The following is a 57,671-nucleotide window of genomic DNA, read 5'->3' on the forward strand; positions in this document are numbered from 1 at the left end:
GTCTTATCTCTTTTCTTATTTTAAATTTTGGAGATTTAGTTATTGAATCTCCTGATCGGACTAATTGTACTTTGCTGATTATTGAATATAGTCAATGCTAATGAATCGTGAGAAGTATAACACTCTAATAATAAAGAGATACTTTTAAAAAATGAATAATCTATCTGGGAGTGATTTCTTGAAACGAATTGCTGTTTTAACAAGCGGAGGAGATTCTCCGGGTATGAATGCTGCTGTCCGCGCAGTCGTTAGAAAATCTATTTTTCATAATTGCAAAGTATTTGGTGTATATCGCGGATATACAGGGATGATCGAAGGCGATATTAAAGAACTTCATCTTGGATCTGTTGGAGATATCATTCACCGAGGCGGAACGATGTTACATAGTTCAAGAAGTGAAGAATTTAGAACAGCAGAAGGTCAGTTGAAGGCTGTCCAACAATTAAAAAATCATGGAATTGAAGGAGTGATTGTGGTTGGTGGTGATGGCTCTTACCGCGGAGCACAAAAGCTTTCTAAATATGGAATTGCTACTATAGGGGCACCAGGGACCATCGATAATGATATACCTGGTACAGATTTCACAATTGGTTTCGATACAGCTTTGAATACAATTATTAATTCAATCGATAAAATTAGAGATACCGCTAGTTCCCATGAACGAACTTATGTAATTGAAGTAATGGGACGTCATGCTGGTGATTTGGCCTTGTTAAGTGGTCTTGCAGGTGGTGCTGAGACAATTCTTTTACCTGAAATTGAACAGAATATGGATGACATTATCGACCGGTTAAAACGGGGTGCAAAGCGAGGGAAAAAGCACAGCATCATCGTTGTTGCTGAAGGAATTGGCAGTGGATTTGATGTTGCAAAAGAAATTGAAAAAAGAACCGATTTAGAAACACGTGTCACGGTTCTTGGTCATCTACAAAGAGGAGGTTCTCCAACTGGCTTTGACCGCGTATTAGCGAGTCGTTTAGGTGCGTATGCTGTTGATTTACTCCTAGAAGGAACATCAGGAGTCGCAGTTGGACTTGAAAAAAATGAACTAGTCCATTACCTATTTGATGATATCTTTTCCAAGCGACATCAAATTGATAAGCGAATCTTCGAATTATCAGGACAATTGTCAATTTAATTTCTATTAATGGCCATGTCACATCACGTTAAAGTCTGTTACCGACTTGTTCTCTTAGATTAATATCTTTCGAAACACATGATAAACGTAACTCTTCGAAAAAAGAGTTACGGGTTTTTTATTAGAAGTTCATGTTATTTTACAATCGTTCCTATAAACATTGCTTCAATCTTAGGTTTTTGAGAATCTGCTGTCATTTTTCGAACACACCAAGTTAATACATTTGAAATTTAAAGTAGTATTTGTATATTTCTTTATCAATATGCGAATTTTAAAAAAATCGAGGTTAATTCATATGGAAGTTAAAGAGAGAACAACGCTCACGAATCAATGAGCGTTATTCTTTTTTAATCTTTTTGATCCGTTTCTTTAGATGTTGCGGTGCCTCCATCATACTCTTGGTCAATTTGACCAGTCGTTTTTTGCTTGGAAGATAGTGAATAATCAGCAACCTCTTTTGGTCCTGTTAATCCAAACAAACCCATATTTCCTTGTCCCATTCGAACATTCTCAAAGACATTGTTCTCATTAGTGTTTGCCATTGTTTCACCTCTAACCCTAAGTTAGTCAGCTGGATTTGCGTCTACCGCTATTTCATAAGCATGCAAAATAGAATCTCTTTCTTCGGGATCAGTAATTCCAACTAGAAACTGTTCATCCTCTTCATCTTCAACACGCATTAGAATGGTGTCTTCATCAGATGATAAAAGAGCATAAGAGTGGTTTTCCATGTCAAACAGTGCTTCCACTGAATAATCCTTTGTTCGCCCATTTTCATCTTCAATCGTAATTTGATCGCGTGTTTCCATGTGTATCACTCCTTAAAAGGATCTATTTGTTACGATTCCCTGAAGGGTTCATAATTATTTTTGTAAGAGGTTACCATACTAATCATATCGAAGAGGAGGGCTTGAATGAAAGGAATGATTCTTTTCTTTTTTAGCGTTTTGCTTATAATGAATTTGTCTATTGCTCATGTAGAAGCAATGGACCGACAAAAATTAGTCGACCTTATTGACAATGACCCTGCCCTAGAAGGAGCACTTCTAAGTGTAAGTGTCCGCTCAGCAAAAACCGGAGAGGTGTTGTACGAGCATTTAGCCAATACACGCCTTAGACCTGCTTCTAATATGAAGCTTTTTACTGCAGCTGCCGCCTTATCCGTTTTAGGTGAACATCATCGGTTTACGACAGAACTATACATGGATGGGAAAATAAAATGGAAGATATTGGATGGTGATCTTTACATCAAAGGAAATGGAGATCCAACCCTTTTAGGTAAAGATATTGATGAATTGGTTCGACAATTAAAGATTCAAGGAGTAAGAATCATAAAAGGAAATCTGATTGCAGATGATAGCCGGTATGATGATGAGCGATATCCGATTGATCTTCCTTGGTCTGACGAAGAGACCTACTACGGGGCACAAGTATCAGCTCTAACGGTTGCACCTGATGATGATTATGAAGCGGGAACAGTGGTGATTGAAGTGACTCCAGGAAAGGAAATTAATGATAAAGGAGAAGTAACAGTATCTCCTGGATCTGATACTTTAATGCTTGTAAACAAGAGTACGACTATTGAAGCGAATCAAAAATTAGACCTGAAGATTTCACGTGAGCATGGAACGAATGTGATTTATATTGACGGAGTTATTCCCAAAAATGCAAGTACTCATAAAGAGTCGATCGCCATTTGGGAACCGACAGACTATGTATTACATTTATTTAAGCAAACATTGAAGGAACAAGGTATTACTCTACTTGGGTCGATAAAAAAGGGAAAGTTGCCACTAACCGCAAAGAAGCTTACAACTCATGAATCCATGCCACTTTCTGAATTACTCGTTCCATTTATGAAGCAGAGTAATAATGGTCATGCGGAAATTTTAATAAAGGAAATGGGATATGTCCGAGAAGAAGAAGGCACATGGGATAAGGGACTTAACGTATTAGAAGAAGAATTAAAGCAATGGAATATTGAAACAGAGAAAATGGTCATAAGAGATGGATCTGGTATTTCTCATGTTAGTGGAATTCCTACTCACCAAATATCTGGTCTACTATATGAAATACAAGCTGAACCTTGGTTTTCCATTTTTCTTCAGTCATTGCCACTTGTTGATGGAGGAGTTCCACTTGACCGTGGGACATTGAACGATCGATTGAAACAAACAGTAGCGTCAAGAAGAGTTAGAGCGAAAACAGGAACGCTAACAACGGTTAGTTCACTAGCTGGTTATGTTGAACCTAAAGAAGGAGAGGCACTTGTTTTTTCGATTATTTCTAACCAAATTATAGACGGTGACAAAGCAAAAGATCTTGAAGATCAATTGGTCTTAGCATTGCTCGAATAGGTTTATTTTTATGAGAGATGATATATAGTATCTACTTTAGCAAAGGGAGGGAACCATATGGACTATGAACCATTAACCTATTATGAAAAGCTAGAAAATGTCTTCATCTTAACGGAAACAAAAAACATGCTGGAAGCTAAGCTAAAAGAACTAAAGTTGAGTAATCAACCAACAGTCTTAGTTGAAGATGATTTACGAAAAATTAAAGAAGAGATTGAGGAATATACAGATGAAGTAAACCCTGCCTCAAATCAAATAGTGGTTTCTTCTTTATTTAATCCTGCTGTATTTGATGAATAGGAAAAATAAAGTAATTTTTAAGGAGTAGAAAAAATAAATGAAGAAATGGATGTTTGTGTCACTGTTGCTTGTCTTATTAGGAGTTATGCCCATTATTGGAACGGCAGATGAAGTGGAAGGACAAGCATCCTTAATTGTTAAATCATCCAGTCACTCGCTTCATCAAACCGTTTTAAAAATAAAATCAGAAAAAATCGTTCAAGCTCTGATTCAAGCAACACAGCTTGAATCAGTTAATCAAGTTCCTTTTTCTAATCATTATGTATTACTTGAGGACCGAGGGACGGTTCGCATTTACACAATTGATGTGAATGGCGACTTTTATGATCTTCAACAAAAAAGAAAGTTGCAAGTGAAATCGAGTGCAAAAAAGAAACTATTGAGTTATTTCGCCGGTCTGCAACAACACCATTTTGGTACCCTTCTTGATTGGAAAGAAATAGATCCGCTTATTCCGCGTTATACCACCTTTACGATAACCGATCTAGAAACAGGATTACGATTCAAAGCACAAAGACGTGCGGGAAATAATCATGCCGATGTACAGCCTATAACTAGAGCAGATACAGCTATCATGAAAGAGGCTTATGGAGGAAAGTGGAGTTGGAAAAGACGAGCAGTACTCGTTCACCACAATGGTTATTCATTAGCAGCATCCATGCACGGGATGCCTCACGGTGGTGGTGCTTTGGCTAACGGCTTTCCGGGACATTTTTGCATTCATTTCAAGGACAGTTTGACCCATTCAACGAGAAGTCTCGATCTCTCGCATCAGCTCATGGTGTATAAAGCATCGGGGTCCCTCTCATCTTTTGTAAAGAAACTTTCGGCACAAGGTGTTGTCGCGACCTTCTTTATTGCGTTGAATCAGCAAGATGTAGATTTATTAAAACTGATTTACAACGAGAATCTTGGAAAGGCAGAGGAGCTTATTAATAACATTGAAGCTGTACGCTTAACAAAGAAAATTAATTCACCTTCTCTTAATGGAGATCTCGTTTATGAAATTCCTTTATCGTTTAAAATAAAGGAAAAAGACAAGAGAGAAAGAGATGTAACTTATACATTTAGATTGACAAGGCAATCTGTTACAGATGCTTGGTTACTTGATGACGTAAAAACTGAACAATTACTAAATAAATGAAACAAACGCACAGATCGTTATCCGGTCTGTGCGTTTGCCATGTTTGTTTCTTTTGGTAATTTAAGAGGAGCTCCAGGAACACGTCGTTGCTCATAGTCGATCATGTCAGAGGATAAAATATAAACGATCATTTGCCCACCATAAATTTTCGCTTGTATGAGAATCGGTTGGTTGAGATTGTTGTTAAAAGTGAAATCGGGGCCATACCAACTCACAGTTGCATCACGACCACTAGGTACATAAGGAACGCGTCGGCTATGGGAATAACGCTGGACAATATCTAGCCCTGCATGGTCTACAGCATTATATAAGGTAGAAGAAACCTGACAAATACCGCCACCAATATCTTCTGACAATTCGCCTCGAACGATGACAGGAGCGGTTAAGTATCCACGTTCTCGAGTTCTTTTTCCGACAACCTTATTAAAAGAGAAGGTCTCACCAGGAAACACAACATGATTGTTGATCGCTTCAGCAGCTAGGGTAATATTGTGAGAGCGTTCTTTGTTTCGTTTGTTGAAATAAGTCATATACTGCCCAATTCGTTGAACACGAATATGCGATAAAATTTCACTATCGACTTTAGGATGGATCGGACGTAATGGAACTTCAACTTTTGTAGATTCCTTTCCAAAATAATATTGATAAAACGCTTCAGTAAAAAGGTGTTTATCAAGCACATAACCAATCTGTTCAGAAATCATTTGTCCGTTTTTACCAATTTTTGCGTTAACAGGTGGTGTATATACATGTTGCTGAATTTGATTTATAAGCAATTGGTATTTCTCCATATCAATCATCTCATTCCCTATTAATGGAGAAGAAAATTGATTTCGGTTAACAGTTGCAATTGGCTGATCCTTATATGTAACAGTCAAATCATCAGGAGTTAAAAAAGGGGATAATACCAAGAAAATCATTAAAAAATAACTCATTATTAATATACCTCCCAAAGTTAGTATAACTAGCCAACCCGTTTTTTATGTGGTAAAGAGACATGATTTTCTTTTTAATTAAAATTGCTTTACACAAAATAGAGAAAGTAATGTTGAAGTAATAAACAAGAGACTAACGATTTGGGAGGAGATAAAATCCTGAAAAGATCGGCAGTTTCCAGAATTAGGGCCGACACATCATACAGTTTATCTTCAATTGAAAAATGACCGCTCATATTATATGAGCGGTCATTACTTATTACCAACGCTTTTTAATCCAACTTTCTATTTTGCGTTTTATTACAATCTGGATTGGTTCATGCTCTTGTCCTATCGGATGAACAAGGACGGTTCTAATGCCTACATTCTTACCACACCAAACGTCCGTAAATAACTGATCTCCTAGAAAGATCGTTGTCTCATCTTTTGCACCAAGGTTGGTCATATGCTTTCTAATTTCTGAAGCGGATGGTTTCTTGCATTTACCAAAACCAATGATTCCATAAGGTTTACAAAAGCGATCGACACGAGCCTGATTATTATTAGAAGCAATTACTAACTGTACATTTTGGTCTTTCAACATCTGAATCCATGCTTCTAAATCATTTCCACCAGGTAGATCGTGAGTGGCTAATGTACTGTCTAAATCAGAAAAAATAGTTTGAACCCTGTTTGTTTTTATCCAGTCTTCTGTGATATTAGAAAAGTGTTGGAGTTCAAAATCCGGTTTGAAATACTTCATTCAATTCACTGCCTTTATGTTGTAGTCACAGTCCATTTTAAATTATACACTATTCGTACGAATCATTTCATTAACTCAATTGAAGTAGAGGCAATTAAGTTGCCTTTCCCTCTCAATCAAGCTCTTTAACAAATTTCAGCCATCTTTTGTTTGAAATAAAAAAGCCTGAACTTACATTTTCTGTAAAGGGGAGGGTATGATATACGTTATAAATGTAAAATAATTGGAAGGTAGTAGAAAATGAAAAGACATATTACTCTTATTCTGCTTGTGTTTTTACTAAATGTAACAAAGAAATCTTGGAGGCATGTCCCTAAGTATTACAAAAGTTTACTGTATGTTAGTTTTATAAATGCTTTTTATTATTATCTATGCAAAAATTATTTACTGTGGGAGTTTAGGCCTAAAAACGTAAATAGAAAGTTGCTAAGAGCCATCCATATTCTGTTTGTAACACCTACGTTAGCTCTATTAAGTTTGATTTCATTTCCTGATACATTAAACAAACAATTAATACATATCGGTAAATGGACTTTTCTATCGACATTGAGTGAATATTTAGCGTTTAAATTAAAATTGATTGATTATAGGCACGGGTGGAATTTTTTTTGGTCTGGCATTATATTTTCCATTTTATATGTATTCAGCTACCTCCATACAAAAAAACCAATTGAAACGTGGATTCTTTCTGTTCATACACTTGTTTTTTTTATTGTACAGTTTAACATTCCATTGGGTAGCAGGTTGTTCAAAGGCCCTTTTTTTATTTTCAAAAAAATCATTCGGATCTCCTAAACCTGATATAGACTAGGCAAAATTCTGGTTCACCTAGCCTAACTTCCTAATGCAACCTTTGAACAAGGGCCACATATTCATCTGCTACTCCGATATCGAAGCGCTCAGATGAGATAACCTTTCCTAAACAAGATTGTTTCTTGATTAACTCTGCAATAGCATCGGTTAATTGAATCTCATTACCGATCCCTGGGTTAATGTGCTCTAAAATAGAAAAAATACGGGGAGAAAGGACATAGCGACCAATGACAGCTAAATCAGAAGGAGGATTTTTCTTTGGCTTCTCCACAATTCCTGTAATACGATGTACGTTTGAAGATAATGCTGTTTCTTTAACAACCCCGTATTTTGTTAACGCTTCAGACGGTACCTTCTTTAAGGCTAATACATTAGAAGTAGTTGAGTTACATTGTTCAATTAATTCAGTTAATGGCGATTTCTGATCATATAGGAAAATATCATCTGGCAGTAACACCGCAAAAGTTTCGTCACCTGCAAACTCTTTGCCTTGAAGAATAGCGTCACCAAGTCCCATTGCAAAAGGTTGGCGTGTGTAAAAAATCTTCACATTAGGTATTTCAGTTTTCTCAAGTAAATGCGATTTGTTTTTCTTTTCTAGAAAAGATTCTAATTCTAACGAACGATCAAAATAATCCATGATCATATTTTTATTACGTGAAATAACAATTAAAACTTCTTCAATTCCAGCAGCAGCGGCTTCCTCAACAATATAATGAATCGCAGGTTTACCGCCGATCGGGAACATTTCTTTTGGAAGTACCTTTGTAATAGGTAGGCTTCTTGTCCCATATCCGGCCGCAGGAATGATGGCTTTTCTGACTTTGACCATATAGAAGGATCCCTCCTCATTCATATATAATAGTATAAGAATTATAGAGTCAAAAGGAACTTGTCTTGAATAAAAAAAGGCGAGTAACCGATGTGGAATTATTACAGGAACATAAATAATGGGCTTCAATCTTTAAATAATTAGGTCTGCTAAGTTAAAGGAAGCAATAACTCTTATTTATGATCTAACCAATAAAGACGCTGTAAGTAGTAAGGACGCCTTCTAAAAATTTTTCGTATTATCCTCTTGAACGCCCAAAAAACGATACATCCAGTGCGCTATTAGCTACTTTACTGACTCTTTATCGCAGATCAAGCATAGCCAGTTACTTATTATCTAATTGATTTTGTTGTGCACATTCTAATCCTTGATACAGAAACGATGGTATACTATTAGAGTGTCGAATGAATATAAATAAAGGGATATCCTTATAAGAGCTTGTTCAAAACCCCCATGTTTTAGCAAACACCACGATGAATGAAAACTAGGACTTACGCCTTAGTTTTCGTATAAAAAGGGAAGACCACCCTTTTTGAATCTTTAGTATCACTGCGCGTCTATCCGAAAAAACCACTCGGATCGACTTAAAACATTGCAGTGACTTCGCTCATTGCTTCGAGCTTGTTCAAAAAGGGAAGACCACCCTTTTTGAACAAGCTCTATAAGTATAAAAGTAAAGAAGGCGATTGTTTGATCGGAAAAAGCGTATATATCTTAATAGCTGTTATTATAGGGGGCCTTTTTTCTTGGCTAAATGTTCCAGCAGGCTGGTTACTTGGCTCGATCTTAGCAGGAATCATAAGTTCCTTTTTTATTATCAAAATCTATCTTCCAAACAAATTGTTTAAATTTTCTTTAGCAATGATTGGAGCAAACATCGGATTAATGTTAAGACCTGAACAATTTCTCAACTATCAGACCTTGCTTTTCCCTTTTCTGTTAACACTTGTGGTCACAATAGTCGGAGGGGTTTTATTAGGGAAATTCTTAAAGCGCTATTCCAATTTAAACAATAATACAGCGTTCTTTTGCTGCTTACCTGGGGGAGCTTCCGAAGTGATTGCTTTAAGTCATCAATATGGGGCGAACGAACAAATAGTAGCAGCCTTCCATACCACAAGAATTACATTGTTTGTCCTAGTGATTCCATTAGTAGTCGGGGTGAATACGCCATTCGCTCAACAAAGTGCTAACATATCTGGTTTTGATTTCACTAAAGGGCTTTGGTCCATTCTTACACTAATAATTGTCATGTTCGCAACGCTATTCTTGAGCCAACGTTTTAGTTTTCCAGGTTCTTCTTTGTTCTTTGCAATCGGGTTAGGATTTTTAGCACATTTATTACTTCCAGAAATAGAAGTACCAGGGTTCGTAACGGGTGTCGCACAAGCAATTATGGGCGCCATCATTGGAATGCGCTTTGATCGAGAGTCACTCCTTCAATTAAAGAGTATCGGAGCAATTAGTGGAGTCACATTGTTGATCTATTTTATTGTGAGTTTTGGACTCGCAACGCTCTTTTTTGTTTTAACGCCGGTTGACTGGTTTACTAGTTTGTTAGGAATTGTCCCAGCAGGAGCAGCAGAAATGGCTTCGACAGCAACAGCGCTGAATATGGAAGCAGCGATGGTGGCGACATTGCAAATGGCTAGGGTGTTAGCTTTATTTCTAGCATTACCATTCTTAATTAGGATGTTTGCGAAGAGGGATGAAACAAGCCAGAAGTAAGTATGTCATATAGATCCCTAATACTATTGAACTTTGAGGAGTTCAGTAGTATTTTTATATAAAGGTTCTATATGTCTTCATATTTAGGAAGAAGAGCTTTTAAGAAGCTAAAGTTCGACAATAACCTGCGTTTTCTACTGAAAAAATTTCGGGAAGTTTTTAAAAAATCATTGACATGTTCGTTATACAGAACTAAAATAAAAATAACAAAGAAGCAAACATCCAAATACAGCCGAACGAATCAGAGTAGTTCGGAAGTTCTAGTTCTTTAAACGGTTTAGGCCTATTTTTTTGGTTTGGTTGTGCTTTATAAAGAACAGAATAAAACAAGTGGGTGAACTTATGGATAGTAATGGGAAAGAGATTGAAATTAAAAAGATCTATAACGTGATAAAAAAACGACTGTGGCTAGTAATCTTAGTTACGACTATTACTACAGCTGCTGGAGCCGTTTACAGTTATCTAAATAAACCAGTACCGATCTATGAATCGACGGCAAGGATTATGATCAATGATAGATCTGGACTTTTTGATACGTTGATTGTCGTGATCAAAAAACCACCAATTATGGAAGCTGTCATCGAAGAGCTAGGAATAGAACAGTCAGCTCAGAGTTTAATTAATAACATATTTGTAAATAGAGTGGCAAACTCGAGTATAGTAACCATCACTGTTCAGGATCGTAGTCAAGAGCAGGCGACAATTACCGCAAACACAGTAGCTGAAGTGTACAAAAGAGAAGTAGCGGAGATTTTAAACTTTCATAACGTAAAAATATTTGCAGAAGCACAGGTAGTTGAGAACCCTTTACCGATAAATCCGCCTAGCAATCGAATGATCAAGTTAGGCTTTGCAGCAGGTTTCGTTATAGGAATTGGATTTATTTTTCTATTAGATAGCCTAGATAATCGACTCCGTTCAGCGCGACAAGTGGAGAAACTACTAGAACTTCCTGTACTTGGCACAGTGTCAAAAATGAATAAGAAAACAATAGAAATGAATAAAGGAAAAAAAACGAATCCAGCTTTAAGAGGTGAGACGATTGGCTCTTAGAAAAAGAAGCTACATGATGATAAACAAAAATCTTAATTCAGTTGTAGCAGAGGAATATGACAATATTCGAGCAAATATTGAATTCTCATCCTTTGAAAATAATTGTCGATCCATTATGATTACATCTTCTAATTATGAGGAAGGCAAGTCGATAACAACCGCGAATTTAGCTATTTCATTAGCACATAGTAGTAAAAAAGTATTGATTATTGATGCGAATATAAGAAATCCGTCCATTCATCAAATATTTAAAATAAAAAATACAGTAGGATTAACAAACTTATTAATAGGACAGAAAACACTTGAAGAAACGTTAAACCAAACTTAATTTGGGAGAATAGGCGTTGTAACTAGTGGACCCATTCCTAATAATTCCGAAAAATTATTCCGCTCCGTTCTGTTAGAGCAATTGCTTGATAAAGCTAAAGAACTATACGATTATGTGTTGATTGATGTCCCGCCAGTTCTAGAAGAAAACGATTCAAAAATTATTGCTAGTCTTAGCGATGGAGTCATATTAGTCGTTCGAAATGGTAAAACAGAAGATTTCTTAGCAGTAGAAGCAAAGAAATCATTAGAAGTGGCAAATGCGAAATTACTAGGCGTAATTCTTAACGCTAAAAGGGCAAATCCGTTCTTTAAAAAGTTCAAAATGTAATAGAAAAATAAAAAAGCTCTTTTTTTTAAGTCGGTTGTTCTTTATTAAGAACTTAAAGTTATTTGGTGATATCTCCTTGCCAATATCTATGGAGGTACTCGGTCATGCTGTGGGTTGTAAAACCTTAGATGCTAGTCATCAAAAGTGTGGTGTGAGGGTGGGTTGAATGCCCAATTTTTCATTTAAACATTTTAACCATGTGGTTTTTAGAAACCACATGGTTAAAGTTGTTTAAAAAAGGAGTGATATACATGAATTTAGATAAATACCCTAAGTCCATTAAGAAAGCTGTTAGGTATATCAAACAAGATGCATCGAAAGAACAGTTAGAAGAAATTAGAAAACTAGTTGAGTATGCAATAGAAAGAAGGACATTACGTCTTTAATACATTTTAGAAAGAAAAGGGGGAGGTCAGGTGGAGTATCACAAGAGGCTTTCATTGTTAATAATTGTTGATTCACTTTTTATTTTAACAACGATCTTCTTAAGTAACCTGCTAGTATATGATCGTTATCTCGTGCTAAGTTCAACACTTATTATCACGGTGGTCACTTTATTAATTTGCCATCATGTTTTTTCATTTTATTACAAGCTTTACAAAAAAGCATGGGAGTATGCCAGCATTGGTGAACTCATTATCATTCTAAAAATAGTAACATTCTCGATTCTCGTTGCAGCTGTAGTGCAGCAGGTTGTAACACAAGGGATCTTCATGCGATTACTAGCAGCTACTTGGATGCTTCATATGTTTTTTATCGGAGGATCTCGTTTTTGGTGGCGTGTTGTCCGAGATACATATATAACAAAAAATGAAAACAAAAAGCGGACATTAATCGTAGGAGCAGGTGCAGCTGGAACAATGGTGGCGAGACAATTGCAAAATAGCAATGAAGCAGAATTACAAGCTGTTGCCTTTATAGATGATAATGCACGCAAGCATAACCTTGATATTCTAGGAATTCCTGTAGTTGGTGGAATTGATCAGATTGAACAAACGGTTATAAAACTAAAGATTGATAACATTATCATTTCAATTCCTTCATTAAATAAAAAAGAATTAAATACAATATTCAATGAATGTGCAAAAACGAAAGCTAAAACACAAATACTTCCGATGCTAGAAGATTTAGTAACTGGAAAGGTGTCGGTCAATCAATTTAGAGATGTCCAAGTGGAAGATTTATTAGGAAGAGAACCAGTCGAATTAGATTTCCATGGAATTTCTGATTACATTACAAATAAAACTGTACTTGTTACAGGTGCAGGTGGTTCAATTGGCTCTGAAATTTGCCGACAGGTCTCTCAGTTCAATCCTCAGAAACTAATATTACTAGGGCATGGAGAAAATAGTATTTATTCGATTGTAATGGAGTTGAAAGAGCAGTATAAACACTCGATCATTGAATTTGTAACAGAGATTGCAGATATTCAAGATTTACAAAAAATGAATGTCATTATGGAAGCTCATCAACCTGACGTCGTCTATCATGCTGCAGCCCATAAGCATGTCCCATTAATGGAAAGAAATCCGGAAGAAGCCGTTAAAAACAACATGATTGGAACCACAAACGTAGCTAAAGCAGCTGACTGGAATAAAGTAAAGACATTCGTTATGATCTCGTCCGATAAAGCCGTTAACCCAACAAGTGTGATGGGGGCAACTAAGCGCTTATCTGAAATGATTATTCAAAATATGGATGTAACGAGTAAGACTAAATTCATTGCCGTACGATTTGGAAATGTATTAGGAAGTAGAGGAAGCGTGATACCACTATTTAAAAAACAAATTCAAAAAGGTGGTCCTGTTACCGTTACTCATCCAGAAATGGTTAGGTATTTCATGACGATTCCAGAAGCATCCAGATTGGTCATTCAGGCTGGCAGTGTAGCAAGAGGTGGAGAAACATTTGTTCTTGATATGGGAGAGCCTGTGAAAATTGTTGACTTAGCGAAGAATTTAATCAAACTCTCAGGAAACTCCATAGACGAGATAGGAATTGAATTTAGTGGAATGAGACCAGGAGAGAAGCTTTTTGAAGAATTACTAAATGAAAATGAAGTTCATGATAAGCAAATTTTTCCGAAGATTTATATCGGAAAAACATCTCATATTTTCATGGAAGAAATTGAAAATATCATTTTAACCTATGCTATTCAGGATAAAGAAACTTTGGCTAGTACACTAGTTCATTTAGCAAACCAAAAAGTAATACAAGAAAAAGTTCTTTCTATGCCAGGTTAATTAATCTTAAAGGAGTGGGAACATGAGAGTAAAAAAAGCAATTATTCCAGCAGCTGGACTTGGAACAAGATTTCTTCCAGCAACAAAAGCAATGCCTAAGGAAATGCTACCGATCGTTGATAAACCAACAATTCAATACATTGTCGAGGAAGCTGTAGAATCAGGAATTGAAGACATTATTATTGTGACAGGTAAAGGAAAACGAGCCATTGAAGATCACTTTGACAACTCATTTGAGCTTGAGCAAAATTTACTAAGCAAGGGCAAGATTGAACTTTTCAATGAAGTCCAAAAATCGTCGAAACTAGTAGATATTCACTATATTCGTCAAAAGGAACCAAAGGGATTAGGCCATGCGATCTGGTGTGCTCGGAAGTTTATCGGCAACGAACCATTTGCCGTGTTGTTAGGCGATGATATTGTTCGAGCAGAGAAACCATGTTTAAAGCAACTGATCGAACAATATGATCGGTATAAAGCATCCGTGCTTGGTGTCCAAACGGTAAGGGATGAAGATGTTTCGAGGTATGGGATTGTTGACGGAAAGGAAATGGGAGACCGTTTCTATAGAGTAAACAACCTTGTTGAAAAACCGAAGCTAGAAGATGCACCATCAAACCTCGCCATACTTGGTCGCTATATTCTTAGTCCGAAAATCTTTGATATCTTAGCAAATCAAGAACCAGGAGCCGGTGGAGAAATTCAATTAACGGACGCAATTGCTGCTTTAAATTTGATAGAGGCAGTGTATGCCTATGATTTTGAAGGAACGCGATATGATGTTGGTGAAAAAATGGGCTTCATTCAAACAACGATTGAGTTTGCTCTTAAACGTGATGATTTAAAATACGACTTACTAGAGTACCTCTCCAAAGTAATGGAAAAAGAATACATTAAATAGGCTAGGAATGGTGAGAACAGTGGCGAAAAAAATCTTATTTTGTGCAACCGTTGATTATCATTTCAAAGCCTTTCATCTCCCGTATATGAAATGGTTTAAGGAGCAGGGGTGGGATGTTCATGTGGCGGCATCAGGGACGAATCAATTACCTTTTACTGATGCTAAATTTACTATTCCGATTCATAGGTCGCCCTTTAACGTAGCAAATATAAAGGCATACAAGGAACTAAAATCTATCATAAGGCAAAATCAGTATGAGATAATCCATTGCCACACGCCACTTGGCGGAGTACTTACGAGATTGGCAGCCCGCGAGGCAAGAAAACGTGGAACAAAGGTTATTTACACGGCACATGGCTTTCATTTTTGTAAAGGTGCGCCACTTGCAAATTGGCTTGTTTATTATCCGATTGAGAAAGTGCTCTCTCGCGTAACTGATTGCTTAATAACAATCAATACAGAGGACTACAACTTAGCAACGAAACACCAATTTAAAGTAGACCGTATAGAACATGTCCATGGTGTGGGAATAGACACAGAAAAATATAAACAGGTAGATAAAAAAAGGAAAATGGACGAACGAGAAAAACTTGGATACAAAAATGAAGATTTTCTTATGTTTTATGCTGCTGAGTTTAATAAAAATAAAAACCAACAACTTCTTATACGAGCATTAGCATTGGTAAAAGATGAGCTTCCGAAAACTCGTCTTTTATTAGCTGGCGAAGGAATTCTTGTAAAAGAGTGTCAAGAGCTAGCAAAGTCATTAGGAGTAGAACATATGGTTGATTTCCTTGGTTTCAGGAAAGATATTGATCAGCTATTACCTGTTTGCGATATAGCAGTTGGTTCAAGCTTTCGAGAAGGATTACCGGTAAATATTATGGAGGCGATGGCTTGTGGGTTGCCTGTTGTAGCAAGTGAAAATAGGGGTCATAGAGAACTAATTTTAGAAAACATTAATGGATTTGTTATTCCTACAAAAGGTCATGAGCAGTTGGCTAAAAAATTAGTAGAGTTGTACCAATCACAAGAGCTACGTGAGAAATTGGGCGAAGGGAGTATTTCTCGGAGTCGAATATACACCCTTTCACAAGTTCATAATGAGTTAAGGGCTATTTACTCGAGTTATATGTTGGAGGACCATGATGAAGCCGAAAGTAAGTATTATCATACCAATTTATAATGTAGAAAGTTATCTTATCAGATGTCTAGAAAGTTTAGTAGCACAAAAAATAAGAGAGATTGAAATCATTGCTATTAATGATGGCTCCACTGACAAAAGTTTGGAGATTTTAAATGAATTTGCTAAAAAAGACCATCGTATTATCGTCATAGATAAAGAAAATGGCGGAGTATCCTCAGCGCGTAATGCTGGTATTCAATTAGCCAAAGGGGAGTTTATTGGCTTTGTTGATCCAGATGATTGGATTAATGTAACCATGTATCAAGATATGTATCAAACCGCAATAACAGATCGTGCCGATATTGTTATGTGTTCGTATATCCGTGAATTTGGTAGTCATTCAAAAGAAAAAGATTTCCAATTAGATGAGAAAGTGCTTTACAAAGACCGAGATGTGCAATCAAAAATGATGAGAAGGTTGATTGGACCTGTAAATGAAGAAATTGCAAGTCCAGAACTATTAGATGCTTGGGGAACTGTTTGGTCCAAATTATACAAGACAGAAATTATTAAAGGTAATAAAGTAACATTTACTGATTTAAGTGAAATCGGTACGAACGAAGATTCACTATTTAATATACAAGCATTTTATTATGCAAAGTCGTTTGTCTTTGTCAATAAGCCTTACTACCACTACTGGAGAGCAAATGAAACGTCTGTAACAACCGGATATAAACCTCTTTTAATAAAAAAGTGGTTAAATTTATACGGAATTATTGAAGGGTTTTTGCAAGAAAAAGAGTTGGGGAAAGAATTTTACATAGCATTAAATAACCGTATCTGCCTAAATACTCTAGGACTTGGTTTAAATGAAATGAGCGAATCAAACAGGTCATCAAATTTTGAAAAGATAAGGAACTTACATAGCATCCTACATGATGAGAGAATACAGCGTTCCTTCAAACAATTTGAAATGCAATATTTCTCATTTGTATGGAGGGCGTTTTATTTTTGCGCAAAGACGAAAAGAGCAGTGGGGCTTTATTTTATGCTAGCTAGTATTGAAAAGCTTAGAAAAATAGTTAGATAGAAAGGAATTGATAAAGCTGAAACCGATACGTATCCTGCAGGTAGTTACGATCATGAATCGTGGTGGACTTGAAACGATGTTAATGAATTACTATCGTCAAATGGATCGAACAAAGATTCAATTTGATTTTATGGTACATCGTGAAGAAAGTGGCCACTATGATGAGGAGATTTTAAATCTTGGTGGTAATATTTATAAAATGCCACAAATAAGACCTGGTAATTACAAAAAGTATTTTAAGTTGCTTGACGATTTTTTCTTGCTACATTCGGAATATAGGGTTGTCCATTCTCATATTAACGAAAATAGCAGTTTCGTCATACGAGCAGCTAATAAAGCTGGTGTGCCTTGCAGAATTGCCCATAGTCATTTAAGTGATTTAGGGTTAGATTTAAAACTCCCTTTTCGAATATATGCAAGGAATGTTATGAAAGATCATCCAACTGAATACTTTGCATGCTCTCAAAAAGCTGGGGAATGGCTTTTTGGAAAACAATTAGCTAATTCTGAGAAAGTAACAGTTCTTAATAATGCTGTCGACGTTAATCAATTTAAGTTTAATCAAGTTGTTCGAAATCAAATTAGAAAAGAGATAAATGCCGGAGAAAAGTTAGTCATAGGACATATTGGACGTTTTAATAAACAAAAAAATCATGAATTCTTACTTGATATCTTTAAAAGTTTGCATAAAAAAAATCCTAACTCCTTGTTAGTTCTCGTTGGTGATGGGCATTTGCGAGCTACTATAGAAAAGAAAGCAAAACAACTTGATCTTAGTCCTCATGTTCGATTTCTGGGAGTTCGTGAAAATATTTCGGAATTGATGCAGGGATTTGATTTGTTTCTCTTTCCTTCTCTTTTTGAAGGATTACCAGTCGTCTTAGTTGAAGCACAGGCAGCAGGGTTAAGTTGCATAATATCCGATTCGATAACAAAAGAGTCGAATGTAACAGGGAGAATTGATTTTTGTAGTTTGAAAGAACAAGCAAACGTTTGGGCTGATAAAATCCTTACTTCTTCCTACGATCATAAAGATACATCAAAAATATTAAGGGAAAAAGGATATGATACGGCCACAATGGCTGATTGGCTATATGATTTCTATATGAACCGAGCATTAGCATTAAGGAAACAAGCATAAAAGTGGAGGAAATAAAAAATGAACCCAACTTTAACTGTTTTTACACCCGCCTTCAACAGGGCTTACTCTCTTCATCTATGTTATGAAAGCTTAAAACGACAAACGTCAAAAGACTTTATTTGGCTGATTATAGATGACGGTTCAACAGATAATACGAGGGAGTTAGTCGAGAGTTGGATGTTAGAAGGGTCTGTCCCAATCCATTACTATTTTCAGAAGAATCAAGGGATGCATGGGGCGCACAATGCGGCTTATGAATTGATTGAGACTGAATTAAATGTCTGCATAGATTCCGATGACTATATGGCCGATGATGCAGTAGAGAAGATTCTTACATTTTGGAAAGAACATGGGGGTTCCTCTTATGCAGGTATTGTTGGGCTAGATGCCACACAGGGTGGTGAAATTATAGGGACAGAGATGCCCCAAAATGTGAAAGCATCTACTCTTTCCAACCTTTATGGGATTCATAAAGTTAAAGGAGATAAAAAGCTTGTCTATCGAACAGAGCTTACCAAGAACACACCACCATATCCACTATTTGAAGGTGAGAAGTATTGTCCACTTAGTTACAAATATATACTAATTGATCAAGAGTATCCGTTACTAGTTATGAATGAAGTTCTCTGTCATGTCGAATATCTGGAAGATGGATCAAGTATGAATATGATCAACCAATACAGAAAAAACCCTCGAGGTTTTTCTTATTTTAGGAAAGTGGCTATGAAACATGCGCCTACATTTAAGGAGAGGTTAAGAGAATCCATCCATTATGTTTCGAGTAATTTGATGATTAAAAATAAAAGGTTTGTAATCGAATCGCCATGTAAGGTGACTACCATACTGGCTAGTCCTATTGGATTGTGTTTGTATTTATACATTAAAAATACAAATAAAGTAACGGTTCTAAAAAATAGTAATGCATAGATATACTTTGGGAGAGGAAAACGCATATGACTGTATTTTACTTAAATCTAACTTTAGTTTATGCGTTATCGCTATTCGCAAGGTATATCGGTAAACAGACTGAATTAATTCCAGCTCAATTTTACGCCAACAAATTTTTTGCTTTCTTGGCATTAACAACATTAGTATTGGTATCAGGTCTTCGAAATAACGTTGGTGACACTTATTATTATATGCACTCTTATCGAGAATTCGATATTACTTGGGAAACAATCGATTTTACTGGAGACTTTGGTTTTAATATCTTACAAATGCTTTTACAGCAAGTTTCTAGAGATCCACAAATAATGATACTTACAACAGCAGTTTTAACTAATATTCTTATAGGCATGACATTATATCATTATTCTCGAATGTTTGAGTTAAGTTTATATGTCTATATAACGATTGGATATTTTTTAGTATCAATGAATGGGATTCGACAGTATTTAGCTGCAGCCATTATATTTGCGGCAACAAAATTTATTATAAATGGGGATTTTAAGAAATACCTACTAGTTGTACTTCTGGCATCAACCATTCATCAAACTGCTCTGATATTAATTCCAATTTACTTTGTGGTAAGAAGACCAGCTTGGTCGAAGACAACATATTTGCTTCTATTTCTCTCAATCATCATCGTTAGTGGTTTCAATGAGTTTATGAATTTATTATTTACTGCTATTGAAGATACAAAATATGGGGAATATAAAGACTTTCAAGAAGGCGGCGCTAGCACACTTAGAGTAGGGGTTGCTTTTGTTCCAATTATTCTCGCATTTATTGGTAGAGATAAGTTGAAGGAATTATTTCCTAAAAGTGATGTCATTGTAAATATGTCGTTACTAAGTGTTGTATTTATGATCATCTCAACTCAAAATTGGATCTTTGCACGCTTTTCAATCTATTTTGGATTATATCAATTAATCCTTGTCTCTTGGATTGTGAAGCTTTTTGTAGAAAAAGACCAAAGATTAATCTACTATGGAATTCTAGTCTGCTATTATGTTTCTGATAGGAAATAAAAGTGGGTAGAAAATAGTCTTTAAGATTCCTTTACATTGTGTTTATGTTATTAACTTACTACAATAGTACCATATTTGTATCACTAAAATTAGAAATAAATTTCCAGAAAATACGACAGGTACATACAATGCCTTCCAATTCGGAGCGTGGGCTTGTCGAAAAACTTCTGCCTGTTTCTGCTTTATAATATAAAATATAATAAGTGGCGATGTTTGTGATTTTTGCTAATATTTGTTTTAATATAAATGTATGATAAATCATGTAAGATAGAACGATTTAAAAAAATAATGTTAGGGGCGATTAGGGTTGAAATTACTAGGAATTTCTGGATCTTTAATTGGGGAGAAAACAGCGATTGCTGTTAATGAAGTGTTAAAAAGAGCGAGGGAACTTGAGCCGAAGTTAGAGATTGAGTTAGTCGATATGAAGGATTATGAAGTGGAATTTGTTATTGGCAAACCATTAGAAGCTTATAATGAAGATACACAGACTGTTATTAATAAGATTAAGGAAGCTGATTTGTTTGTGATTGGAACTCCTATTTACCAAGCTTCTATTACTGGGGCTTTGAAAAATTTGTTTGATCATCTTCCAACCAATGTCTTTGAGTCAAAAGTTGTAGGGACTGTTACGACTGCTGGGTCTGAAAAACATTTCCTTGTGGCCGATAATCAACTAAAGCCGATCTTGTCATTTTTTAAAGCAATTACTCCAACAAATGTATTCGTGCACAGTAGTTGTTTTGATCAATCGAATGTCATTGTTGATGAAGAAGTCAATAATCGTATTGATACGTTAGCAAAAGAATTAGTAAACTTACATACGAAGTTGAATTTATAGAATATTGACCTGATAAAGGGTAAGCCCTTTATCGGGTCGTTTCTTTAAAAAAGTAAAGCATAGGTATTGACATAATCAACTTTTAAAAGATATAATTATCTCGAAATTGAGACATTAGTTAAAGGAACTGATGAATATGAAGTCTTATGATCAAGATCAATCGCTTAAATTATTCGTTGTTATGTCACGTGCTATGCAGTCTGTGACGAAACGAGTAGAAGAAGATATTAAAAGCTATGGTTTGAATCCAACTGAATTTGCTGTGCTTGAACTTCTTTATAGCAAAGGTGAACAGCCAATCCAAAAAATTGGAGAAAAAGTGTTGCTTGCAAGCAGTAGTATTACGTATGTTGTTGATAAACTTGAGAAAAAGAGTTTTATTCATAGAAAACCTTGTCCAAAGGATCGTCGCGTTACCTATGCGGCTATTACAGAGGATGGAACAAACCTGATGGGTGATATTTTCCCTAAGCACCGTGAGGCTATTCAAGAGATTTTTGCAGGTTTAGAATCGGATGAAAAGAAAGAACTAATCATTCAATTAAAAAAATTAGGATTCCATGCACAGGAATTATAATTTTTTGATACTTATCTCGAATTAAGAATATATGATAATGAATTAGCTTGATAGGAGGAGAAATAATGATGAAAGCTATTGATCCGAGTGAGTTAGTCGAACGAGAGAATTACAAATTCTTGACTGGTAGTATTATCCCAAGACCAATAGCTTTTGTAACGACGCTTTCAAAAGAGCTGGTCTTAAATGCTGCACCGTTTAGTTACTTTAATATTATTTCGGCTAATCCTCCTATGATTTCAGTCTCAGTACAGCGATCAAACGGAGTCATGAAAGATACCTCTCGCAATGCGATCGAGCAAAAAGAATTTGTTGTTCATATTGCTGATGAGTCTTATCTGGAACAGCTTAATGTGACCGCAAAAAATTTGCCTTCTAATGAAAGTGAAGTAGATGCTGCAAATTTAACACCTGTAATAAGTTTAAAAGTAAAAGTGCCGGGTATACAAGAAGCAAAGGTTCGAATGGAATGTATTCTAGAAAAAGCTATACCGCTTGGAGGAACGGAAAAAGCGCCAGCCTGTGAGTTACTAATTGGCCGTGTTGTTCAGTACCACATCCATGAAGAGCTCTATCAGAATGGACGAATTGATGCTGAAGGTTTGAGACCGATCAGTCGCTTAGCTGGTAACCTTTATTCTAATTTAGGTGAGTTTCTCGAATTAGAAAGACCGAAATAAGAGCTTTTAATAATATTCACTTGTCTATTACCTCTAATTCATGATATACGGATTCGGATAATACAAAATTAATGTAATTCCTTTTAGGGGGTGATGGTATTCCGTCAGTTCAGTGAATATCACATGAATAAAACTAGGAGTTGAAGAGAATATGAGTTTTTTAAAAAAATTATTTGGTAATTCAAACAAAGAGGAGTCGATCGAAATGTCAAACATTAAATTAGCAGTTATCTATTACAGTTCAACAGGGTCTAACTATCAATTAGCGAAATGGGCAGAAGATGGTGGAACAGCAGCAGGTGCTGAAGTAAAACTATTAAAAGTGCCTGAGACTGCTCCACAAGCAGCAATTGATTCTAACCCAGCTTGGAAAGCTCATCTTGAAGAAACAGCTGATGTTCCTGAAGTAGCATTAGACGATTTAGAATGGGCAGATGCAATCGTATTTAGTGTACCGACTCGTTTTGGTAACATGCCAGCTCAAATGAAAAATTTTCTAGATACTACAGGTGGACTTTGGTTCCAAGGTAAGCTTGCGAATAAAGTAGTCAGTGCGATGTCATCAGCAAGTAATGCTCATGGTGGTCAAGAAGCAACAATTCTTTCTCTTTACACAACGATGTATCACTGGGGTGCCATTGTTGCTGCGCCTGGTTACACAGATCCATTATTATTCGCTTCAGGCGGTAATCCATACGGAACGAGTGTTACAGTTGGTCAAGATGGAAAGATGCAAGAAAACGTAGAAGAAGCTGCTAAGTATCAAGCCAAACGTACAGTTCAAGTAGCTGAATCATTAAAAAAAGGTTCACTATAAAGTTAGTAAACTCTCTAATCGGTTTGATTAGAGAGTTTTTTTCATTAACTACTAGAAGAAATCAAATAACATTAATGAATTTTTAATATTTGTTTAATATTCGTATCATATAATATCTACCGCTAAAGGTATAAACAACATATTTAAACAAAGTACGACAAAAATTAATCAAACGTTTGTTTAACTTCAATGCTTAGTATCAACATTATCAATTCCAATCATCTTCCACAAATAATCGAACCAAGATATATGAAAAAGACAGACCTTGTCGCAGAGGGCGTGGAATGTTGAGAAAACCATACAAAGGAAGACGGTTATTCCTAAGAACTTGAGTTTAATGATGAGGACTAGACCTACTGGTTTTAGTCCTCTTATAGTTATTCTCTTGAAAACTAATGTATTTCATTATTTTCTTTTTATTTAAGCAATAAAAAGCAACGAACGGTTTCTATCCTATGTTGGGTTGTGTTGACTCTCTTCATAAGCAATTAGAACAACGTCTTTATCCGTGGCTTCCCGGATTTCTGTTTCTAATAGCATAACTCTGTTTAGAAGGTCCGGACTAAGGTTTGCTGCTGAATAACGGTCATATTCAAATGGTTGTTTATCTTCCATTACTTTTTCCTCCTTTTCAACTTCTATTGTTAATGTCTCACAAGGCAAACGTTCTATTCCATTACGATTTTCAATTTCACTGGCATAAAAGGAAATTGAAAACAATCAACATACTCAGCTAAGTGGAAGGAAAAGCTAAGAGGAAACTAACTCAGAATTAGGTGAGTAACATGAAATTTTTATGCATAGACGGTGGTGGAATTCGAGGTATTTTTGCTGTAGCTATATTAAAGTCTATGGAGGATGAATACAAGAAACCGATTGGAGATCTTTTTGATGTGATCGCTGGAACGAGTACAGGTGCGATTATTGCAACATCCGCAGTGTTAAAAAAACCGATGAAAAACATTTTAAAAAGCTACAAGAAATTTGGAAAAAAAGTCTTTAACCCGCAAGCACAAATGGGGATTTTTAAAAGTGTCTATAGTGATCGCGATTTGCGTAAATATTTCAAAAAGAATTTTGGGGAATTAACGCTTTCTGACATAGACCAACCTTTGCTTATTCCAGCGGTTGATGTGACCCATGGTAAACCTTATATCTTTCGTTCAAACTATGGGCATCCGGACAGTGATGATTTAACAATTAAATTATGGGATGCGGTTTTATCTTCGTGTTCAGCACCTGTTTATTTTCCGCCAAATAATATTAAAAATGAGTATTTATCCATTGATGGAGGATTATGGGCAAATAACCCTTCAATGGTTTGTGTGACAGAGGCTATGCAACATTTCAAAAAAAATCTCGAGGAAATTAAAATTTTTTCAGTAGGGACAGGATTACAGGAAATTGAGTATAAGTTTGAAAAAAATAAATTTTGGGGAATTAAGAAATGGCTTCCTTTTCAATTTCCTTTTATGAAAATAACGCCAAAGCTGCTTGATTTAGCATTAGATTTATCTTCTGAATCCATTACGTATCATTGTCAACATTTATTAGGAAATCGTTATTTTCGTTTAAATGAACGGTTAGGGGCGGAAGTTCCCTTTGATGATGTGAAGTGTATGGATGAACTGATTGGTTTGGGAAATCGAGTATATAAAGAACAGCAAAAAGAGATACGGTTATTCTTAGGGGAGGAATGATCATGGTATCTTAAGTATTTTTAAACGAGATACCAATACCAATTGAAGTTTTACGCTATCATGATACTAAGACAGGTTTTGGAGAAAATAAAATGGTTATTGATTTTCAAGTCAGTAGTGAGGACTATTATAGGATCACAACACTTTTGTATGAAATGACCTTTGACGTAAAAGTTGCTGAAAGAAACTTGGATTCTCGAGCGACTATAAGTAATTACTCTACGTCATTCACAAATTTATATGAGGAAAACCAAGTAGGTGTCTTTCATTTAGAATTGATTGAGGTCCGTAAATAACTAGACCAGCACAGCAAGTGCTGGTCTTAAATGTTCCTAGTAAAAGTACGGAAAAAACAAGCTGCTTAACAAATAGAATGGAAAACGGCGACGTCTGAATCTGCGGAATCTTCTTGGATATCCATAGCCATATCCTGGATATCCACCGTAACCAGGATACCCTCCATACCCACCGTAGCCATATCTTAGTTCGCTATGTGTACCTTCTTCAACATCACCATCAGGCACAAGCATGGTTACTCCCTCACGGTCAGTATTTTCGATAATTCCATCAACCGTTTGCCCATCAGAAGTTTGAAGTTGAACTAAGTGGTGTAGATATTGTTGACATAACTCATGCATTTGGTGTTGGTGCATGGTTGGGTCCATTGTACCTGGTTGAGCAGGTGTTGTCGGCACCATCGGACCGTTTGGCATTTGATACTGATTAGTTGGAACTGATGTACCTTGTTGCATATTGTTCATTGGATAATTGTTCATTTTCTCTCCTCCTTTTCAAAAACAGCATATTCAAGAGTGGGTGTTTGTGCTACTATCTCTTGAAAAGTTTTTAAAATAAAAACCAAAGGAAAATACCTTTTAAGTGGCATTTCCTTTGGTTAACTAGAGAAGTTAAGGTTTTAAAATAACTTTAATACAGTCATCTTCGTGATTATTAAAAGTTTTATATGCTTTGCTTGCGTCATCAAGTGATACTTTGTGTGTAATAATCTCTTTTGGATCATAATCGTTATTTACGATTTGGTCAAACAGTTTTGGCATTATTGGGATAATCGGTGCTTGTCCCATTTTAAGGGTAACGTTTCTTGAGAAGAAAGGTCCGAGTGGAAAGTTGTTATAATTGGCCCCATAAACACCTGTTAGCTGAACGACACCTGATTTCCGAACTGCTTTTGTGGCAATTTGAATAGGGCCAAGTGTTCCACCTTGAAGCTTTAATTTTTGTTCGATTAATTCTAGGGGTGATTTTTTCCCGTCCATTCCGACGCAATCAATGACGACATCCGCACCACCTGAAGTGATTTCTTTCAAATGTTCACCCATGTCTGGAAACTGAGTGAAGTCATATACTTCGACATTGTTCATTTTTTTAGCATGGGTAAGTCGGTAGTCTAAGTAGTCAACCGCAATGACACGTTTGGCTCCTTTTAACCAAGCATACTTTTGTGTCATTAATCCTACTGGTCCGCAACCGAGTACGATGACCGTATCTCCTTGTTTCACACCAGCATGCTCTACGCTCCAATAAGCAGTTGGTAAAACGTCCGACAAAAAGAGTAGTGATTCATCTTCTAATTCGCAGGGTTCGGGTATAACAAATGGTGTGAAATTACCAAAAGGAACTTTTAAGTATTCAGCTTGTCCACCCGGATGATTCCCAAATTTTTCTGTGTAACCGAAGTAGCCACCTGAATCATAATGGGGATTAGAATTATCACATTGACTCGTTTCCCCCTGATTGCAATAAATACAATGACCGCAAGCAACATTAAAAGGGACCACGACACGGTCTCCTTTTTTTACCTTTGTTACCTCAGGACCAACTTCCTCGACAATACCCATTGGTTCATGACCAATACTATAGCCTTTAGGTAAGGGCATATTTCCTTGATATAAATGTAGATCGGACCCACAAATGGCTGTAGAAGTAATACGGACGATGACATCGTCTTTTTTTTCGATTTTAGCATCTTCCACTTGTGTAACCTCTACGTGATTAGGGCCTTGATAGGTAACTGCGCGCATATATACACTCCATTTCAGTTGGGTTTTAGCTTTTCGATAATAACTCTTTATAAAAGTATTACCTTATTATCATGTCTGTTACTCAAATTTAAAAACAGGCATGTTAATTTTGATTAATGATTTAATTGTTTTAGATTGCATAAACTGGGTAACATACTATATAAGGCTAATTATTGAACTGTGAAGGAAAAGAACTAAAGGATAAGGGGACCTAAAACATGCTATCACCTGAGGATCGAATCACATTACATGGTTTTAATAACCTTACGAAATCTCTAAGCTTTAATATGTATGATGTCTGTTTTACGAAAACAAAAGCAGAACGTGAAGCTTATATTGAATACATTGATGAGCAATATAATGCAGATCGTTTAACTAAAATACTTGAAAATGTGACAGAAATCATTGGTGCACATGTACTGAATGTCGCAAAACAAGATTTTGTGCCACAAGGGGCAAGCGTCACATTGCTAGTCTCAGAAGGTCCGGTTGTTGAAGTGCCAAATGATTCGTATGATGAATCTCCAGGGCCACTTCCTGAAGCTATCGTCATGGGATTAGACAAAAGTCATATCACGGTTCATACGTATCCAGAATTCCATCCATATGAGGGAATTAGTACATTTAGGGCAGATATTGATGTTTCAACATGTGGTGAAATTTCACCATTAAAAGCGTTAAATTATCTAATTCATTCGTTTGAAACAGATATTATGACGATGGATTACCGTGTTCGAGGTTTTACGAGAGATATTAAAGGCCATAAATTATTCATTGATCACGATATTAACTCGATTCAAAATTACATTCCAGAAGAAGTAAAACGTTTATACGATATGATTGATGTAAATATATATCAGGAAAACACATTTCATACGAAATGTAAGTTGAAGGATTTTGATTTAGATAATTATTTATTTGGAACAACTAAAGTGGACCTGCATCCAGGTGAAGCTGAGGAAATTACGAATAAGCTTACGACTGAGATGGATGAGATTTTTTACGGGAAGAACATCAAATAATAGTGGAACCATGACGTGTCATGGTTCTTTTTGTATATACCGACGCTTTGGCATGACCTAATACCAAATGATACTAGGTAAGATTCAAGAAAGGATGGGTAAGATATAAGCAAGCTATGGAAATGGAGATGAATGCTATGGCTAGGAAAAAGAAGCTTCTTGTTCCAGAAGCACAAAGCGCAGTTAATCAGTTTAAAAATAAGGTGATGGCTCAGCAAGGCTATAATATAAATTCGGGTGAGCCTGATCAAGTCAAATATGAAGTAGCTAAGGATTTACATGTTCCTTTGAAAAAAGGATACAACGGTACCCTCACCTCAAAGCAAGCTGGAGAAGTTGGTGGCAAGATTGGCGGGAGTATGGTTAAAGAGATGATTCGAATGGCGCAGCAAAATTTAAACAAATAAGAAGGTGATCTTATGAATAAAGATAAAGAGAAAGAGCAGTGTGAACCATTAGAACATTGGTTAGACGATAATAATGGACAAGATCATGAATTTGCAGAGGAACTCTCAGATGGTGGCGAAAGAAATGAATTCGCCGACGAACAGCTGAAAAACAATGGTCGGATTACTACCGGTTAAAATATGTTACCTAAAAAGCAATTTAAAGTTTTGAACCATAAGTGCCGCTAATGATTAAGATCTGACGCGGTGCTTTAAATCGAAGGTTATCTTTTATTTGTAGAAGGTGACAGTGAATTTTGAGGTACGAGAAGAGCAAGTCTATAAGGAACCAGTGTTCTGTATCTGAAGAAGGATGACACATATACACATATATTACGACAAAAGTTTATCCGTAAGCAAATCGATGTAAATAAAGTATTTCTTGAAACATTTAAAATCAGTCAATGTGTTAATATTCGTTTTCCTTCTATTGCTTCTTATAGAGGATTTTTCGATTTTTCTATGACTTTTCCATAGCTTTAGGTGCTAGAATAGAAGTCAAATTAAGATTAACAGGCTAATTACTATAAACGCAACCAGCAAATTACACAATAGAAGGATTGAAATTAGCTGCTGCTTATATCATTTACTTAAATACTATAATTGTGAGAAATTAAGTTAAATAAAAAAACTAGTTGTCTTATGCTCAAATATCATTTATTATAATTTCAATAATCGAATACTACCTACTTAAAGGGGAGTAGCTGTACAATAAAGTCGTCATTCCAGGATTAATCCTCGGCTTTATTGGCAACATGAACATGTTGTTAGCCAGACCTTTACCAATGGTAGAGGTCTTTTTATTTGTTCTAAGACCTTTGCCCTTTTGGTAGAGGTCTTTTTACTTGCATTATGTTATTAAAAGGAGAATAGATCTTCGTTGTCTACAACGTTGAACAAGTTTTGTTGAGTTTTATTACTAATTGTTTTGAATGAAAATGAGTAAATGAATACAACAGAATATTATAAAAATCCTCCTCGAATTCAATGTAAAGAACATCAGCATAACAAGTCCTTTATTTACGAGAAATACAACTTAAAAGATGAAGTTTTGAATGGGGAAGATCAAAGTGGAGATAAGTTTTGATTTGATTTTATGGATTAAGTATTTAATTTTAGGAATTTTCCAAGGATTTACGGAACCTATTCCTGTTTCTTCAAGTGGACATCTTGTCCTTATGCAGCACTTTTTAGGAGTTGAAATCGATGGTTTAAGCTTTGAAGTTTTAGTCAATTTTGCTTCTTTATTTGCTGTATTGGTTATTTATAGACATGACTTAAAAAAGCTCGTATCCGGATTTTTTAATTATGTTTTCACACGGGATCGCGCAACTAAAAAAGACTTTCAATTCGGAATGTATATCGTGATTGCCACCATTCCCGCTGTAGTCATTGCTTTATTTTTTGAAGATTGGATTTCTGATCAATTTAAGCATATTCATGTGATTGCCATTACTCTTATCATTACAGGTATTGCTCTTTGGTTCATTCGAAACTTAAAAGGACATAAGCGCGATCAAGAAATAACTTTTAAGGAAGTAATTATTGTTGGGTTAGCACAAGCGGTTGCTTTAATTCCAGGTATTAGTCGTTCTGGTGCGACAATTGTTGCAGCAATGGGGCTTGGATGGCGTCAAGAAACGGCCCTTCGTTTTTCTTTTTTCTTGTTCATTCCAATCAGTGTGGGTGCAGGGATTTTGGCTATTTCGGATCTGATTAATGATCCTCAATTAGCGCAATTGCTCGTTCCTTATTTATTGGCTTTTATTGGGTCGTTTATTGCCTCTTATTATTCTTTGAAGTGGTTTATGAACATCATGAAAAGCGGAAAACTCATTTACTTTTCTTTATACTGTTTTGTTGTTGGAGGATTTGTTCTCTGGGTCCTTTAATGTGACTCAAAATGTATTAGGACTTGGACATCAACTAAGCCAATGGTAGGGCAGTGGTTAATTAAAACTTTCAATTAAAGGAGAATGCAATTTGCTTCAATGGCGAAATATTTTCAAAGGAATGACCATGGGTATAAGTGATCTTATCCCTGGGGTGAGTGGAGGCACTATAGCACTCGTATTAGGAATTTACCAGCCATTAATCGCTGCGATCAATGGCATATTTACAAAGGATTGGAAAAAACATCTCATTTTTTTAATCCCACTAGGTCTCGGGATTGTTCTTGTTTTACTATCAGTCAGTCATTTAATCGAATGGTTACTAGTTGCCTATCCGCAACCAACCTTTTTCTTTTTCTTAGGCTTGATTATTGGAATTATTCCAACCTTGTTAAAAGACATTAATTATAAGCAATCGTTTAAACCTATTCACTATGTTTTACTGGCAATCGGTGCTATTGTAGTCGGCGCGACTATTTTTGTAAAAGAAACCGAACTAGCAAGTATAATGAGTAATTTGGTATGGAGTGATTATGTACTATTGTTTTTTGCTGGATGGCTCGCAAGCTCTGCGATGATTTTACCAGGAATTAGTGGTTCGTTTATCTTTTTACTTCTCGGTGTTTACCCAACTGTGATTAATGCCTTGTCAACTTTTAATCTCCCAATTATTTTGACAGTTGGTGCTGGAGTTGCGATTGGACTTGTGCTTACAAGCAAATTAATTACCTACTTGTTAGCAAAATTTAAAACAGGGACATATGCGGTCATGATAGGTTTTATCGTCGGTTCAATTATTGTGATTTATCCTGGAATTGCTTCAGATAATTATTTGTTTTTTATTAGCATCTTTGCTTTTTGTGTCGGTTGGATATGTGCATTTTTATTAAGTTATTTTGAAGGGAAGAAAACACTAGCTAATTTAAGTGTTTAGTTATAAAATTAGAATAATACTAAAAATGGAGTGTGATGTTTAGATGGACGATGTTCCGTCGAGTTTGATTGCGTTATTTATCGTGCTATTGCTTCTGTCTGCTTTTTTCTCTTCTGCTGAAACGGCTTTTTCAAGTGTGAATAAGATTCGTCTTAGAAATTATGATGGAGAGGGGAGACGCGGAGCTAAGAAGGCTGTTCATATAGCTGAGAATTTTGATACAACGCTCTCGACCCTTTTGGTTGGTAATAACCTTGTAAACATTGCAGCAGCAACACTTTCGTCACAAATTGCGATTCAACTATTTGGCCCTAGTCTTGGAGTATTTATCAGTACATTTGTCGTCACAATTTTGGTTTTGATTTTTGGCGAAATTATCCCGAAATCGTTAGCGAAAGAATATGCAGAAAGCTATGCGTTAAAAACGTCGGGAATTCTATTATTGTTGATTCAAGTGTTATATCCAGTAACTTGGGTGTTTTTACAGATTAAAAAGCTTGTTTCATTATTTGTTAAAAATAAAGACAACACACCATCTGTTACCGAAGAAGAAATTAAAATGATTGTACAAATTAGTGAAGATGAGGGTGTTATTGGAAAAAATGAAAGAGAGATGGTGCATCGTTCTTTAGAATTTGATGACATTATCGTCCATGAAATTCTAAAACCGCGCCCAGATATGATTGCGGTAGAGGTCAATCAACCAATTTCTGAAATTAAGGATGTCTTTTTCAAAGAGCATTTTTCAAGGATTCCTGTCTATGAAGGTAATGTTGATAACATAATTGGTATTTTGTCTGAGCGTGATTTTCTAACGGCCTTCATTCAGCATGGTGAGAACATTGATATTCAATCGTTGCTACGACATCCTTTATTCGTCGTTGAATCGATGAAAATCTCATCCTTACTTCCTGAATTGCAGAAGAAAAAGGTTCATATGGCTATTGTCATTGATGAATTTGGGGGTACATCTGGATTGATTACCTTAGAGGATATTTTGGAAGAGATCGTCGGTGAAATCTGGGATGAGCATGATATTAGTGTCAATCAGGTAAAACAAGTAGGGCCTTCGAGTTACGTTGTTAATGCCGATTATTCCATTGATGACTTTGCTCATTTTGTCGAAATGGAGGCACCGTCAACGTCTAACCACACTCTAGGTGGTTGGTTAATTGAAGAGTTTCAGCGAATTCCCAAAGAGGGAGAAGAGTTTTCTTATCAAGACCTAATTATTAAAATAACAAAGGCAGAAGAAAAGAGAATTCGACAAGTACATTTAACAGTTAACAAAAGTCATGATATAGTTGAACGGTTAAGCAGTTAATTATTCAATTTTATAGCCCCTGTGAATTTACAATTCACAGGGGCTTTTTTAAGATGAAAAGGCTCTGCCGATAGCGAGAGAATAATATGATTTTAACATACGTCTTCAATAAATTAATGCCCTCTATTTCCCAGTAGGAGACTATTTTTTCTCATAGTATAGTTATCTAGTAGCGGAATACTATAAAGAGGTGTTAATAATATGAAAGAAAGAAATAGTTTTCCTGTTATTCTAGCTTTTTTACTAGCCTTTAGTTCGTATCATTTATTAGTAGAAGCTTCAAAGTCGTACGGAAAAGGGATTCAAAAACATACGACTGAAGTAATTGAATCAGACTTAAATGAAATCGGACAGCAAGGTAGTAACAGCAATGGCAAAGGAAGTGGGAAAAACAACAAAAACGAGGAAATGGAGTTAGCTCCTGAAGGCCCTATTGACATATCAGAACCACGTGAAAGTGAAGATCCATCTACTTTTATAATACTTGGATATTACACAAAGTATTGGTCAACTGATTTAACTTCGTATCAGTCATTAACAAGCTACTATTCAAATATGAATGCTATTGCAATGGCAACTTATGACGTCACATCGAGTGGGATAATCGAGGGGTTTGACCCACAAGAAGGCGTTGAGTTTGCAAATGCACATAGTGTTAAACCTTATGTAACTATTCAAAATAAATTCGATCCTAATGTAGCTAATCAAATTCTAACTGATGCAAACTTAAAACAAACAGCGATCACAAATATGCTTGAATTAGTTAAGATAAAAGGTTTTCAAGGAATTAACTTAAACTTTGAAAATATGTTTGCTAGTGATCGTGTTCATTTCAATCAGTTTGTAAAAGAGTTGGTTGCTGTGTTTCATGCAAATGATTATCCTGTAATTGTTTCAGTGCCAGCTAAAACGGAAGATTTCCCAACATGGGCTTGGAGTGGAACTTTTGAGTATAAAAAGTTAGGGGAACTAGCCGATTACATTCAAATAATGAGTTATGATCAGCATGGTTCTTGGGGAGATCCTGGTCCAGTTGCAGGCGTTAACTGGATGGAAAATGTTTTAGCATACGCAGCAAACGAAATACCCTCTGAAAAACTGATAATCGGATTACCTGCGTATGCATATGATTGGAACCTGACTAATTCGGATGGTAATAAAGCTTTAACATGGAAAACGGTAATAACGTTGATTCAAAATACAGATGGCACGGTGCAGTGGGATAACGCATCACAAAGTCCTTTTTTCGACTATACAGCATCCAATGGAGACAAGCATACAGTATGGTTTGAAAATGAAAAGAGTATCGAAATTAAAACGAGGCTTGTTCATAAATACAACTTAGCCGGAGTATCTATGTGGAGAATGGGCCAAGAAGATGAACATTTTTGGATGGCTGTGGAAAAGGGCTTAACTAACTAGATTGGAATGCACATCGAATCATTTATTGTTAAGCTTTTTTGCACTCGAACTAATCATTACTATAATTTACCAGTCACCTTCGCTATATAACGGAAAGAAACTCCAGTATAATGAAAAGATAACAATCGATTCGTTTAATTAGGAGAAGATGAAAGTGGTCAGTTCAAATTTAAATTTAGTTACAGATATTAGAAGCAATCAGCTATCAAATGAGCTGACAGATGATGAAGTTAAATTAATTACGATGTTCTCTGAGGAGATATATGTTGAAAAAGGGCAATATGTTATCAAGGAAGGCAAGTACAATCAAGCCTTTTATTTGGTGAAAACAGGTAGTCTTAATGTTTTACTTGAAGAGACGGTGACTAAACAGCCTATTACGATTCGAGAAGCTGGTGACTTTGTTGGGGTACTTAAATCAACAGATTCACCAATCAATTCGGTTATTGCACGTGAACCTTCAACATTAGTTAGGATCAATGTGGACAAGATCTTTTCAACGAATCGCTATCAACCTCTTCAAATTAAACTTCTAAGTAAGCTTGTAAAACAATTGACAACGGATGTCAGAATCAATCAAAATCAAATGAAAAACTACTACGCTTTAGGTACTCTTACCATTTTTCTTTTATGTATATTGTCTATCTATACTTTGAGTTTAGGAGCATTACAAGGATTTGTTACTGATTTTGGGGTTTCCACTTATGTAGATATAGGGTTGATTATTTGTTTTGCTTGGATTATGTATAAGTTGATAAAAAAAAGCCATTACCCCCTTAAAACTTTTGGTGTGACGATGGACAATTGGAAGGCAAACCTAAAAGAAGCGACTATTCTCACCTCGCCTATTTTACTCTTCTTTCTGTTTTTAAAATGGGCTTTAATTACATTCATACCTGCCTTTACAGAGATTCCATTATTCAATCCAACCGCCGCATTAGCTGATATCGGTTTTTCCTTTGGAATGTTTACAGTATTAGTGGTTGTCTATATTGTTTTTTCTATTGTCCAAGAATTTATCGCAAGAGCAGGGCTACAATCTGCTCTTTGTCTATATTTACCAGATTCAAAAGGGAAACTAGCTACAGCGATTATCCTTTCTAATTTGTTATTTGCCATGGCGCATTCTCATATCGGAACGTTATTTGCGTTAGTGGCATTTGTTCCAGGAATTTATTGGGGATGGCTCTTTGCACGTCAGAATTCTCTTATTGGAGTTTGTTTTTCACATATGTTAATCGGGATATGGGTTCTTTTTATTTTAGGATTTACTCAATTTATTGGTTAAAAAAGAATGGACTCATAAGGGAGATGTAGAATTAGCTGATGCTTTTCTGTTTTTCGGACTAAACTTGATGAACATGACGCTTTAGGCGATATTCCTTCTACGGTTAACAGGCCAACGTAAAGCTTGCGGAATTAGATCTAGATAACCTAGGATTTAATAGACGTTTAAGAGGATGGTCAAGAAAATTAACTACCTTGAACCATCCTTTTTTTATTGTTTATTATGTTTTTAAACCAGCTTTAGCTCGGAGACTATGATCCCATCTTCATCAGCATACAAATAAGATCCAGGTTCAAAATTTAAACCAGCAAATTGAATAGGGATATTCTCTTGCCCTTTTCCTTGTTTAATACTTTTCAAAGGATTTGTCCCGAGAGCATAAATACCAATATCCATTTGCTTAATCTGTGCGCAGTCTCTGATACATCCATATACTACCACACCCGCTAATTGCCGGGTGACTGCAATTTCCGCAAGATTGTCCCCAATGAGGGCACATTTCAAAGAACCGCCTCCATCAACAACTAGCACACTCCCTTTTGGGATGTTTTCCAATGCTTGCTTAACTAGCACATTATCCTCAAAAACTTTAACCGTATGAATAGGTCCATGAAAAGATCTTTTTTTTCCGTATAAAGTGAAAATAGATTCGGCTACTTTTACATAATCACGATGAACATCACAAAGATCTGCGGTATGAAATGCCATTGATAATCATCCTTTCGCTCTTGAAAAATAATACTACGAATTATGAATAGTACATAATTTAACAATAGTGTATTTGCGATCTAGCTTCAAGCATTAATTTATTAAATAAATGGACAAAGGTAGAGGTTATTAGAAGCAATCTAGTATAAATGAATAGTCGATAGCGTAATTAAAGAAGATAAGCGCCTTATAATTTCACATACCGTAGTTAGAAAATTTTTTTAAGTAAAAAATTTCAAAAGGGATTTCATTGCGATAAATAAGGATTTCTTTTTCGAACTTCAATTCATTTTTATCTCGCTCGATAACGATTAATAGGTCTAATTAAATAACTCTTACTCTCCTCTTTATTTCCTAAGTTTACGAAGCTGTGAGTTATAGTTTTCTCAGCGTGGAAATTTTAAGGGGGACCTAATACTTATTTTTAATAGTATCTTCATTTTTACGGTGTTTTCCTGTAAAATGTTTTATAGGAGATATTATGACCTGATCATAATTTATAATGTAAGGGTGATTAAATGAAATGTGTAGGAATCGTCGGTGTAGGTGCTTATGTTCCAGAACATGTAGTTACAAATAGTGATCTTGCCAAATCAGTAGCAACAAGTGATCAATGGATTCGGTCAAGAACAGGAATAGAAGAGCGCAGAATTGCAAGTAGTGATATGGATACTTCTCATATGGCGATACGTGCTGCAGAAAAAGCGATTGCTGATGCATCCCTTCATCCTGAAGATATTGATTTAATATTAGTTGCGACGGCAACACCTGATCACGTTTTTCCTACCGTTGCCTGTATGGTGCAAGAAGCACTCGGCATTAGACATACACCAGCAATGGACTTAAGTGCGGCTTGTTCTGGTTTTGTTTACGCATTGGTAACAGGAAAACAATTTATTGAGACGAATACATATAAGAATGTTTTAGTAATTGGAAGTGAAAAGTTTTCAAAAATAGTAGACTGGACCGATCGAAATACGTGCGTCTTATTTGGGGACGGTGCTGGAGCAGTCGTGTTAAGTGAAGTATCGGAAGGCAAAGGAATTCTTTCATTTGAACTAGGAGCAGACGGTACAGGGGGAAAGCATTTGTTAGTGGATAATCAAACAAACTATGTTTCCATGAATGGAAGCGAAGTGTTTAAGTTTGCCGTAAGACAAATGCCCGAATCTAGTTTAAGTGTAGTTAAAAAAGCAGGACTTTCAAAAGAGGATGTAGATTTTCTTGTACCACATCAAGCTAATATGCGAATTATTGATGCAGCTAGAGAACGACTTGGTCTGGATAAAGAAAAAGTATCAACAACTGTAACCAAACATGGAAATACTTCAGCAGCCTCCATTCCACTAGCATTGTTTACTGAGATCGAGAACGGATTAATTAATGACGGTGATGTGATTGTTATCGTTGGATTTGGTGGCGGTCTAACATGGGGTTCACTTTGTATAAGATGGGGTAAATAATCATTCATTTGATAGGAGAGATCGATTATGAAGAAAAGAGTCGTAATTACTGGTATTGGTGCTGTCACTCCATTAGGAAATGATGTTAAAACAACTTGGGAGAATATTAAGAATGGGATCTCCGGAATTGGACCTCTTACTAGACTAGATGCCGATCAATTTAATGTAAAAGTGGCGGGTGAAATAAAAGATTTTAATCCAGCTGATTTTATCGATCCAAAAGAAGCACGAAGAATGGCACGCTTTACTCAATTGGCGATTGCTGCTAGTAAGATGGCGATAAAGGATGCAGCACTTCAAATTGGGGAACAGATCGATCCAGAACGAATAGGTGTGTGGATTGGTTCTGGCATTGGTGGTTTGGATGCATTTGAGGAGCAACATAAACGCTTTCTAGATAAAGGACCCAAACGAGTAAGTCCTTTTATCATTCCAATGCTAATTCCTGATATGGCCTCGGGTCGTGTTTCGATTGAATTAGGAGCAAAAGGAATTAATAATTGTTCAGTCACTGCCTGTGCATCAGGAGCGAATTCAATTGGCGATGCGTTTCGTGTTATTCAAAACGGTGAAATGGATGCGATGATCACAGGTGGATCAGAAGCGGCTATCACAGATATGACCATTGCTGGATTTTCAAACATGACAGCTCTTTCCACAAATCCTGACCCTAAAACCGCAAGTCGCCCGTTTGATCAAAATCGAGATGGTTTTGTTATTGCGGAAGGATCTGGTGTATTAATTCTTGAAGAGTTAGAGCATGCAATGGCCCGAAATGCTCATATTTATGGAGAGATGGTTGGTTACGGAGCAACTGGAGATGCGTTTCATATTACAACTCCAGCTCCTAATGGGGAAGGTGGTCAACGTGCGATGAAGCTTGCTTTAAAAGATGCAAATGTCTCGACGGATCAAGTTGATTACATTAATGCACATGGTACAAGCACGCATTATAATGATTTGTATGAGACCGTTGCGATTAAAGAAGTATTTGGGGAGTCTGCTTATTCCATTCCTGTTAGTTCAACCAAATCAATGACGGGTCATATGCTAGGTGCAGCTGGTGCGATCGAAGCCATCTTCTCACTTCTTGCTATTCAAGATAGTGTTGTTCCCCCAACTATTAATTATGAGTCACCTGATGATGAGCTCGATTTAGACTATGTTCCTAATGTAGCTAAAGAAAAGAATGTTGATGTTGTTTTATCAAATTCATTAGGGTTTGGTGGGCATAATGTATCACTTATTTTCAAAAAAATGTAATGATTAATAGGTGAAAAAAGAGGATGGGAGCCGCCATGCATGCTTCCATCCTCTCTTTTTTTACCATTCTTTTGGTTCGTAATTTAAGTCTCTAAATAATTGATTTTTTTCTTTCTTTGATAGGTCTCTCCATTGCCCTAGAGGGAGATTACCTAAATGAATATTCATAATTCGAGTTCGTTGTAGTCTATACACATCGTAACCAAGCGCCTCGCACATGCGGCGAATTTGTCGATTTAAGCCCTGAGTTAACGTAATTTGAAAGACAAATTTTGAAAGTTTTACAACATCACACGGAAGGGTTTTGGTATTTAAAATATTTACGCCTTCAGACATTTTTTTTATGAAGTCATCCGTGATCGGCTTGTCTACTGAAACAATATATTCTTTCTCATGATTATGCTCAGCTCGCAAAATCTCGTTGACAATATCACCGTCGTTTGTGAGTAGGATTAGACCATCTGATTCTTTATCAAGTCGTCCAATATTAAAAACTCGTAAAGGGTGATTAACTAAATCAACAATATTCCCTTTTACATTTTTCTCAGTTGTACTAGTTATACCAATAGGTTTGTTTAATGCAAGGTAGACATTGTTTCTGGCAATTCGAATGGGGGTTCCATTGACTACAACATCATCTCCAGGCTCCACTTGATCGCCTACTTTAGCTTTTTTTCCATTAATCGTGACTCTTCCCTCTGTGATTAACTTATCTGCCGCGCGTCTAGACGTTTTCCCTGACTCGCTAATATATTTGTTAATACGCATACTAGACACTTCCTTAAATCAATTGTTGTATTTTTAGAATACCTAACATTTGCTTTATTTTCAAGAATCTTTACAGAATCATTTCATATGTAATGGCTAGCAAAACAACGAATTTCTTCATTATACAATCAAATCATGGCAAGGGGAAGGGATTGATGTTTATGATAGTTATCTTTCCAAACTAGTTTTACGTTCAGTAATTGGTTATTAACTTAAATCTTTTCATATAAAAGTCGTTTTGCCTTTTATATGAAGTATAATGAACCTATTCCAATTTTGCATATGATATTTCATTAAGAGAAATCCTATATAAAACGAATAATACAAAAAAAGAGGTTAGCAAATGATTAAAAGAAATTTTATTGATTATCAATTAAGTGATGAAATTAGAAGAGCGATTGAAGTCTTAAAATACGAAACTCCAACCGAGGTCCAAAGTGAAGTAATACCAAAAGCAATGGATAACCAAGACCTTATCGTAAAGTCTCAAACAGGTAGTGGTAAAACTGCAGCTTTTGGAATCCCAATATGTGAAATGGTGACATGGGAGGAAAAAAAGCCGCAAGCCTTGATACTTTCCCCAACACGCGAGCTTGCTGCTCAAGTTCGAGAGGATATTACGAATATTGGAAGATTTAAAAGAATTAAAGCGTTGGCTCTTTTTGGAAAAGAGCCATTCTCGAAACAAAAAGAAGATTTAAAACAAAAAACACATGTAGTGGTTGGGACACCAGGACGTGTGATGGATCATATTGAAAGAGAAACGCTAGCTTTAGATGAAATTAAATATCTTATTATTGATGAAGCAGACGAAATGCTTAATATGGGATTCATTAATGATGTCGAAACGATTATAAAAAAACTTCCTATAGACAGAGTCACAATGGTGTTTTCTGCTACCTTACCTAAAGATGTTGAAACCCTTTGCCACAAATACATGAAAGAGCCCATTCATATTGAGATCGCTTCCACAGATCTTACGAAGAGTTTGATTGAGCATCGATTAATTGAGGTAAGAGAAGAAGGAAAGGTTGCTTTGCTTAAAGACGTTACAGTTGTTGAAAATCCAGATAGTTGTATCATTTTCTGCAGAACGAAGGAACATGTTGATACCGTTTTTACTGAATTGGAAGCAGCCAATTATTCGTGTGAAAGACTTCATGGAGGACTCGAACAAGATGATCGCTTTTCCGTTATGGAAGGGTTCAAAACAGGAAACTTCCGTTATCTTGTAGCAACTGATGTGGCTGCGAGAGGAATCGATGTCGATAATGTGACACTTGTCATTAATTATGACGTTCCGATGGAAAAAGAAGGGTATGTACACCGTACGGGGAGAACCGGACGTGCCGGTAATAAGGGCAAAGCCATTACGTTCTTAACACCTAATGAAGACAAATTTATTAAGGCGATTGAAAGATATATTGGTTTTGAGATACCTGTAATGGAGATTCCTAAGTATGAAGAAATTGCACGTGGACAAGCCGCTTTTGATGAAAAAATAAGTGGACGCCGTGTCGTGAAAAATAATAAGACTGCACGAATCAACCAAGATATCATGAAACTCCATTTCACCGGAGGAAAAAAGAAGAAGATTCGAGCCGTGGATTTTGTGGGCACGATTGCTAAAATTCCAGGAGTTACAGCAGAAGATATTGGTATCATAACAATTCAAGATACGTTAACCTATGTTGATATTCTTAATGGGAAAGGCTCGCTAGTCCTACAGGCCATGGAGAACACCACGATTAAAGGTAAGAAGTTGAAAGTTACTAAGGCAATTAAATAAAAATAGCAAAGGACGATTATGCGAAACATAATAGTTTAACACTAACACGGGGTTGAATTAGTAGGGATTTATTCGCTTGGTAAATCAAATTGATCAGATTTTGTCCACATTTTAAATTTTTTAAAACCAATATGCTAAACGTAGTTTTTAGTCTTCTTAAAGATTTAATAAGCTTCTCATCAGTTTACTGAACTGTTGTGAGGCTTTTTCTTCATAGTCATATGTGCATAGATATTCATTGTTGTATCCACGTTTGTATGACCGAGTCGCTGTTGAATTTCTTTTATTCCTACTCCAGCTTCTATGTGAGTATGCCATAAGGAGTGAGGTGTGAGGTGTCGTTCGATTCTAGCTAATTTGAGAAGTCGTTTCAAATACTTATTAACATTCAGACTATTTTGAGGATATCCTGATGGTTTAGCGGTAACAAAGTCTTGGTCGAAATATTCATTGCAGAACATCATTTTTAATTTGATTTGTTTTGTTCTTGTTTATGGAGTCTTAGAGTGTTCATTAAACTTCATCCATTTTAATTTTTCAAATAGATCCTTTTGTTTTGGGTGGTAGTAATTGATATTCTTTGTCTTTTTGAGCGGGATTGAAGAGAGATTTTATGATGTTTATTGTATAGTCATTGAAATTAATATCTTTCCATTTTAAAGCAAGTAGTTCACCAGCTCTCATCCAACTAAAAGCTATGATGGTAAAAATGATGAAATCCGTCCCTTGACCTTTCTCTTTTGCAGTATTCAAGAAACGAACAAGTTCGATTTCTTTAACAGTTTCTACATATGGAAGGAATGAAGGGTACAACTGCTGAAATTGAGACAGCTGAAGAAACAACTATATATATGTATGAACTATTACGCATTTTTCAATTTACATTACACTAACTGCTACAAGTTACCATTTATAGATATTCATCGATGTATAGAATGAACTTAAGATGATGTGCAATAGTAGGCATTATTCCGTGCCATTTACATATTGCCCCCACAAAGGCCTATCTCAGCAGATAAAAGGGCTTTTACTTCTTCACAAATTATTAAATTCATCCTTTGGTCCGGGTGTTATGAATTGAAAAATCCACTAAAATAGTATAATAGTTATTTTTTTCAAAAACGGCGTATTTGGAAGGAGGTGAGTGAATGAGCTTTCCGCACAGATTTATGTGGGTGTTTGTGCTCGTACTGGTCATCTTTTCTTTTTACGATACACAGGCTCAAGCTAGAATGTTGAAATCCGTTACAGGAATTTTATCATCGTCGACAGAGTCGTCAACTGACTCGTCTGACTTGACCAATGCTAGGGATAGTTTGACGTCTGTGCTGGAGAATACAACACCAACAATCGTTACTCCGACTAAAACTGTCATTGAGAAAGAGGGCGAGGATGTATCGGAAACTTCTAGAGTTATTGAAGCAGTGGATAGTTAATCTCGACTAATAGAGAAGACAACGAATATTACCTCAAAAAACGAGATGGAATCTGTTATAGAAGAAGTGGGCGAGGACATATCGGAAACTTCTGGAGTTATTGAGGCAGTGGATAGTGAATCTCGGCTAATAGAGAAGACAACGAATATTACCCCAAACGAGATGGAATCTGTCATTGAGAAAGAGGGCGAGGACATATTGGAAACTTCTGGAGTTATCGAGGCAGTGGACAGTGAATCTCGGCTAATAGAGAAGACAACGAATATTACCTCAAACGAGATGGAATCTGTCATAGAAGAAGTGGGCGAAGTCGTATCGGTAACCAAATTAGCCCTTACAGACGTGGAACAGATTTTACTTTCATCTGGACTTACTGACAATCTCGGCAATTTAAGGACTGATTTGATCAAGCCCGATAGTTTGACGAAGATGGCGGAACAGCAGAAGGAACCTAAGGTAGAGCTAAAAGAAAAACTTGAGACAACACTGGGCAAAAGATTCGACGAGGAATCGGAAGAAGCTTCATCTATTCAATATTGTCATGCCCGTTCTGCCATCGTCAAAGAAATCGGTAAACCTAAACATGACAATACAGCAACGACATCAGCAGTGCCTGGGGTCGAAATCAAAGTGGAAGAAAAGAAATCTAAGACCTCAAGAGAATCTGAACCAAACAATATTCCGGTGCCCATGGAAATAATGGCATCCTATATCATCCTCCCCTACCAAAGTAAACAATGTTTAAAAAAGTCCGGTTCCCATTTCAATTCGGATGCAACGTTACACACCAGTATCCACATCAAAATTTGCAAAAGACATCTAGTCAATCACGCGAAGCTAATTGCTAGCAATAGGGCGAACGAACCGCCTAAGCCGCCGCCGAAGCACTCCCTTTTCTCAAATTCAGTTTAATATAATGGGAAAAGGAAGGTGCATACGTATGAATTCACATTTTTCTTCAGGTATGTTGGATGAAACTTTATTGAACCAAATTGAAAGTTTACGGAGCGAACTATACGAACTTGCCAATGAACATGGATTGCTTCATCCTTTAGTACTGATGAAATCCAAACAACTTGATAAATTATTATCCCAATATATGGAATGATATCTGTGAAATAGAATAGAAGACACTGATGGTCCTGTGGTTGCGCTGCTGTTAGATTTAGCTATCCTTGAATTCACTCAGCTTGTAACGGCGGACTATACAAAACTATGACTGTTCATAAAGACGATGTTTGTATTCACCAAAGTAAAAGCGTACCACCCAAAGATTTAAACTGTACCCTATAGAGTAGACACTCCAAAAAGGTCTGCCCTATAGGGTACTTTTTTGTATAACGAGTTACTAAAAAAGCTAGATATGATAGAGGGCTGGAGAAAAACGAGTAAAAGTCAAGTCTCTGCTGAACAGCGCTTTCTTTTAATTCGTTCAGTGATTGAAAAGTATGAGCTTAAAAATATGGTGATTTTTTTATGTGAAATTTCGGGAGAATCGCGCTTAGGTTATTTTAATTATTTTTCCTGAGAATCTAAAGGGTAAAGAGATCAACGAGGATACTAAAAGAATATGTCTTAAAAGCTTTTCATTTTAAACGACGTAAAAAGGGTGCGCATAAGATTAAGATGACATTAAAGGGACAGTTTTATATTACATACAACTTAAAGCGAATTTGAAGAATTATGGAAAAGTAAAAGATTGTGTGTCCTATTAGACGATGAGCTAAATAAATTTTTCGTTTTTTGCACACACCCCTCTCATAAAGGATTTGTATAAAGTGCTAACGTTTAAGTGATGTCAAGGTGAGAATATCTATTAAACTTATTTTTTGTCCAAGATATTGATATATTACAATTGTAAATATGAGGTTTGTGATTTTATTATAAGTTAATTAAAATACTATAGCAATGTAATATTATACATCGTATTTATGTGTTCTGTGTGTACTATAACATTTAGATTAAGGGCGGAGTTAATGGTAGGAAAAGGAGTGAAGGAAGGTTCCTTCACTATCCATATATAAATTTAGGGATTACAGGGGGTTATTCAAAATTTGGGATTCAATAGTCTATATAAAGTAGTATCCGTTTTTAGTAGTGAAAACAAATGTTTCTTTTGTTTATTCTACTATTCTAAACAAAAATATTTAGTTCTTTAAGTAGATTACGCAAGTAAATGGCGATAAGTTTCTCTAAGATGACAAGCTAACTGTATTTTTAGAGTGTCCTCATTATTATTTAATTCTATTTGAAGTAAATCTTCAATTTTTTTAAGGCGTTGATAGAGTGTATTTATATGAATATGAAGCTTCTCGGCTGTTTTAGTAGCTGAACGATTATATTTAATGTAGATGAGGAGTGTTTCTTCTAAATCTTTGCTGCGATCATTTTCAGACAGAAGAGGTCCGAAGACTTCGTTAATAAAATGTTCAATTTCTTGAGAAGATTGATTCAAAAATAATTTATTTAATCCAATATCTTCATAACAAATGATTTCATTTCTATTGCGGTTTGCTAAATAAGTTAGCGATTTATTAGCCTCATCGTAACATTTTTTAATATTTTCTAAACCTTTATAAATAGCACTTATGCCTCCACGAAAAGGCTGATTATCATTATTCTCCCATTCAGTCTTAAGTGAAAGAATTTTTTGGAAATAATGATTAAGGTTATCCTGCTCTAATATTGAAATAAGTATAACAATTTTATTGTGAAAACCATAAATCAATCTTTCCGGATTTTGTAGTATGTTTTTTATTTTTGATATTAGTTGATGGACTTCAAGTTCAAGCAACTGTATATCAGAGTAGTTCGATATTTCAAAAACAGTTATTAGCCAGTTAGAAGAAGGGTTCAGTCCAATATCTTTTGCTCGTCTCGTCAGCTGACCAGTATCTTGATAGTTTAGCAAACCCTCAAATTGTTCGTGGGTTTTCTTATAGTAGATTTCTGTAACTGTTTGTTTTGTGAGCAATTCTAAAGCTAATAAAGAACTACCTTGTTCAAGTGTCATTTGATCCGATCTTGAGATGGCCCCTACTACGTTTGTAATTAAGCAACCAAGAAATACATTACCGTTATAAATAGGGAAGAGATAGTATGTTTTTTTCGATTGCTCGATGATCTCAACATGTAGCGGTTGACGTCTTTTTGTGAAGATCTTCTTCATTTCGTATATACTTAATGGTGCTCGGGTTCTATCATTAGAATAGTAGTTATTATCAAATGCATTTAGAAATGATACTGGAGGCTCAACCATGTGATTAAATTCTCTCACGATTGTTTCAATTCCTTTATTTTGGAGAGAAATATTAGTTAAGGCTGCATGCACCTCATGTCTTTTTTGAAGTTGAATGTTTTTCTCCTTTAGTTGAATACTTAACTCTGTTATTTCTATTAATCTTTTATTTGCTTGTGAATAAAATTGTGCATTTTGAATAGCAACTGCAGCTTGTGCAGCAAACCCTTGCAGTAACTTTAGGTCATGTTCGAGTAATTCTTTCTTTTTATACCATTGATGAATAATTATAACCCCAATTCTTTTATCATCTAAAGATATGGGTACGCACATAGCCGCTTCTGTTGTTTTTGAAGCAGAGGTGATGTAATAATAGTTTTCCTTTGTAATATTATTAAGGTTCATTTCGTCAAAAAGACATTGTTTTGAATTGAATATTCTTCCTTCTCCATCTTCGAATACTTTACCGGTAATCGATTCCCCGACTTTAACTTTAAAATGATAAATATTTTCGTTAAAGCCTACAGGTGCTTTCGGAATTAATAACTTAGTTGAATCGTCATATAAAAGTAAATAACCTGCATCTGCAGCTGGAATCACTTTAAGAGCGTTGTTAATAATCTTTTCTAGTACTTCATCAAGGTCTAAGCTAGATGTTATAGAACGAATACTGTCAACAACATTATTTAGTTCTGTATTTTTCGCTTGAATAATTTCTTTACTGAGCGAAAGAGAAATAAAATAATATAAGTACTCTATCTCGTCACTAGTAAGAATAATGAAAGGGTGACAAATGCATACGCAAACTTGATTTCCTTCTGGATAATAAAAATATAAAAAATTTTCATCATTTTGTTTCCTAATTCTGAAGATCGCAGTTTCTTTTTTAGAATCGTGAAACGGTGGTGAAAGAGGTTCTTTAATCCCGTTGCTATATAGTAAGTTCTTTTTTTTATGGTAGTGATTATACCCCCATACTTGAAACGGAATATCTTTTAATTTTCTTTTTAAAAATAATAGACTATATTCAATTTCACTCATCCAATACGCACCTCGTTATCAAAATGTATAAATATATACATTTGTTGTATTTAATGTGTAAGTTTACACATTGAATTCTAATTAACCTAAGTATAAAGTTAAAGTTACAACTTGAAAAGTCTTAATATTCAAAAAAGAGAGAGTAGCTAAAATAGAATAAATAAATAAATATATAAAATTATTCTATTTAATATAAAGCTCTGAGAAATTATACGAGTACTTTAATTATTCGTATAAGTCAGAGTCGGGAGATGGAGAGAAGCGAGAATGAAATTAGAAAGGAGGATCTTATTTAGAACTTTAATTAATGAAAGAGGGGATAAATGATGGAACAAGTAATGCAGATTGCAAACAGTTTTCCACTTTGGATATTAGCTTCATTAGTAGTTGGCGTTGTTATATTTCAGGCACTTGTATTTATAAGACTTGCTTCAAGGACAAGTCCATCTGTTGGGATGACTTCTCAAGAAGTTAAAGCAGTTATAAGGTCGGGGGCGATTAGCTCTTTAGGGCCTTCCTTAGCAATTGTATTTGTGGTTATATCGCTTATTACATTAATAGGAAACCCTGTTACGTTAATGCGAATTGGAATCATTGGCTCAGCTACTATTGAAACGGTCGGTGCTAGCCTTGGTTCGCAAGCGGCAGGAGCTGAGTTAGGATCTGCTAACTATACTCCGCAGGCTTTTACGACTGCTGTTTGGGTTATGTGCCTTGGTGGAATGGGGTGGTTGTTGTTCACAGCGTTATTTACTAAATCATTAGGGAAAATACAAAATAAAGTCATTACTAAAACAAAAAACGTAAATACATTAAAACTAGTTTCGACTGCAGCAATGCTAGGAGCCTTTAGTTATCTAGGAGCAAGTGAGATGGTAAAGGGTTTATCTGAATCAATCGTATTATTTGTTACATTTATCGGCATGTCAATCATAATGTGGATGGCAAATCGATTTAAATTAAGCTGGCTGAAAGAATGGTCACTTGGGTTGATAGTTCTTCTAGGTTTGATGGTAGGTTACTTTATTTCGTAAAAGAAAGGTAGAGGATGATGAATGTCATATAGTAATGAAGCAAGAAACATTGGTATGAAAGAAGGTAAGGAAGCGGTAAATTCAGAAATGATGGATTTTGATCGTTTTCAAGCTAAGGCGCACTTTTGGGGACGTTTGTCAATTTGGGCGGTTATCATTTTAACATTAATGGTCCCTCTTTATCTTTCATTTGTTCTTGGTTTTCATCCGGGTTGGACGGTAATTATCTCGGGCTTTGCTGCATATGCATCAATTATTGCATTAGTATGGGTAATTGAGCCTATAAGTTATTATCCAGTGCTAGGTGCATCTGGTACGTATCTTGCCTTTCTAACTGGAAATATTGGAAATATGTGCCTTCCTAGTGCATCAGTTGCCCAAAGTGTTATTGGTGCGGAACCTGGGACAAAAAAAGGTGAGATTACGGCGTCTCTGGCTATAGCTACTGCCTCGCTAGTTAATATTCTCATCCTTATCTTTGTTGTTCTAGGTGGTTCATATTTGATATCTCTTATGCCTGAATCAGTAGTCAATTCATTTCGATTTGTTCTCCCGGCCATATTTGGAGGAGTAATCGCGCAATTTGCTATTCAAAAACCGGTATGGGGAATTGTTGGAATTGCCTTTGGATTATTCGTCAATTTAGGTCCGGTACCACGTACTTTGCAAACTTTTTTGTGTATCCTTGGAACAGTGGTGGTTTGCATGCTTTTGGAAAAATTAAAAAGACAGAAGGAAGTAAAATAAAAATTAAATGTGAAAAAGAATACAGAGTTTCGCACGTTGCCACGTTGCATGGAATTGTTTATATTTGAACAACCTGTTAGAAATATTTTAGATGAAGAGGATCGATCTGAAACTTAAGTTTAAATTTATGATGGAGTGATTAGATTTGAGTAAACAAAATATTTTACAATTAATAAACAAGTATCAGTCGGAGTTTACTGAAATGGCGAAAAAAATTTGGGACCATCCTCAATTAGCATATGAAGAAGAGTATGCTTCTAATTTACAGATATCTAAATTAGAAGAAGAGGGATTTAACATTCAGTCAAATATTGGTGGAATTGATACAGCATTTGTTGCTGAGTATGGCATTGGTAAACCAGTTATCGGGATATTGGGTGAATATGATGCATTGCCAGGACTTTCTCAACACGTAAGTGCAATTCAAGAAGAAATTGTTTCAAATGGTCCAGGACATGGGTGTGGACATAATTTACTTGGAACAGCTGGTGTAGAAGCTGTCATAGCTTTAAAGGAAGTAATGAAAGAGGAGGGGCTTAGTGGAACGATCCGTTACTATGGTTGTCCGGCAGAAGAGGTTCTTTCTGGAAAAACATTTATGGCAAGAGAAGGGGTCTTTAATGATTTAGATTGTGCTTTAACATGGCATCCTGGTAACTCGAACATCGTAATGAATATGAGTATGCAAGCGATGGTTTCTATTAAATTTCATTTTAAAGGTATTTCAGCGCATGCTGCCGCAGCACCTCATGCAGGGAGAAGTGCTCTTGATGGTGTAGAGCTTATGAATGTAGGAACAAACTATTTGCGTGAGCATGTTCCAGATGGTTCACGAATTCATTATGTCATTACAAATGGTGGCCTTGCGCCCAATGTTGTTCCAGATGAAGCCAGTGTATGGTATTACTTGAGAGGAGCAAGTAAAGATCAAGTTGATCAATTACTCACGAGAGTCGAGAAAATTGCAAAAGGTGCAGCCATGATGACGGAAACAAATGTAGAATCTAAAATAGAAGCATTTGCATATGAAACTCTTCCTAATGAACATTTAAATGAGCTTATGTATGAAAACATGCAAGAATCTACTGATTTGTTATTTACAGAAGATGAACAAGGTTTTGCAAAACAGTTAGTGAATTCCATTGATCAGACAGTAGCAAGTGTAACTGGCCTGTTTGGTAGTACCGTTGATGAGCTACTTCCCACGAACGTTCAATATAAAAAGGAACTGAATAGAAAATCACTTGGTGGTTCAACTGATGTTGGCGACGTTAGTTGGATTACACCTATTGGCATGATTAGTACAACTTGTGCTCCTGTTGGCGTTCAACTTCATTCTTGGCAGGCGACTGCTTCTTTTGGGTCAACCATAGGTTATAAAGGGATGCATTTAGCAGCTCAAATCATGTCTTTGACAGCTTATGATTTGTTGGTCAATAAAGGAAATATTCTTGAGAAGGCTAAGGAAGAGTTTAATAGGAGTACAAAAGGAAAGCAATATGTACCTGGGATACCAGAAGATGTTAGGCCCCTAATTCGAAAAAGTAAAGAGGAAGTTAAATAAAATAGATCAAAACTTTCTCAGGTGCAGAGAAGGGATAAATCGTAACCTTCTCTGTAGTTTTATCTTGATGAAAAATACAGTCGATTTAAAAGAGAGAGATAAAACAACCATATCTTTAACAGAACACCACTAGGTCCTAAAAACTTAGTTTTGAAAGCTTTGTTAAATAAAGAACTCAACTTTCACTTTTTGATAAAATGACCTATCTAGCAAAGCTTTAAGGTCTACTAACTCTGCTACTTATACAGAAATGAAACAATTGGACCTTCTGCTGTTAAGCCAAAAGGAGAACAGCTTGGATTTTAAGGTAGAAACGGAGAATTTCCAATACCTAATGAAAATAAGACATAAAAGAATTGATACAGGCAGCAAAACGTGTAAAAGAAACCGGATTTAATGGTATTTAAATTTACGGTCCGAATAGCTATATTTTAGATCAGCTTTTAAGGTTCAACAGAAAATCGCATTCGTCTTTTCGTAGAGGTTTCACAAACAGTTCGTAAAGAAGCTGGATCTAATCATCCTGTTGGTATTCATATTTCCCAAGGTTTAAGATAGTTAAATTCTGAATACATAAATGGTAATTGATGGAAATATTATTCAGGTTTCTTTATTTTTGCTACTGGGTGTAAAAATTTCTCTAGAGAAAATCCTTCCAATTCTCCACCATTTTGAACTTTGTTAACCCAATCAGGATTAGCTAAGCCCCTGTACCAATAGTAATTATATCGGCTTCCCTTTTTTTATAAGTTCTTTTGCTTTTTCTAGTTCATGTAATTTTCCGTTAGACAATATAGGCGCTTTCCGATACTTTTTTGCTAACGCAGCTAGTGTTGGCTCACTTTCTCTAAACGTAGGGTTAAGTGCATCATATTCTGTAACATGGATAAGTCTATTCCTGCTTCATACAACTTAGTAATTATAACCTCAGGAACAATTTCACCATTTGCCTATTTTTTGTTCGTAGTCATTTACTTTATAATGATTGAAGGGGTTTTAAAATAACTATTCAAGGAGTTGATCGTTTTTATGATCAACTCTTCTTTTAGGGGAATTACTTACTTAGAGAATCATGGCATATGTTTTTCTTGTTATAGAGCTAAGAGAATTGTTTATACATGATTTCAAAATTTATGAAGGCATCATATCTAGGTGGTTTTTACGGAGACACCTTATTTTCATAGCGAGCAGCATATGCTTTACACCTATCTCTAACGGTTCATTTAGTAAAGTGTAGTTACGTTGGTATATGATTAAGCTATAATAATTGAATGACTTAAAGGAGGTAAAGAGATGAATCCTCAAATAGATGTAAAAATATTAACAAAGCAAGTTCCTAAAATTAAAACAGTTACATTTGGCATGGGCTGATTCTGGAGCCCAGATGCTCGGTTCGGGCATCTTCCAGGAGTGATTCGTACTCGTGTCGGTTATGCAGGAGGAACTAAGGTAGACCCTACTTACCGTCAAATGGGTGATCATACTGAAACAATTGAAATTGATTACGATCCAAGTATGACTGATCTCAAGGAGCTTTTAGACCTATTTTGGATGCACCATAATGCAATGAAAACTAGTAGTTATCGGGGAAGACAATATATGTCATTACTTCTTTATCGCAATGAGCTACAAAAAGAAAAAGCATATCAATTAAAACAGAAATGGGAAAAAGATTTAAATGGAAAAATCCAAACGGAAATTAGTCCCTATAAAGCATTTTACCTTGCTGAAGATAAGCACCAGAAATACTATTTGAAACGGTTTCAAAAAGCATATAAAACGGTTATGGATTGTTTCCCAACCCATCAAGAAGTTATTGATTCTACTTTAGTGGCACGGTTAAATGGTTTTGTTCGTGAATTTGGATCTCTTCATGATGTAAGAAAAGATGTAGAGACTTGGGGACTTTCTGAGAACGATTGTAAATCCGTTATGACAATCATCAATTCGTTAAAATGGTAGGAGTGATCTAATGAATGAGGTGGCCATGTTTGCAGGAGGACATTTTTGGTTTATGGTGCCTCCGTTTATAGAGGTCCCTGGAGTGGAGAAAGTAATGACAGGCTATACAGGAGGTTATTTACAAAATCCATCTTTTGAAGAGGTTACGTCTGGCAATACAGGACATCAATTAGTCATTCAGATCAACTTCGATTCAGCGATTTTACCTTACAAAAAATTGCTTGAGGTATATTGGAGAATCATTGATCCGACCGATGTAAACGGGCAATTTAAAGATAGAGGGGAGGCATTTCGTTCTGCAATTTATTATAATAGTCAGTCACAAAAAGAACAGGCAGAACAATCTAAATATCGACTAACAAAAAGTGGAAGGTGGCAAATGCCTATTGTCACAGAAATTTTGCAGGCGCCAAATTTCTACCCTGCAGAAGAAAAACATCAAAATTACTATCGTAAACTTCCTTTTCATTATCTTCATGTTTTTAAACAATCAGGGAGAGCCGAATTTATTAAGCGGTTTTGGCAAATCGATAAAGAGGATATGAAACTTTTAAATAAACTCACAGCTATACAATATGAAGTTACACAAAAAAACAAAACGGAACAGCCGTTTGAAAATGAATACTATGATCAAAAACTTGATGGGATTTATGTCGATCTAGTCACAGGAGAACCTTTATTTTCATCAACGGAACAATATGACGCGGGATGCGGCTGGCCTAGTTTTACTAAACCCATTCAACCTTATCAGATTAAGGAGAGCCTCGATCATAGCTATGGGATGATCAGAACAGAAGTGCGAAGTTTATACGGAGACTCTCATCTTGGACACGTATTTGATGACGGACTTAAAGTAAAGGGAGGGCGCTGTTATTGTATAAACTCCGCTGCTCTTCGATTTATTCCAAAATCTAATTTAAAGAGTGAGGGGTATGGGGAGTATCTTGCTGTATTTAAGCGGAAGTAAAGAGACTCAAGAGAACCTCTTGAGTCTAAAGGCAGGCTGCTTAGCAAGTTGTGTAGCTTCATGTTTCTAACTCTTAATTTATGTGAGTATGACTCTAAGATCAGAAGAAATTATGAGGCCTTTTTAACCCCTTTAATAGCTTGATCACATTTAACTTCTGCATTTTTACGTTGATAGTAAAACCAATTTAATGCAATGGAAATGATATAAAATCCAATAAAGTAATATAAAGCTGTTACTGGAGTTCCAGTAGACCATCCAAATAACTTAGGGATAAAGAAAGACCCATAAGCGGCAAAGGCTGCTGTAAACCCAAGAACAGGAGCTGCTTCTTTAACAGGGAAAATGATTGGAATCATTTGGAAGGTTGATCCAGATCCCATACCTGCTGCAATGAAAAGAATTAAAAATGATAGTAAAAAGCCAACAAAATGTTGCTGTCCAAGAAAATAGATAACGGATAATGCTCCAAGACTCATAGCAGCCAGAACATAAGCAGTAACTCGTGCTCCTCCAAATTTATCTGAAACCCAACCTCCTACAGGTCGGAATGCAGCAGCCAAAAAGGCTCCTAAAAAGGCTAATGCTATATATTCTGGAAATTGCGATCTTAATAAAAGTGGAAAAGCAGCTCCGTAGCCAATAAATGAACCGAATGTTGCTACATATAAGACGGTCATAATCCAAGTGTGTTTGCGTTTTACAATTATGAACTGATCTTTGACAGATTGTTTAGCTGTAGGAAGATTATCCATTCCAAAATAAGCGATAATGGTCATTATAATAATGGGAATGACCCAAATAAAGGCTGCATTTTGAAGCCAGACTTCTTGTCCATCTGGCAGTACCTGAGCTTCACCGCCAATAAAAGCAAATGTTCCAACTGTAATAATAAGCGGTGTAACAAACTGAACGACAGATACCCCCATATTTCCTAAACCACCGTTCACTCCTAAAGCGGTTCCTTTTTCTTTTTTCGGGAAAAAGAAACTGATATTTGCTGAAGCCGAAGAGAAATTTCCTCCACCTAAACCACAAAGAGCAGCAAGCGTAATCATCACCCAGTAAGGTGTATCAGGATTCTGTACGGCAAACCCAATCCCAAGTGTTGGGATCAATAAAATCCCTGTTGAAAAGACAACCCAGTTTCTGCCCCCAAATTTCCCTACGGCGAATGTATAAACAAACCGTAATGAAGCACCAACTAAGCCTGGTGTCGCAGCTAACATAAACAATTGCTCTTCCGTAAATTGAAATCCAATATCATTTAAGCGAACTGCAACCACTGACCAAACCTGCCAGACAATAATGCTAGCATTAGTGTTGGTACTGAAATCCATAAATTTCTTTTAGCATGTCGTTTTCCTTCTCTTCCCCAAAACTCTTGATTCTCTGGTTGCCATTCTGTTATACGTGCCATTGTTATTCCCCCATAAGTATTGAAGTTCATTTGTTTAATCTTGATTACAGAACAAATCATACAAACAATATGAATAATTTTAAGTGATGTATGTCACATAATCGCACATAGATTGACATTGTATAGAGAAATGAAAATGTATATATAAAGGAAGAGATGGAGGTTTGATTACAGAAAAAATAATAATTTTATTTTAAAAACAATGATGAAAATTTATTTCTCTTAATGTGATCTTTCTCACATTTTCCACTCAGAAAATCTCCTACAATGAGGATAAGAAATATATTGTGAATGAATACACAAGTTGGAGGGGTTCATAGGAATAAGAAAAAACTAATATTGATTGGTAATGGGATGCAGGTGTTCGAGTCATTGAAGAAATGTTAAAAATAAATCCTGATCTTTATGAGGTTACAATTTTCGGAGCAGAACCGGATCCGAACCAGTAACAATAGTTACGGAATAAAGAAGGAGAGGCTATGTGATTGCAACAAACAAATTCGAATTAGAAATTTTCATGAATTACCTATTGCCATTGGTCAAGTCGTTCAAGTTGAGAAAAGGAAATTGTCGTATTTCGTTTATCCAATGGCGATGTTAGAGCTATTAAAAATAAAAGTCCACACCCAAAAGGGGGAAAACTTTCAGGTCGACTTTTTAGTGCAGAGTTTTTATTTTGTCCGTTTCATGACTGGAAAATCTCTTTAGTCAACGGTGTTGTACAAGCTCCTGATCAAGGGAGTGTTAAAATCTATCCAGTCAAAGTCGTTGAAAATGATTTGGTTATCACACTATAAAAATAATTTCATTATATTGTCAAAATTCCAATGATCAATTGTGATTATTATCACATTAGTTTTTACTCATAATCTATAAACTTATAAGTAAGAGGAATTCTTTTAATCTTTTATGCTAATTCTACACGGTTGGGTAAGCTTACTATAATCTAGCCGTGTGATATTAGTTACTCAAGTTCATTTTACATTATTGAATGAACTTGACTAAAAGTGGAGCTTTTTCTTCCACCTACTAAAAGTACATTCGTTGAAAACTAAATTTGGATCTTTATTGAAAGAAGGGACTAAACATGAAAGAGTCTTGGAGAACGTTTAAAAAAGGAAAATGGCAATTGGGAATTGATGTACGCGACTTTATTCAACGTAACTACACCTTATATGACGGAAATGAATATTTTCTGGCAGAACCAACAGAGAATTCAAACAAACTCTGGGCGCAAATAATGGAGCTGACTAAGCAAGAAAGAGAAAATGGTGGAGTTTTAAACATGGATACGGCGCTTGTATCTAGCATCGTATCTCATGACCCTGGCTATTTAGATAAAGAATTAGAACAAGTGGTTGGGTTACAAACGAACGAGCCTTTTAAACGCTCTTTACAACCATACGGTGGTATTCGCATGGCAATGGATTCATGTAAGTCATATGGTTATGAAGTAGATTCTGACGTAGTAGAGACATTTTCAAACTACCGCAAAACACATAATCAAGGTGTTTTCGATGCGTACACAGCAGAAATGAAATTAGCGCGAAAGTCTGGAATTGTCACAGGTTTACCTGATGCCTATGGTCGCGGGAGAATCATTGGTGACTATCGCAGAGTAGCACTTTATGGCATCAATTACTTAATCGAACAAAAACAAAAAGATCTCGAATCAACAAGCAGTGTGATGTCAAATGAGGTCATTCGGGATCGTGAAGAAATCTTTGAACAAATTAGAGCGTTACACGAGTTAAAAGTGATGGCTGCTTCTCATGGATTTGATTTGTCAGAAGCAGCGCAAACAGCAAAAGAAGCGTTTCAGTGGTTGTACTTCGCTTATCTTGCTGCAATTAAAGAGCAAAATGGTGCAGCAATGAGCTTAGGTCGGACATCGACCTTTTTAGATATTTATATTGAACGAGACGTAAGAGAGGGTCGATTAACGGAAGTTAAAGCGCAAGAACTTGTTGATCATTTTGTGATGAAACTACGCCTAGTTAAATTTGCAAGAACCCCTGATTACAATGAATTATTTAGTGGGGACCCGACTTGGGTTACGGAATCAATCGGTGGTGTTGGAGTCGATGGGAGACCGTTAGTAACAAAGAGCTCGTTCCGTTTCTTGCACACACTAGACAACTTAGGACCTGCTCCAGAACCTAATCTAACCGTTCTTTGGTCTAATCAATTACCGAAGAGTTTCAAAGACTATTGTGCAAATATGTCGATCAGAACAAGTTCGATTCAATATGAGAATGATGATTTAATGAGAGCTCATTTTGGCGATGATTACGGAATTGCCTGTTGTGTAAGTGCCATGAAAATTGGAAAACAAATGCAATTTTTCGGAGCTCGTGCAAATCTAGCAAAAACATTATTATATGCTATTAATGGTGGAGTAGACGAAAAAGTTAAAGATTCAAGTCGGGCCGTCATTTGCTCCTGTTACGAAAGACTATTTAGAATATGACGAGGTATTAGAAAGATTTGATAAGGTAATGGACTGGTTAGCAGGATTGTACATGAATACATTGAATGTGATCCATTACATGCACGACAAATATAGTTATGAGCGAATTGAAATGGCTCTGCATGATAAAGAGATTGTTCGTACAATGGCTTGTGGAATTGCCGGATTATCAGTAACGGCCGATAGTTTAAGTGCGATTAAACATGCAAAAGTAAAAATTATTCGAGATGAAAACGGTATTGCTGTTGATTATGAAATCGACGGAGACTACCCGAAATACGGAAATAACGATGAAAGAGTCGATGATATCGCTGTATGGCTTGTGAAGACGTTCATGAATAAATTGAAAAAGCATCAAGCGTACCGAAACGCGGTTCCGACGATGTCCGTTTTAACGATTACAAGTAATGTTGTTTATGGAAAGAAAACAGGAAATACACCTGATGGTCGAAAAGCTGGTGAACCATTTGCGCCTGGTGCTAATCCGCTACATGGTCGAGACAAGAAAGGGGCTCTTGCTTCTCTTACATCAGTTGCTAAAATTCCGTATGAGGATTCACTAGATGGGATTTCGAATACATTTAGCATTGTGCCTAAAGCATTAGGCAAGGAAGAACAAGACCGTACTACAAATCTAGTAGGAAT

Annotated in this window: 56 protein-coding genes and 3 pseudogenes (2 of these 59 only partly in view); 46 read left to right on the plus strand and 13 right to left on the minus strand. The window is 35.9% G+C overall.

Translation table 11 applies throughout. From position 1 onward, the window contains the following. Together LDX58_RS08140 and pfkA are read left to right on the plus strand one after the other, a co-directional pair. Positions 1–24, plus strand: the 3' portion of a protein-coding gene (locus LDX58_RS08140) for a metal-dependent hydrolase (RefSeq protein ID WP_227936325.1). Its footprint begins 459 nt before the window's first position; the window shows 24 of its 483 coding nt (coding positions 460–483); the start codon falls outside the window, past its left edge; its stop codon occupies positions 22–24. 154 nt (positions 25–178) lie between these two features. Beyond that, on the plus strand, positions 179–1,138 hold the full coding sequence (gene pfkA, locus LDX58_RS08145; protein WP_227936326.1) for a 6-phosphofructokinase: 960 nt from the start codon (positions 179–181) through the stop codon (positions 1,136–1,138). A 347-nt stretch (positions 1,139–1,485) separates the two neighbouring features. Here pfkA and LDX58_RS08150 read toward each other — a convergent pair whose 3' ends face one another. Both LDX58_RS08150 and LDX58_RS08155 read right to left on the minus strand, forming a co-directional pair. Continuing rightward, entirely contained in the window at positions 1,486–1,680 is a 195-nt protein-coding gene (locus LDX58_RS08150) for a hypothetical protein (protein WP_227936327.1), read from the minus strand. Between the two features lie 21 nt (positions 1,681–1,701). Then, entirely contained in the window at positions 1,702–1,947 is a 246-nt protein-coding gene (locus tag LDX58_RS08155; protein ID WP_227936328.1) for a DUF1292 domain-containing protein, read from the minus strand. Positions 1,948–2,052: 105 nt separating this feature from the next. Here LDX58_RS08155 and dacB point away from each other — a divergent pair, with 105 nt between their 5' ends. From dacB to LDX58_RS08170, 3 genes are read left to right on the plus strand one after another with little or no spacing between them, the layout of a single operon-like run. Continuing rightward, complete coding sequence (dacB, locus tag LDX58_RS08160) at positions 2,053–3,495, plus strand: D-alanyl-D-alanine carboxypeptidase/D-alanyl-D-alanine endopeptidase (RefSeq protein WP_227936329.1); 1,443 nt, start codon at positions 2,053–2,055, stop codon at positions 3,493–3,495. A gap of 57 nt (positions 3,496–3,552) precedes the next feature. After that, on the plus strand, positions 3,553–3,795 hold the full coding sequence (locus LDX58_RS08165) for a hypothetical protein (RefSeq protein ID WP_227936330.1): 243 nt from the start codon (positions 3,553–3,555) through the stop codon (positions 3,793–3,795). A gap of 37 nt (positions 3,796–3,832) precedes the next feature. Beyond that, on the plus strand, positions 3,833–4,939 hold the full coding sequence (locus LDX58_RS08170; RefSeq protein ID WP_227936331.1) for a hypothetical protein: 1,107 nt from the start codon (positions 3,833–3,835) through the stop codon (positions 4,937–4,939). A 17-nt stretch (positions 4,940–4,956) separates the two neighbouring features. On the opposite strand, the gene LDX58_RS08175 is transcribed toward LDX58_RS08170, so the two are convergent. Together LDX58_RS08175 and LDX58_RS08180 are read right to left on the minus strand one after the other, a co-directional pair. Next, on the minus strand, positions 4,957–5,874 hold the full coding sequence (locus LDX58_RS08175) for a VanW family protein (protein ID WP_227936332.1): 918 nt from the start codon (positions 5,872–5,874) through the stop codon (positions 4,957–4,959). A gap of 259 nt (positions 5,875–6,133) precedes the next feature. Continuing rightward, complete coding sequence (locus LDX58_RS08180; protein ID WP_227936333.1) at positions 6,134–6,616, minus strand: YqeG family HAD IIIA-type phosphatase; 483 nt, start codon at positions 6,614–6,616, stop codon at positions 6,134–6,136. Positions 6,617–6,856: 240 nt separating this feature from the next. On the opposite strand from LDX58_RS08180, the gene LDX58_RS26655 reads away from it, so the two are divergent. After that, complete coding sequence (locus tag LDX58_RS26655) at positions 6,857–7,411, plus strand: CBO0543 family protein (RefSeq protein ID WP_372459125.1); 555 nt, start codon at positions 6,857–6,859, stop codon at positions 7,409–7,411. A gap of 46 nt (positions 7,412–7,457) precedes the next feature. Here LDX58_RS26655 and LDX58_RS08185 read toward each other — a convergent pair whose 3' ends face one another. Next, positions 7,458–8,261 carry a UTP--glucose-1-phosphate uridylyltransferase gene (locus LDX58_RS08185; protein WP_227936334.1) on the minus strand — a complete coding sequence of 268 codons (804 nt, stop codon included), beginning with the start codon at positions 8,259–8,261 and terminating at the stop codon, positions 7,458–7,460. Positions 8,262–8,951: 690 nt separating this feature from the next. On the opposite strand from LDX58_RS08185, the gene LDX58_RS08190 reads away from it, so the two are divergent. The 16 genes from LDX58_RS08190 to wrbA all read left to right on the plus strand — a co-directional run bounded on the left by LDX58_RS08190 (position 8,952) and on the right by wrbA (position 23,086). Continuing rightward, positions 8,952–9,989, plus strand: a complete 1,038-nt coding sequence (locus tag LDX58_RS08190; protein WP_227936335.1) for an AbrB family transcriptional regulator — start codon at positions 8,952–8,954, stop codon at positions 9,987–9,989. Between the two features lie 342 nt (positions 9,990–10,331). Further along, on the plus strand, positions 10,332–11,042 hold the full coding sequence (locus tag LDX58_RS08195; protein WP_227936336.1) for a YveK family protein: 711 nt from the start codon (positions 10,332–10,334) through the stop codon (positions 11,040–11,042). 16 nt (positions 11,043–11,058) lie between these two features. Continuing rightward, positions 11,059–11,370: a CpsD/CapB family tyrosine-protein kinase gene (locus LDX58_RS08200; RefSeq protein ID WP_227936337.1), complete on the plus strand. Its 312-nt coding sequence runs from the start codon at positions 11,059–11,061 to the stop codon at positions 11,368–11,370. A gap of 69 nt (positions 11,371–11,439) precedes the next feature. Next, the gene (locus tag LDX58_RS08205; RefSeq protein WP_227936476.1) at positions 11,440–11,700 is read left to right on the plus strand and encodes a P-loop NTPase family protein; all 261 of its coding nucleotides are present in this window, start codon (positions 11,440–11,442) and stop codon (positions 11,698–11,700) included. A gap of 251 nt (positions 11,701–11,951) precedes the next feature. Next, positions 11,952–12,086, plus strand: coding sequence for a hypothetical protein (locus LDX58_RS25880; protein WP_265416601.1), 135 nt, complete (start codon positions 11,952–11,954; stop codon positions 12,084–12,086). A 30-nt stretch (positions 12,087–12,116) separates the two neighbouring features. After that, positions 12,117–13,943 carry a polysaccharide biosynthesis protein gene (locus LDX58_RS08210; protein WP_227936338.1) on the plus strand — a complete coding sequence of 609 codons (1,827 nt, stop codon included), beginning with the start codon at positions 12,117–12,119 and terminating at the stop codon, positions 13,941–13,943. Between the two features lie 22 nt (positions 13,944–13,965). Next, positions 13,966–14,844, plus strand: coding sequence for a UTP--glucose-1-phosphate uridylyltransferase GalU (gene galU, locus LDX58_RS08215; RefSeq protein WP_227936339.1), 879 nt, complete (start codon positions 13,966–13,968; stop codon positions 14,842–14,844). A gap of 7 nt (positions 14,845–14,851) precedes the next feature. Next, positions 14,852–16,030 carry a glycosyltransferase family 4 protein gene (locus LDX58_RS08220; RefSeq protein ID WP_227936340.1) on the plus strand — a complete coding sequence of 393 codons (1,179 nt, stop codon included), beginning with the start codon at positions 14,852–14,854 and terminating at the stop codon, positions 16,028–16,030. Beyond that, positions 15,993–17,060 carry a glycosyltransferase family 2 protein gene (locus LDX58_RS08225; protein WP_227936341.1) on the plus strand — a complete coding sequence of 356 codons (1,068 nt, stop codon included), beginning with the start codon at positions 15,993–15,995 and terminating at the stop codon, positions 17,058–17,060. Before LDX58_RS08220 ends, LDX58_RS08225 begins: the two co-directional genes overlap by 38 nt. Positions 17,061–17,112: 52 nt before the next feature. Further along, positions 17,113–18,201 carry a glycosyltransferase family 1 protein gene (locus tag LDX58_RS08230; protein WP_227936342.1) on the plus strand — a complete coding sequence of 363 codons (1,089 nt, stop codon included), beginning with the start codon at positions 17,113–17,115 and terminating at the stop codon, positions 18,199–18,201. An 18-nt stretch (positions 18,202–18,219) separates the two neighbouring features. Beyond that, the gene (locus LDX58_RS08235; protein ID WP_227936343.1) at positions 18,220–19,128 is read left to right on the plus strand and encodes a glycosyltransferase family 2 protein; all 909 of its coding nucleotides are present in this window, start codon (positions 18,220–18,222) and stop codon (positions 19,126–19,128) included. Between the two features lie 26 nt (positions 19,129–19,154). Further along, positions 19,155–20,171 (plus strand): EpsG family protein, encoded by a 1,017-nt coding sequence (locus LDX58_RS08240; protein ID WP_227936344.1) that lies wholly within the window; start codon positions 19,155–19,157, stop codon positions 20,169–20,171. Positions 20,172–20,478: 307 nt separating this feature from the next. Continuing rightward, entirely contained in the window at positions 20,479–21,012 is a 534-nt protein-coding gene (locus LDX58_RS08245) for an NADPH-dependent FMN reductase (RefSeq protein WP_227936345.1), read from the plus strand. A gap of 136 nt (positions 21,013–21,148) precedes the next feature. Next, on the plus strand, positions 21,149–21,589 hold the full coding sequence (locus LDX58_RS08250; RefSeq protein ID WP_372459126.1) for a MarR family winged helix-turn-helix transcriptional regulator: 441 nt from the start codon (positions 21,149–21,151) through the stop codon (positions 21,587–21,589). 68 nt (positions 21,590–21,657) lie between these two features. Beyond that, positions 21,658–22,269, plus strand: coding sequence for a flavin reductase family protein (locus tag LDX58_RS08255; protein ID WP_227936477.1), 612 nt, complete (start codon positions 21,658–21,660; stop codon positions 22,267–22,269). Positions 22,270–22,420: 151 nt separating this feature from the next. Continuing rightward, positions 22,421–23,086 carry an NAD(P)H:quinone oxidoreductase gene (wrbA, locus tag LDX58_RS08260; protein WP_227936347.1) on the plus strand — a complete coding sequence of 222 codons (666 nt, stop codon included), beginning with the start codon at positions 22,421–22,423 and terminating at the stop codon, positions 23,084–23,086. Positions 23,087–23,539: 453 nt separating this feature from the next. Here wrbA and LDX58_RS08265 read toward each other — a convergent pair whose 3' ends face one another. Then, positions 23,540–23,701 (minus strand): hypothetical protein, encoded by a 162-nt coding sequence (locus tag LDX58_RS08265; RefSeq protein WP_227936348.1) that lies wholly within the window; start codon positions 23,699–23,701, stop codon positions 23,540–23,542. 170 nt (positions 23,702–23,871) lie between these two features. On the opposite strand from LDX58_RS08265, the gene LDX58_RS08270 reads away from it, so the two are divergent. Both LDX58_RS08270 and LDX58_RS08275 read left to right on the plus strand, forming a co-directional pair. After that, complete coding sequence (locus LDX58_RS08270) at positions 23,872–24,786, plus strand: CBASS cGAMP-activated phospholipase (protein WP_227936349.1); 915 nt, start codon at positions 23,872–23,874, stop codon at positions 24,784–24,786. 41 nt (positions 24,787–24,827) lie between these two features. Further along, positions 24,828–25,082, plus strand: coding sequence for a DUF3219 family protein (locus LDX58_RS08275; protein ID WP_227936478.1), 255 nt, complete (start codon positions 24,828–24,830; stop codon positions 25,080–25,082). Between the two features lie 36 nt (positions 25,083–25,118). Here LDX58_RS08275 and LDX58_RS08280 read toward each other — a convergent pair whose 3' ends face one another. Next, positions 25,119–25,562 carry a hypothetical protein gene (locus LDX58_RS08280; RefSeq protein WP_227936350.1) on the minus strand — a complete coding sequence of 148 codons (444 nt, stop codon included), beginning with the start codon at positions 25,560–25,562 and terminating at the stop codon, positions 25,119–25,121. Positions 25,563–25,694: 132 nt separating this feature from the next. Next, positions 25,695–26,828 (minus strand): zinc-dependent alcohol dehydrogenase, encoded by a 1,134-nt coding sequence (locus LDX58_RS08285; RefSeq protein ID WP_227936351.1) that lies wholly within the window; start codon positions 26,826–26,828, stop codon positions 25,695–25,697. A 218-nt stretch (positions 26,829–27,046) separates the two neighbouring features. Between LDX58_RS08285 and speD the strand changes: the two genes are divergently transcribed. From speD to LDX58_RS08325, 8 genes are all read left to right on the plus strand, one after another. Beyond that, complete coding sequence (gene speD, locus LDX58_RS08290; protein ID WP_227936352.1) at positions 27,047–27,850, plus strand: adenosylmethionine decarboxylase; 804 nt, start codon at positions 27,047–27,049, stop codon at positions 27,848–27,850. 137 nt (positions 27,851–27,987) lie between these two features. Further along, on the plus strand, positions 27,988–28,257 hold the full coding sequence (locus LDX58_RS08295; RefSeq protein ID WP_227936353.1) for an alpha/beta-type small acid-soluble spore protein: 270 nt from the start codon (positions 27,988–27,990) through the stop codon (positions 28,255–28,257). A 12-nt stretch (positions 28,258–28,269) separates the two neighbouring features. Continuing rightward, on the plus strand, positions 28,270–28,434 hold the full coding sequence (locus tag LDX58_RS08300) for a hypothetical protein (protein ID WP_227936354.1): 165 nt from the start codon (positions 28,270–28,272) through the stop codon (positions 28,432–28,434). 917 nt (positions 28,435–29,351) lie between these two features. Then, positions 29,352–30,188, plus strand: coding sequence for an undecaprenyl-diphosphate phosphatase (locus LDX58_RS08305; protein WP_227936355.1), 837 nt, complete (start codon positions 29,352–29,354; stop codon positions 30,186–30,188). Between the two features lie 121 nt (positions 30,189–30,309). After that, positions 30,310–31,122, plus strand: coding sequence for a DUF368 domain-containing protein (locus LDX58_RS08310; protein ID WP_372459133.1), 813 nt, complete (start codon positions 30,310–30,312; stop codon positions 31,120–31,122). A 43-nt stretch (positions 31,123–31,165) separates the two neighbouring features. Beyond that, positions 31,166–32,446 (plus strand): hemolysin family protein, encoded by a 1,281-nt coding sequence (locus tag LDX58_RS08315; RefSeq protein WP_227936357.1) that lies wholly within the window; start codon positions 31,166–31,168, stop codon positions 32,444–32,446. Between the two features lie 201 nt (positions 32,447–32,647). Further along, a complete protein-coding gene (locus LDX58_RS08320; RefSeq protein WP_227936358.1) occupies positions 32,648–33,868 on the plus strand; it encodes a glycosyl hydrolase family 18 protein in 1,221 nt (406 codons plus the stop codon). 154 nt (positions 33,869–34,022) lie between these two features. Beyond that, positions 34,023–35,156, plus strand: coding sequence for a CPBP family glutamic-type intramembrane protease (locus LDX58_RS08325; RefSeq protein ID WP_227936359.1), 1,134 nt, complete (start codon positions 34,023–34,025; stop codon positions 35,154–35,156). Between the two features lie 228 nt (positions 35,157–35,384). Here the strand turns inward: LDX58_RS08325 and rraA are convergent, their stop codons facing one another. Further along, the gene (rraA, locus tag LDX58_RS08330) at positions 35,385–35,864 is read right to left on the minus strand and encodes a ribonuclease E activity regulator RraA (RefSeq protein ID WP_227936360.1); all 480 of its coding nucleotides are present in this window, start codon (positions 35,862–35,864) and stop codon (positions 35,385–35,387) included. A 518-nt stretch (positions 35,865–36,382) separates the two neighbouring features. On the opposite strand from rraA, the gene LDX58_RS08335 reads away from it, so the two are divergent. Both LDX58_RS08335 and fabF read left to right on the plus strand, forming a co-directional pair. Then, complete coding sequence (locus tag LDX58_RS08335; RefSeq protein WP_227936361.1) at positions 36,383–37,327, plus strand: beta-ketoacyl-ACP synthase III; 945 nt, start codon at positions 36,383–36,385, stop codon at positions 37,325–37,327. A gap of 27 nt (positions 37,328–37,354) precedes the next feature. Continuing rightward, positions 37,355–38,590 (plus strand): beta-ketoacyl-ACP synthase II, encoded by a 1,236-nt coding sequence (fabF, locus tag LDX58_RS08340; protein WP_227936362.1) that lies wholly within the window; start codon positions 37,355–37,357, stop codon positions 38,588–38,590. 60 nt (positions 38,591–38,650) lie between these two features. Here the strand turns inward: fabF and rluF are convergent, their stop codons facing one another. Then, positions 38,651–39,358: a 23S rRNA pseudouridine(2604) synthase RluF gene (gene rluF, locus LDX58_RS08345; protein WP_227936363.1), complete on the minus strand. Its 708-nt coding sequence runs from the start codon at positions 39,356–39,358 to the stop codon at positions 38,651–38,653. A 343-nt stretch (positions 39,359–39,701) separates the two neighbouring features. Between rluF and LDX58_RS08350 the strand changes: the two genes are divergently transcribed. Next, positions 39,702–41,147, plus strand: coding sequence for a DEAD/DEAH box helicase (locus tag LDX58_RS08350; RefSeq protein WP_227936364.1), 1,446 nt, complete (start codon positions 39,702–39,704; stop codon positions 41,145–41,147). A 179-nt stretch (positions 41,148–41,326) separates the two neighbouring features. Here LDX58_RS08350 and LDX58_RS26660 read toward each other — a convergent pair whose 3' ends face one another. Continuing rightward, complete coding sequence (locus LDX58_RS26660; RefSeq protein WP_372459127.1) at positions 41,327–41,611, minus strand: tyrosine-type recombinase/integrase; 285 nt, start codon at positions 41,609–41,611, stop codon at positions 41,327–41,329. A gap of 327 nt (positions 41,612–41,938) precedes the next feature. Here LDX58_RS26660 and LDX58_RS26665 point away from each other — a divergent pair, with 327 nt between their 5' ends. The 4 genes from LDX58_RS26665 to LDX58_RS08375 all read left to right on the plus strand — a co-directional run bounded on the left by LDX58_RS26665 (position 41,939) and on the right by LDX58_RS08375 (position 43,691). Beyond that, the gene (locus LDX58_RS26665; RefSeq protein ID WP_372459128.1) at positions 41,939–42,040 is read left to right on the plus strand and encodes a DUF1541 domain-containing protein; all 102 of its coding nucleotides are present in this window, start codon (positions 41,939–41,941) and stop codon (positions 42,038–42,040) included. Between the two features lie 255 nt (positions 42,041–42,295). Continuing rightward, entirely contained in the window at positions 42,296–42,583 is a 288-nt protein-coding gene (locus LDX58_RS08365; protein WP_227936365.1) for a hypothetical protein, read from the plus strand. A 108-nt stretch (positions 42,584–42,691) separates the two neighbouring features. Then, positions 42,692–43,495, plus strand: coding sequence for a hypothetical protein (locus LDX58_RS08370; RefSeq protein ID WP_227936366.1), 804 nt, complete (start codon positions 42,692–42,694; stop codon positions 43,493–43,495). A 52-nt stretch (positions 43,496–43,547) separates the two neighbouring features. After that, positions 43,548–43,691 carry an aspartyl-phosphate phosphatase Spo0E family protein gene (locus LDX58_RS08375; RefSeq protein WP_227936481.1) on the plus strand — a complete coding sequence of 48 codons (144 nt, stop codon included), beginning with the start codon at positions 43,548–43,550 and terminating at the stop codon, positions 43,689–43,691. A gap of 1,056 nt (positions 43,692–44,747) precedes the next feature. On the opposite strand, the gene LDX58_RS08385 is transcribed toward LDX58_RS08375, so the two are convergent. After that, a complete protein-coding gene (locus tag LDX58_RS08385; protein WP_227936367.1) occupies positions 44,748–46,862 on the minus strand; it encodes a helix-turn-helix domain-containing protein in 2,115 nt (704 codons plus the stop codon). Between the two features lie 326 nt (positions 46,863–47,188). Here LDX58_RS08385 and LDX58_RS08390 point away from each other — a divergent pair, with 326 nt between their 5' ends. The 5 genes and pseudogenes from LDX58_RS08390 to msrB all read left to right on the plus strand — a co-directional run bounded on the left by LDX58_RS08390 (position 47,189) and on the right by msrB (position 53,136). Further along, positions 47,189–47,896, plus strand: coding sequence for a DUF5058 family protein (locus LDX58_RS08390; protein WP_227936368.1), 708 nt, complete (start codon positions 47,189–47,191; stop codon positions 47,894–47,896). A gap of 21 nt (positions 47,897–47,917) precedes the next feature. Then, positions 47,918–48,643 carry a small-conductance mechanosensitive channel gene (locus LDX58_RS08395; protein ID WP_227936369.1) on the plus strand — a complete coding sequence of 242 codons (726 nt, stop codon included), beginning with the start codon at positions 47,918–47,920 and terminating at the stop codon, positions 48,641–48,643. A 145-nt stretch (positions 48,644–48,788) separates the two neighbouring features. Continuing rightward, positions 48,789–50,207, plus strand: a complete 1,419-nt coding sequence (locus tag LDX58_RS08400; RefSeq protein WP_227936370.1) for an amidohydrolase — start codon at positions 48,789–48,791, stop codon at positions 50,205–50,207. A gap of 1,383 nt (positions 50,208–51,590) precedes the next feature. After that, a pseudogene (locus LDX58_RS08405) lies at positions 51,591–52,169 on the plus strand (peptide-methionine (S)-S-oxide reductase MsrA); the annotation flags it as partial. A 10-nt stretch (positions 52,170–52,179) separates the two neighbouring features. Further along, entirely contained in the window at positions 52,180–53,136 is a 957-nt protein-coding gene (msrB, locus tag LDX58_RS08410) for a peptide-methionine (R)-S-oxide reductase MsrB (RefSeq protein ID WP_227936372.1), read from the plus strand. Between the two features lie 110 nt (positions 53,137–53,246). Here msrB and LDX58_RS08415 read toward each other — a convergent pair. Continuing rightward, positions 53,247–54,556: pseudogene (locus LDX58_RS08415) on the minus strand (MFS transporter). Positions 54,557–55,161: 605 nt separating this feature from the next. Between LDX58_RS08415 and LDX58_RS08420 the strand changes: the two are divergent. Next, positions 55,162–55,353, plus strand: a complete 192-nt coding sequence (locus LDX58_RS08420) for a Rieske (2Fe-2S) protein (RefSeq protein WP_308017481.1) — start codon at positions 55,162–55,164, stop codon at positions 55,351–55,353. Positions 55,354–55,643: 290 nt separating this feature from the next. Further along, positions 55,644–57,671, plus strand: a pseudogene (gene pflB / locus LDX58_RS08425) (formate C-acetyltransferase) (it continues 202 nt past the right edge of the window).

This window comes from Alkalihalobacillus deserti (assembly GCF_020734105.1).
In the GTDB taxonomy this organism is placed as follows: Bacteria; Bacillota; Bacilli; order Bacillales; family Bacillaceae_D; genus Halalkalibacter; species Halalkalibacter deserti.

Excerpts from the sequence above, each read along its gene's own strand:
- LDX58_RS08150 (WP_227936327.1), bottom strand. The coding sequence starts at position 1,680 with ATGGCAAACACTAATGAGAACAATGTCTTTGAGAATGTTCGAATGGGA.
- LDX58_RS08155 (WP_227936328.1), bottom strand. The coding sequence starts at position 1,947 with ATGGAAACACGCGATCAAATTACGATTGAAGATGAAAATGGGCGAACA.
- dacB (WP_227936329.1), top strand. The coding sequence starts at position 2,053 with ATGAAAGGAATGATTCTTTTCTTTTTTAGCGTTTTGCTTATAATGAAT.
- LDX58_RS08165 (WP_227936330.1), top strand. The coding sequence starts at position 3,553 with ATGGACTATGAACCATTAACCTATTATGAAAAGCTAGAAAATGTCTTC.
- LDX58_RS08170 (WP_227936331.1), top strand. The coding sequence starts at position 3,833 with ATGAAGAAATGGATGTTTGTGTCACTGTTGCTTGTCTTATTAGGAGTT.
- LDX58_RS08175 (WP_227936332.1), bottom strand. The coding sequence starts at position 5,874 with ATGAGTTATTTTTTAATGATTTTCTTGGTATTATCCCCTTTTTTAACT.
- LDX58_RS08180 (WP_227936333.1), bottom strand. The coding sequence starts at position 6,616 with ATGAAGTATTTCAAACCGGATTTTGAACTCCAACACTTTTCTAATATC.
- LDX58_RS26655 (WP_372459125.1), top strand. The coding sequence starts at position 6,857 with ATGAAAAGACATATTACTCTTATTCTGCTTGTGTTTTTACTAAATGTA.
- LDX58_RS08185 (WP_227936334.1), bottom strand. The coding sequence starts at position 8,261 with ATGGTCAAAGTCAGAAAAGCCATCATTCCTGCGGCCGGATATGGGACA.
- LDX58_RS08195 (WP_227936336.1), top strand. The coding sequence starts at position 10,332 with ATGGATAGTAATGGGAAAGAGATTGAAATTAAAAAGATCTATAACGTG.
- LDX58_RS08200 (WP_227936337.1), top strand. The coding sequence starts at position 11,059 with ATGATAAACAAAAATCTTAATTCAGTTGTAGCAGAGGAATATGACAAT.
- LDX58_RS25880 (WP_265416601.1), top strand. The coding sequence starts at position 11,952 with ATGAATTTAGATAAATACCCTAAGTCCATTAAGAAAGCTGTTAGGTAT.
- galU (WP_227936339.1), top strand. The coding sequence starts at position 13,966 with ATGAGAGTAAAAAAAGCAATTATTCCAGCAGCTGGACTTGGAACAAGA.
- LDX58_RS08220 (WP_227936340.1), top strand. The coding sequence starts at position 14,852 with ATGGTGAGAACAGTGGCGAAAAAAATCTTATTTTGTGCAACCGTTGAT.
- LDX58_RS08225 (WP_227936341.1), top strand. The coding sequence starts at position 15,993 with ATGAAGCCGAAAGTAAGTATTATCATACCAATTTATAATGTAGAAAGT.
- LDX58_RS08230 (WP_227936342.1), top strand. The coding sequence starts at position 17,113 with ATGAATCGTGGTGGACTTGAAACGATGTTAATGAATTACTATCGTCAA.
- LDX58_RS08235 (WP_227936343.1), top strand. The coding sequence starts at position 18,220 with ATGAACCCAACTTTAACTGTTTTTACACCCGCCTTCAACAGGGCTTAC.
- LDX58_RS08240 (WP_227936344.1), top strand. The coding sequence starts at position 19,155 with ATGACTGTATTTTACTTAAATCTAACTTTAGTTTATGCGTTATCGCTA.
- LDX58_RS08250 (WP_372459126.1), top strand. The coding sequence starts at position 21,149 with ATGAAGTCTTATGATCAAGATCAATCGCTTAAATTATTCGTTGTTATG.
- LDX58_RS08255 (WP_227936477.1), top strand. The coding sequence starts at position 21,658 with ATGAAAGCTATTGATCCGAGTGAGTTAGTCGAACGAGAGAATTACAAA.
- wrbA (WP_227936347.1), top strand. The coding sequence starts at position 22,421 with ATGAGTTTTTTAAAAAAATTATTTGGTAATTCAAACAAAGAGGAGTCG.
- LDX58_RS08265 (WP_227936348.1), bottom strand. The coding sequence starts at position 23,701 with ATGGAAGATAAACAACCATTTGAATATGACCGTTATTCAGCAGCAAAC.
- LDX58_RS08270 (WP_227936349.1), top strand. The coding sequence starts at position 23,872 with ATGAAATTTTTATGCATAGACGGTGGTGGAATTCGAGGTATTTTTGCT.
- LDX58_RS08280 (WP_227936350.1), bottom strand. The coding sequence starts at position 25,562 with ATGAACAATTATCCAATGAACAATATGCAACAAGGTACATCAGTTCCA.
- LDX58_RS08285 (WP_227936351.1), bottom strand. The coding sequence starts at position 26,828 with ATGCGCGCAGTTACCTATCAAGGCCCTAATCACGTAGAGGTTACACAA.
- speD (WP_227936352.1), top strand. The coding sequence starts at position 27,047 with ATGCTATCACCTGAGGATCGAATCACATTACATGGTTTTAATAACCTT.
- LDX58_RS08295 (WP_227936353.1), top strand. The coding sequence starts at position 27,988 with ATGGCTAGGAAAAAGAAGCTTCTTGTTCCAGAAGCACAAAGCGCAGTT.
- LDX58_RS08300 (WP_227936354.1), top strand. The coding sequence starts at position 28,270 with ATGAATAAAGATAAAGAGAAAGAGCAGTGTGAACCATTAGAACATTGG.
- LDX58_RS08305 (WP_227936355.1), top strand. The coding sequence starts at position 29,352 with ATGGGGAAGATCAAAGTGGAGATAAGTTTTGATTTGATTTTATGGATT.
- LDX58_RS08310 (WP_372459133.1), top strand. The coding sequence starts at position 30,310 with ATGACCATGGGTATAAGTGATCTTATCCCTGGGGTGAGTGGAGGCACT.
- LDX58_RS08315 (WP_227936357.1), top strand. The coding sequence starts at position 31,166 with ATGGACGATGTTCCGTCGAGTTTGATTGCGTTATTTATCGTGCTATTG.
- LDX58_RS08320 (WP_227936358.1), top strand. The coding sequence starts at position 32,648 with ATGAAAGAAAGAAATAGTTTTCCTGTTATTCTAGCTTTTTTACTAGCC.
- rraA (WP_227936360.1), bottom strand. The coding sequence starts at position 35,864 with ATGGCATTTCATACCGCAGATCTTTGTGATGTTCATCGTGATTATGTA.
- LDX58_RS08335 (WP_227936361.1), top strand. The coding sequence starts at position 36,383 with ATGAAATGTGTAGGAATCGTCGGTGTAGGTGCTTATGTTCCAGAACAT.
- fabF (WP_227936362.1), top strand. The coding sequence starts at position 37,355 with ATGAAGAAAAGAGTCGTAATTACTGGTATTGGTGCTGTCACTCCATTA.
- rluF (WP_227936363.1), bottom strand. The coding sequence starts at position 39,358 with ATGCGTATTAACAAATATATTAGCGAGTCAGGGAAAACGTCTAGACGC.
- LDX58_RS08350 (WP_227936364.1), top strand. The coding sequence starts at position 39,702 with ATGATTAAAAGAAATTTTATTGATTATCAATTAAGTGATGAAATTAGA.
- LDX58_RS26660 (WP_372459127.1), bottom strand. The coding sequence starts at position 41,611 with ATGATGTTCTGCAATGAATATTTCGACCAAGACTTTGTTACCGCTAAA.
- LDX58_RS26665 (WP_372459128.1), top strand. The coding sequence starts at position 41,939 with ATGGAAGGAATGAAGGGTACAACTGCTGAAATTGAGACAGCTGAAGAA.
- LDX58_RS08365 (WP_227936365.1), top strand. The coding sequence starts at position 42,296 with ATGAGCTTTCCGCACAGATTTATGTGGGTGTTTGTGCTCGTACTGGTC.
- LDX58_RS08375 (WP_227936481.1), top strand. The coding sequence starts at position 43,548 with ATGTTGGATGAAACTTTATTGAACCAAATTGAAAGTTTACGGAGCGAA.
- LDX58_RS08385 (WP_227936367.1), bottom strand. The coding sequence starts at position 46,862 with ATGAGTGAAATTGAATATAGTCTATTATTTTTAAAAAGAAAATTAAAA.
- LDX58_RS08390 (WP_227936368.1), top strand. The coding sequence starts at position 47,189 with ATGGAACAAGTAATGCAGATTGCAAACAGTTTTCCACTTTGGATATTA.
- LDX58_RS08395 (WP_227936369.1), top strand. The coding sequence starts at position 47,918 with ATGTCATATAGTAATGAAGCAAGAAACATTGGTATGAAAGAAGGTAAG.
- msrB (WP_227936372.1), top strand. The coding sequence starts at position 52,180 with ATGAATGAGGTGGCCATGTTTGCAGGAGGACATTTTTGGTTTATGGTG.